The sequence below is a fragment of the Sphingomonas sp. CD22 genome, from assembly GCF_034556155.1.
GTDB lineage: Bacteria > Pseudomonadota > Alphaproteobacteria > Sphingomonadales > Sphingomonadaceae > Sphingomonas.
The window spans coordinates 228,352-285,125 of record NZ_JAYDYX010000004.1; the positions used below are offsets into that span (position 1 = coordinate 228,352).

Sequence of the window (56,774 nt, forward strand, 5' to 3'; positions counted from 1 at the left end):
TTCGAGCAGGCTGCCGATCTGCTCCATCGCCTGCGGATAGGCAGGGTCGGCAGCGACATAAGCGGCGACGTCGGCGTCGAGCCCGGTCCCCGGCCGCAGCACCGGGTCCCAATGCGGATTGCGCAGAAAGCGCATGTCGAACACCAGATCGGCGTTGCGCGGCAGCCCGCGGGCGAAGCCGAACGACTGGATCGACAGCACCGGCTCGTCGCGGCCGTGCCCGGCAAAGGTCGTACGCACCTGCTGCGCCAATGCATTGGCGGAGAGGTCGGTGGTGTCGATCAGCCGGTTCGCCCAATCGCGCAACGGCCGCAGCATCTCGCGTTCGCGGGCGATGCCGTCGCCCGCCGGCCGGTCGGGGGCGAGCGGGTGCCGCCGCCGCGTCTCCGAATAGCGGCGCTCCAGCTCGGCGCCCGAACAGTCGAGGAACAGCATGCCGATGTCGAGGCCATGGTCGTCGCGCAGCGAGCGGATGCGCTCGACGATCCGCGCCGGGTCGAAATCGCGGGTGCGCGCGCCGATGCCGATCGCCAGCGGCTGGCTGTCGTCCGCCGTCCCGGCGGCGAGCGGCGCGTCGAGCAATCGGTCGAGCAGCACCAGCGGCAGATTGTCGACCACCTCCCAGCCGAGATCCTCCAGCGTCTTGAGCACGGTCGACTTGCCCGCGCCGGACAGGCCGGTGACGAGCAATATGTCCTTGGTCATGGCACGAACCTCATTCCGGTGTCGCCTCGGGCTGGCGCAGCGCCCATTCGATCTTCAGCGGCGTCGCGGCGTGGAAGGCATCGAGCGCGATCTCACGCACCGCGATTCCCGCCAGCCGGCGCCAGTGGCGCTCTGGCATGCGGAGCGGCGTGCCGTCGAGCCGCACGATCAGCGCGACCGGCACGTCATCGACCGCGGCCATCGTCACGATCCCCACGCCGCGCAGCTCGATCCGCCCGCGGATCGTCGCCGGCGCGCGCGCCAGCACGATCGCGCCGTCCCCAACCAGCAACGTCTGGTCGTCGCTGACCAGCATCGCGCCGCGATCGATCAGCCGCAGCGCGAGGTCGGACTTGCCGGCGCCCGGCGGTCCTTCGAGCAGCACCGCGCGCCCGTCGATCGCGACGCAGGTCGCATGGCAGCGTTCGGTTTCGCTCATCGCTCGGCGAGCGGCAGGCGGACGACGAAGCGCGCACCGCCCAGCCGGTCCTCGCGCGATTCGACCGCGATGCTGCCCTGATGCGCCTCGACGATCGTCCGCGCGATGGCGAGGCCGAGGCCGGAATGCTGCCCGAACGCCTCCGCCTCGGGCCGGATCGACTGGAAGCGGCGGAAGATCGCCTCGCGCGCCTCTTCGGGCACGCCCGGCCCCTCGTCCTCGACGCGGACGACGAGATCGTCGCCCTCGCGTGCCACCGCGATCGCGATCAGCGCGCCATCGGGCGAGAAGGACAGCGCATTGTCGATGAGGTTGTCGAACACGCGTTCGAGCCGCGCGCCCTCGCCGAGCGTCACCAGCGCTGTGCCGGCATGATCGAAGCGCAGCCGCACGCCCCGCTCGACCTCGCGGGCGAGCCGCTGGTCGACGAGCGCGCGGATCATCGCCGCGATGTCGATCGCCTCGAACTTCGCGCGGCTGAGCTGCGCGTCGAGGCGCGACGCCTCGGAAATGTCGGTGATCAACCGGTCGAGCCGGTGCACGTCGTCGCGGACGATCGACAGCAGCCGCTCGCGCAACTCCGGGTCCCTGACCGCGTCGAGCCCCTCGACAGCCGAGCGCAGCGAGGCGAGCGGGTTCTTCATCTCATGGGTGACGTCCGCCGCGAACGCCTCGGTCGCATCGATCCGCGCGCGCAGCGCGAGGCTCATGTCGGACAGCGCCCGCGCGAGGCTGCCGATCTCGTCGCGGCGCGAGGGCAGGCGGGGCACCACCACTTCGCGCGCGCGCCCCAGTCGCACGCGGATAGCCGCGCGGGCCAGCCGGCGCAGCGGCCGCACGATCGTCCGCGCGAGGAACAGCGACAGTGCCACCGACACGATCGTGACCAGCAGCAGCACGAGGCTCAAGCGGAAGCGCTCGATCCGCACCGTCTGGGTGATGTCGCGCGCGTTGATCGTCGTCATCACCACGCCGCCGCTCGGCAGGGGCGCCGCGGCGGTGATCACCGGCGTCCGGTCGGGCGCACGCCAGACGCTCGCCGAACTCTCGCCCGCACGCGCTTGCCGCACGTCGGGCCATTGCCGCGCGTCGCTCCGCTCGCGATAGAGCGGCGGACGCGCCGCGCCGACGATGATGTCGATTCCCGCATCGAGCCACCGCGCCACCACCTGATCCCACGCCTGTTTGTCGGGATCGAGCAGCACCGCGTTGCGCGAGCCGAGCGCCCGGCTGTCGGCCATCGTCCGCCCCGCCGCATCGAACACGCGCAGCCGCGCACCGGTATCGCGCGCCAGCCGCCGCAGCAGGTCGTCGCGCTGGTCGGGGGCGACCATCGCCAGCGCCTCGCCGATCAGCCGCGCCTCGCGCCCCGCCTGCGCGACGCGGCTGTCGACGATCCGGCTGCGATACGAATCGAGATAGAAGAAGCCGCCGGCGAGCAGCAGCAGTGCGATGATGTTGACCGCGAGGATCCGCCGGGTGAGCGAGATCTGCCCCGACCAGCGCAGCGCGAGATCGCCGCCCTCCGGCCGCGGCTCACTCCTCGGAGAATCGGTATCCGGCGCCATACAGGGTCTCGATCGCGTCGAAGGTGGGATCGACGCCGCGGAACTTGCGGCGCAGGCGCTTGATATGGCTGTCGATGGTACGGTCGTCGACGTAGATGTCGTCCTGATAGGCGGCATCCATCAACTGGTTGCGCGTCTTGACGATCCCCGGCCGCTGCGCGAGCGTTTCGAGGATCAGGAATTCGGTGACGGTCAGCGTCACCGGCTCGCCGCCCCAGGTGGTGCGGTGCCGCGCCGGGTCCATCGACAGCCGCCCGCGCACCAGCGGCCCGGCGCCCGCCGCCTCATTGTCCTCGGTGGGCGCGGTGGCGAGGTCGGTGCGGCGCAGGATCGCGCGGATGCGCGCAATCAGCAGCCGCTGGCTGAACGGTTTGGCGATATAATCGTCCGCACCCATCGCCAGCCCGAGCGCCTCGTCGAGTTCGTCGTCCTTGCTGGTCAGGAAGATGACCGGGATCTGACTCTTCTCGCGCAATCGGCGCAGCAGTTCGAGCCCGTCCATCCGCGGCATCTTGATATCGAAGATGGCGAGATCGGGCGGATTGTCGGTCAATGCCTTGAGCGCGGTCTCGCCGTCCGAATAGACGCGGGTCAGGAACCCCTCGGTCTGCAAGGCGATCGAGACCGAGGTCAGGATGTTGCGGTCGTCGTCGACCAGCGCGATCGTCGCCGTCATGCGTGGGGAACCCTCGGCATCATCGGTATGCGGTAGGGCAAAGCGGCGCTAGGCTCAACCGGGGTGAAGCGGCAGGCCGGGCCACGTCGCGAACCGCCGCCATGCGATCGAGGGCAATGCCGAGTGAAACCAGCGTCATCCCGTCCCGTAACGACCCACCATCCGTCGCGCTGCGGTTTGACGCTACGTCCGGGTGCCCTTATGCCATCTCGATCACCGGCGTGCGTGCAGACCCTCCCCAGGATGCGCGCGCCGGGCCGAACGCATTGGGAGGATGTACGTGAACGAGCGCATTCCGCACGCAGGTCTCGCGAGCCAACATATCGAGACGAGAGCCGATCTCCACTGGAACCTCGTCACCGCACGGCTGGTCGAGGCCGCGGTCGCCCGCGGCGAGGGCAAGCTCAGCGCCGACGGGCCGCTGGTGGTCGAAACCGGCGCGCACACCGGCCGCTCCGCGCAGGACAAGTTCATCGTCCGCGACGCAGAGACCGAGGACAGCGTCTGGTGGGGCAAGTCCAACAAGGGCATGGACCCGGCGCATTTCGCCGCGCTCAAGGCCGATTTCCTCGCTGCGCTGCGCGACAAGGAGCATCTGTTCGTCCAGGATCTCTACGGCGGTTCGCAGCCCGAGAACCGGGTGCGCGTGCGCGTCGTCAACGAGCTCGCGTGGCACAATCTGTTCATTCGCACGATGCTGGTCCGCCCGCAGGAGCGTGAGCTGCAGGGCTTCGTCCCCGAATATACGATCATCGACCTGCCGAGCTTCCGCGCCGATCCCGCGCGCCACGGCACGCGCAGCGAGACCGTGATCGCGGTCAATTTCACCGAGAAGCTGATCCTGATCGGCGGCACCCGCTATGCCGGCGAGATGAAGAAGTCGGTGTTCGGCCTGCTCAACTATCTGCTGCCCAAAAGCGGCGTGATGCCGATGCATTGTTCGGCCAATATGGGCGCGGACGGCTCGACCGCGGTGTTCTTCGGCCTGTCCGGCACCGGCAAGACGACGCTCAGCGCCGATGCCAGCCGTACGCTGATCGGCGACGATGAGCATGGCTGGTCGGATACGGCGGTCTTCAATTTCGAGGGCGGCTGCTACGCCAAGATGATCCGCCTGTCGCCCGATGCCGAACCGGAGATCTTCGCGACCACCAAGCGCTTTGGCACGGTGCTCGAGAATGTCGTGATGGACCCGGTCACCCGCCAGCTCGATCTCGACGACAACAGCCTCGCCGAGAATAGCCGCGGCGCCTATCCGATCGACTTCATCCCCAATGCCTCAGCCGACAATATGGGCGGGGTGCCCAGAAACATCGTGATGCTGACCGCGGACGCTTATGGCGTGCTGCCGCCGATCGCCAAGCTGACCCCCGATCAGGCGATGTACCATTTCCTGTCCGGCTATACCGCGCGCGTCGCCGGCACCGAAATCGGCGTCACCGAACCCGACGCCACCTTCTCGACCTGTTTCGGCGCGCCGTTCATGCCGCGTCACCCCTCGGTCTACGGCAATCTGCTCAAGGAGCGGATCGCCGAGGGCGGGGTGGATTGCTGGCTGGTCAACACCGGCTGGACCGGCGGCAAATATGGCATCGGCCATCGCATGCCGATCAAGGCGACCCGCGCCTTGCTCAACGCCGCGCTCGACGGCAGCCTTAAGCACGGCGAATTCCGCACCGATCCCAATTTCGGCTTCCAGGTGCCGGTCGCGGTGCCGGGCGTCGACGGCGCGATCCTCGACCCGCGCAGCACCTGGGCGGATACCGCCGCCTATGACGCCACCGCCGCGAAACTCGTCGATCTCTTCGTCGAGAATTTCGCGCAATTCGACGATCACGTCGATGCCGGCGTCCGCCAGTCGGCACCACAGGTGACCGAAGCGGCGTGATGCTGTCACGATAGCATCGCACGAACGACCATGCGCCGTCACAATGGCGGCGCATGGGCCGCTCCCATGACCATGAGGGGCGGATGAATGACCGGTGAGACGCAAAAGGCCGTCGCGGCCGCGATGCAGCGGCACGGCCAGCTTTCCAAACAGGGCCTGCTCGAACGCGCCTTCACCTGGGCGTTCCGCGGCCTCGTCTATGCGCAGATCTGGGAAGACCCGGTGGTCGACATGGCGGCGCTGGCGATCACGCCCGACAGCCATGTCGTCACCATCGCCTCGGGCGGCTGCAACATGCTGTCCTATCTGACGGCGAACCCCAAAGCGATCGACGCGGTCGACCTCAACACCGCGCATATCGCGCTCGGCACGCTCAAGCTCGCCGCGGCGCGCCATCTGCCCGATCACGCAAGCTTCCACCGATTCTTTGGCCATGCCGCCAGCCGCGACAATCTCGCCGCCTATCAGCGTCATATCCGCCCGCATATCGACGAGCCGACCCGCCGTTACTGGGAGGGACGCGATCTCACCGGCCGCCGCCGCATCGCCGGTTTCGCCAGCGGCGTCCACAAGCGCGGGCTGCTCGGCCGCTTCATCGGTGCGGCGCATCTGCTCGCCAGGCTCAACGGCGTCGATCCGCGCCTGCTGCTCGAAGCCGAGACGATCGAGGAACAGCGCGCGATCTTCGAACGCGATTTCGCGCCGGTGTTCGATCGCGGCTTCGTCAAATGGCTGACCGACCAGCCCGCCTCGTTGTTCGGCCTCGGCATCCCGCCCGCGCAGTTCGAGGCGCTCGCCGGCGATGGCCGGATGGCGGCGGTGCTGCGCCAGCGGCTCGAAAAGCTCGCCTGCGGCTTCGACCTGCGCGACAATTATTTCGCGTGGCAGGCGTTCGGCCGCCGCTACGGCGAGGGGCCGACCGCACCGTTGCCACCCTATCTGCAGGCGGATCATTATGACGCGATCGTCGCGCGTGTCGGCCGCGTCGATCTCCGCCACGCCAATATGACCGAGCATCTCGCCGGCCTGCCTGCCGCGTCGCGCGACCGCTATATCCTGCTCGACGCGCAGGACTGGATGACCGACGAGCAGCTCGGCGATCTCTGGGCGCAGATCACCCGCACCGCGCGTCCCGGTGCGCGCATCCTGTTCCGCACCGCAGGCGAGGCCGACATCATCCCCGGCCGCGTCCCCGATCCGATCGTTGCACGCTGGCGCTATCAGGCGGAGGCGTCGCGCCATTTCACCACGCAGGACCGGTCGGCGATCTACGGCGGCGTCCACCTCTACGTGCTCGCCGATGGTTGACGGGGATCACGCCACCCGCATGGACCGCATCTACGGTGGGCAGCGGCATATCTATGATCTCACGCGCAAATATTATCTGTTCGGGCGGGATCGCCTGATCGACGGGCTCGACCTCCACGCGGGCGGCACGTTGCTGGAGATCGGGTGCGGGACGGGACGCAATCTGGTCCGCGCCGCCCGCGCCTGGCCCGGTGCCCGGCTGTACGGCATCGACATCTCCGCAGCGATGCTCACCACCGCGCGCGCCAACGTCGCCGCCGCCGGCCTGTCGGACCGGATAACGCTGGCGCAGGGGGATGCCGCCGGTTTTGACGCGCAGGCGCTGTTCGGGGTCATGCGGTTCGATCGCGTGATGTTCAGCTACACGCTGTCGATGATACCGCCATGGCGGGAGGCGCTGGAGCAGGGGCTGGCGGTGACGCGCGATACCGGGCGACTGGCGGTGGTCGACTTCGGCACGCAATCGGGCTGGCCGGCGATCTGGCGCAAGCCGTTCCTGGCGTGGCTCGCGCATTTCGACGTCACGCCGCGCGCGGATCTGGCGGCGGAGGTGTCGCGGATAGCGGCGAGCCATGACCGCAAGTCCGAGACGCAGAAGCTCTGGCGGGATTATTCGCAGATCGCGTGGGTCGCCTAGGCTTCGTGAAGAGCGGTGGAACGGCCCGGCTTTTTGGTCCGGCCTCGTTCTGAAACCACCAAGTGCAGAAGCCGCCGACCGGTTTCTATAGGTCGTACGGAAGCGCAGCGTCGCTACCTTATCGGTCGATCCGCAGACCGGGTCAGCCGCGCTCGACCAACCCCGTCGCCGGCAACGGACCATCGCCCCGCTGGAAGAACTGCTCGACGATATCGCGCGCCAGCCGTGCCGGCCGCAGCGTCTCCGCATCCAGGCAGCACCAGCTCGATTTGACCTCGGCGAGCACCTCTTCGCCGCGCCGGATCACCGTCTCGTAGAAGGCGCGCGCGCCCTGTACCTTTTCGAGCAGCACCGTCGCGATCACGTCGTCGCCGAGGAAGGTCGGCTTGCGATAGGTGATCTCATGTTTCAGAGCGACCCAGAGGTGCGCGGTGACCGCCTCGGCCGGCGCGAGCTTCTGCCAGTGGCTGACCACGGCGTCCTGCACCCACTTCAGATAGCTCGCGTTGTTGACGTGCCCCATGAAATCGATGTCGGCGGGATCGATGCCGATCGGAAAGCTGTGGGGGATGCTCTGTGTCACCCGTTCCATATAGCAGATCGTCGTGCCGCTTACACCCGGCAACCGTGGTTTCCTGCGAATTAAGCGCCGGCCGGCTCGACGATCGCGATGCCGTCGCGGATCGCGACGATCCGCACCCGCGCACCGGCCTCCGCGACCACGCCGCGCGCCGGCCACGATCCGTCGCCGACCGTCACGCGACCGCCGTCGGGACCGATCGCCACCTGCACCACCGCGGTGGTGCCGATCAGTCGCGCGACCCGATCGTTGAGCTGCGGATCGCTGCTCGGCACCGGGAAATCCACGTACCAGCGCTTGCCGATCAGGACGGTGACGATGCTCCACAAGGCGAAGGCGGCGATCTGCGCCGCCACCGGCAATCCGGGCAATACCAGCACCGCGACGCCGACCACCGCCGCGGCGATCGCGATGAACACCGCAAAGACTCCGGGGATCACCAGTTCGGCGATCCCCAGCAACAGCGCCGCGATCAGCCACGCGCCGGCCGCTCCGCCGATCGTGTCGAGCGTCACGCCGGCGGCAGTTCGAACGGCCCGCGCTTCGCCTCGGGCTTGGCCGCGCCGGGGCCGGTGGTCGGGGCAGGGGCCTTGCCCAGCGCATCCTTGGCGAGCTCGCCGATCCCGCCCAGCGTCCCGATCAACTGCGTCGCCTCGACCGGGAACAGGATCGTCTTGGCGTTGGGGCTGGTCGCGAACTTGCCGATCGCCTCGACATATTTCTGCGCGATGAAATAGTTGATCGCCTGCGTTCCGCCGCGCTCGATCGCCTCGGACACCACCAGGGTCGCCTTCGCCTCGGCCTCCGCGGCGCGTTCGCGCGCCTCCGAGTCGCGGAAAGCGGATTCCTTGCGCCCTTCCGATTCGAGGATGCGCGCCTGCTTCTGCCCTTCGGCACGCAGGATTTCCGACGCTCGCGTGCCCTCGGCTTCGAGGATGTTGGCGCGCTTTTCGCGCTCTGCCTTCATCTGCCGGCCCATCGCGGTGACGATATCGGCGGGCGGGCGGATGTCCTTGATCTCGACGCGGGTAATCTTGACGCCCCACGGCACCGTCGCATGATCGACCACCGACAGCAGCCGCGCGTTGATCTCGTCGCGCTTCGACAGCGTCTCGTCGAGGTCCATCGACCCCATCACCGTCCGCAGATTGGTGGTCGTGAGCTGGAGCAGCGCGACATACAGGTCCGACACCTCGTAGGCCGCTTTCGGCGCGTCGAGGACCTGGAAGAACACCACGCCGTCGGTCGAGACGATCGCATTGTCCTTGGTGATGATCTCCTGCCCGGGAATCTCGATCACCTGCTCCATCATGTTCACCTTGCGCCCCACCCGGTAGAAGAAGGCGGGGTAGAAGTTGAAGCCGGGGCTCGCGGTGGCGGTGTATCGGCCGAAATGCTCGATCGTATATTGATAGCCCTGGCGGACGATCTTGATGCTGGTGAACAGGTAGAACAGCACCAGGAGCAGTGCGAATGCGGCGATCGTGATACCCATGAGCCCTCCTGCCGGCGCGAGTCTCCGCGCCGGTACCTGATCCTAGCACAGCCCGACGTCCGACAAAGGTCACCATGCAGCGCATTCTTTTCGGCAACCATTCCACACAGATGCCCGCGATCGCGCGCCATATCGATCATCACCGGTACGAAGCGAGCTTCGCGCCCTTCGATGCGGTCGACCTCTCGCGCTTCGATCTCGTCGTACCGCTGCGCATCGAGCAGATCGCGCCCGCACGCGGCGGCCTCGCCGTGCTGCCGACCGACGAACTCGTCGCGCTGTGCGACGACAAGCTGGCGCTCAATCTCTGGCTGATCGATCACGGCTTCGGCGATACCGTCCCAGCGCTGCTCGGCACCCGGCCGACCGATTATCCCTATATCCGCAAGACGCGGCGCGGCGATTTCGGCCTCGGCTGCGCGATGATCCGCGGCCCCGGCGAGGACGACGGCAGCGATCATCCCGACGTCTTCCGCCAGCGCGCGGTCGCCGGTGCCGACGAATACGTCCTCCACCTGCTCCGCATTGGCGGGACGATCCGTTTCCAGGTCGCCTATCGCTACGACATGGGCCAGCCGCTCGGCGTCCGCGGCGCGGTCGATCGCCCGGCGAGCATCACGCCCGCCGACCCAGGCCCGGCGCTCGACACCTGCACCGCGATCCTCGCGGCGCTCGACTACGAGGGCACCTGCTGCTTCAACTACAAATGGGAGGGGGGCGGCTGCGCATCCTCGAACTCAATCCGCGCTTCGGCGGTTCGCTGGTGGGTGTCGTGACGGAATACGTCGCGGCACATCTCGCCGCCCTCTAGCGCAGATGCTGCGCTGCGGTTACATGGCCCGCCACTTATCCCTCCCGCGAGGAAACGGCACCTTGGACATCCGGCTCGGCCTCACCTTCGACGACGTACTGCTCGTACCCGGCGAGTCGGACATCCTGCCGAGCACCGCCGACACGCGCACGCAGCTGACGCGCGGCATCGCGCTCAACATTCCGATCCTCTCCTCGGCGATGGATACGGTGACCGAGGCGGACATGGCGATCGTCATGGCGCAATTGGGCGGCATCGGCGTGCTCCACCGCAATCTGTCGGTCGAGGAACAGGTCGCCGCGGTGCGGCAGGTCAAGCGCTTCGAATCGGGCATGGTGGTCAACCCGATCACGATCGCGCCGACCGCGACGCTCGGCGAGGCGCAGGCGCTGATGGCGCATCACAAGATCAGCGGCATTCCCGTGGTCGAGCGCGACGGCAAGCTCGTCGGCATCCTCACCAACCGCGACGTCCGCTTCGCCGGCGATCCCAAACAACCCGTTGCCGAGCTGATGACGCACGACAATCTTGCCACCGTCTCGACCGACGTCGGGCAGGAGGAGGCGCGCGTGCTGCTCCACCAGCGCCGGATCGAGAAATTGCTGGTCGTCGACGAGGCCTATCGCTGCGTCGGCCTCATCACCGTCAAGGACATCGAGAAGGCGGTGACCTATCCCACCGCGACCAAGGACGCCTCCGGCCGCCTGCGCGTCGCCTCGGCGACCACCGTCGGCGACAAGGGGTTCGAACGGACCGAGGCGCTGGTCGACGCCGAATGTGACCTGATCGTCATCGACACCGCGCACGGCCACAATCGCGACGTCGCGCGCGCCGTCGAGCGGGTGAAGAAGCTCTCCAATTCGGTACAGGTCGTCGCCGGCAACGTCGCGACCGCAGAGGCGACGCGCGCGCTGATCGACGCCGGCGCCGACGGCATCAAGGTCGGCATCGGCCCGGGCTCGATCTGCACCACGCGCGTCGTCGCCGGCGTCGGCGTGCCGCAGCTCACCGCGGTGATGGATTGCGCCGAAGCCGCCGCCAGGCACGGCGTGCCGGTGATCGCCGACGGCGGCCTGCGCACCTCCGGCGATCTCGCCAAGGCGCTCGCGGCGGGGGCATCGACCTGCATGGTCGGCTCGCTGCTCGCCGGCACGGAGGAGGCACCGGGCGAGACGTTCCTGTATCAGGGCCGCGCCTACAAGAGCTATCGCGGCATGGGCTCGGTCGGCGCGATGGGACGCGGCTCGGCCGATCGCTATTTCCAGGGCGACATCAAGGACCAGATGAAGCTGGTGCCCGAGGGGATCGAGGGGCAAGTCGCCTATAAGGGGCCGGCGCGCGACGTCATCCACCAGCTCGTCGGCGGTATCAAGGCAGCGATGGGCTATACCGGCTCGGCGACGATCCCCGACCTGCAAAAGCGGGCGCAATTCGTCCAGATCACCGGCGCGGGTCTCAAGGAAAGCCACGTCCATGACGTCACCATCACGCGGGAAGCGCCCAATTACCCGACCCGCTAAGTGACCCCCGCCGCTCGCACCCAGGCCGCGATCGAGCTGCTCGACGAGGTCATCGCCGCCGCGCGCGGCGGTGGCGCCGCCGCCGACACGCTGATCGCGCGCTATTTCGCGACGCGCCGCTACGCCGGGTCGAAGGATCGCCGCGCGGTGCGCGAGCTGGTCTATGCCGCGATCCGTCGCGCCGGCGAGGTGCCCGCCTCGGGCCGCACCGCGCTGCTCGCGATCGCCGCCGACGACGCCGCGATCGCCGCCACCTTCGACGGCTCTACACACGGCCCGGCACCGATCGGGGCAGGCGAGGACGCCGCCCCCGCCGGCGTCATGCCCGCGTGGCTTGCCGAGGCGCTCGCCGCATCCGGGGTCGCGCCGGAGCAACAGGCGGCGCTGATCGGGCGTGCGCCGCTCGACGTGCGCGTCAACCGGCTGCTCGCCGACCCCGCCGCGCTTGCCGACCAGCTCGGCGGCACGCCGATCCCCGGTCTGCCCGACGCGCTGCGGCTGCCCGCGGGCACCAATATCGACACGCTCGCCGGCCAGGCAGAGGTGCAGGACGCCGGCAGCCAGATCGTCAGCCTCGCCGCGCAGGCGCAGCCCGGCCAGCGGATCGTCGATCTCTGCGCCGGCGGCGGCGGCAAGACGCTCGCGCTCGCCGCGGCGATGCGCAACCAGGGCCAGATCCTCGCCGCCGATATCGACCGCGGCCGCCTGTCGCGCCTCATGCCACGCGCCGCCAAGGCGGCGGTGACCATCGTCGAGACCCGGCTGCTAGACCCCAGGCGCGAAGCCGAGGCGCTCGCCGACTGGCAGGACGCCGCCGATTGCGTGCTGATCGACGCGCCCTGCTCCGGCACCGGTACGTGGCGGCGCAATCCCGAGGCACGCTGGCGGCTTACCCCCGACCGGCTCGCCGGTTTCGCCGCGCAGCAGCGCCACGTCCTCGCCGTCGGCGCGCCGCTGGTCCGGCCGGGCGGTGCCCTGGTCTATATCACCTGTTCGCTGCTCGATGCGGAGGGCGCGGATCAGGTCGATGCCTTCCTCGCCGATCATCCCGGCTGGACGCCCGCGCCGCTCGATCTGCCCGCTGGCAGCGCGCGCGGGCAGGGGCGCCGGCTCGATCCGGCAAGCGACGACACCGACGGCTTTTTTGTCGCGCGGCTGATCCGCCCCTGCTAACCCATCGGCCGTGCCCCCAGTGGAGACCTTCATGCGCGTTACGTCCGTCGCTCTTGCCGCTGCGCTGACCCTCGTCTGTGTATCGACCTCGCTCAGCGGCCAGCGACCCGACGACCAGATCGACGCGCGCTCGCTGCAATTGCTCGCGCAGGGCCGCGCCGCCAAGGCGGCGGGCAACCTCGACGGCGCGACCGACCTGCTCGAAACCGCGGTGGCGGTCGATCCGCGCAACCGTCAGGCGTTCGTCACGCTCGCCGAGGTGGCCGAGACCCGCGGCCTGCCCGGCAAGGCGATCCGCCTCTACCGCGAGGCGCTGACGCTCGAACCCAATGACGTCGCCGCGTTGCGCGGGCAGGGCGAGGCGCTGGTCGCCAAGGGCGCGGTGGCGATCGCCAAGACCAACCTCGCCAAGATCCGCACGCTCTGCAAGGCGGGCTGCCCGGAGGCGAACCAGCTCGCCGCGGTGATCGCCAAGGGCCCGCCGGTGACCACCGCGCAGACCGAGACCAAGCCGACGGCACCCAAGGAATAAACTCCTCCCCGGCACGGGGAGGGGGACCGCGCCGCATAGCGGCGTGGTGGAGGGGGCTCGCAACGCCGCGCAACGTCGGGGGAAGCCCCCCTCCGTCACCGCTCTGCGGTGCCACCTCCCCGTGCCGGGGAGGAATGGAATGCCGGAAAGGCTCGGTTTTTAGACAAGGAAGCAGGCCTGTACGAGCCGCCTCGCTCGCTCAGCCCTCGCCGACCACCCGCGCCAGCGCTACGAATTCCGCGACGCTCACCGTCTCCGCTCGCCGCGTCGGATCGATCCCGATCTGCTCGAGCCCGGCCAATGCCCCCGGCACGCCCTTCAGGCTCTGCCGCAGCATCTTGCGCCGCTGGCCGAACGCCGCCGCGGTGATCCGCTCCAGCACGCGCACCGCGACGCCTTCGGGCGCCGCGCACGGCACGATATGCACCACCGCCGACATCACCTTGGGTGGCGGGGTGAAGGCGGAGCGGTGCACCGGCATCGCGATCCGGGCGGACGATCGCCATTGGCTCAGCACCGCCAGCCGCCCGTAGGCGTCGTCGTTAGCCGAGGCGACGATCCGCTCGGCGACCTCCTTCTGGAACATCAGCGTGCACGACTGCCACCACGGCTGCCAATCGGCGGTGAGCCAGCCGACCAGCAACGCGGTACCGACGTTATAGGGCAGATTGGAGACGATATGCGGCCGCCCCGCGAACAGCGACGGCGCATCCACTTCCAGCGCGTCGCCCTCGATCACGCGTAGCCTGCCGGGATAGGCCTCGCCCAGCTCCGCCAGCGCCGGGATGCACCGCCGGTCGCGCTCGATCGCGGTGACGCTCGCCCCCGCGGCGAGCAAAGCACGCGTCAGTCCGCCCGGACCCGGCCCGACCTCCAACACCTCGGCACCATGCAGATCGCCCGGCACCGCCGCGATCCGCGCCAGCAACTGGCCGTCGAACAGGAAATTCTGGCCCAGCGCCTTGCTGGCGTTGAGGCCGTAGCGTGCGATCACCTCGCGCAGGGGCGGCAGCTTGCCGCCCGCGGGTGCCTCGGTCATGCCCGCGCGCGCCGGTCCGCCGCCTGACCCGCCAGCGCGATCGCCGCGATCATCGCGCCGGGATGCGCCTCGTCGCGGCCGGCGATGCCGAAGGCGGTGCCGTGGTCGGGGGAGGTGCGCACGATCGGCAGGCCCAGCGTCATGTTGACGCCCTCGTCGAAATGCAGCGTCTTGATCGGCACCAGCGCCTGATCGTGGTAGCAGCACAGCACCGCGTCATAACCGGCGCGGGCGCGCGCGTGGAACAGCGTATCCGCCGGGAACGGCCCGGTCGCGTCGATCCCTTCCGCCCGCATCTGCGCGATCGCCGGCGCGAGGATGTCGATCTCCTCGCGGCCGATCGCACCGCCTTCGCCGGCATGCGGGTTGAGCCCCGCAAAGGCGAGCCGCGGCGCGGCGATACCGAAGTCGCGGGTCAGCCCCAGCGCCGTAGCGCGGCCCTTGGCGACGATCAATTCGACCGACAGCAGCGAGGGCACCTGCGCCAGCGGTACGTGCACCGTCATCGGCACGACGCGCAGGCTGGGCCCGGCAAGCATCATCACCGCATCCTCCGCGGCGATGCCGCAGCGCTCCGCGACGAATTCGGTCTGGCCGGGATGGTTGAAGCCGATGCCGTACAATTGCGCCTTGGATACCGGGCCGGTGACCAGCGCCCGCGCCGCACCGCTGCGTACCAGCGCGATCGACCGTTCCAGCGCCTGCAACGCCGCCCGCGCGCCGCCGACCTCTGGCGTGCCCGGCGTCACCGGTCCGGCATCGCCGATCGCCAGCACGGGCAGCGCACGGTCGAACACCGCCGCGGCCTGATCCAGATCGTTGATCGCCTCGACCGGGCCGCTCCACACCCGCCGCACCGCCGCGGGATCGCCGACGAGCGCGAAATGCGGCAGGCTGCGCAGCGCCCGCACCGCCCAACTCTTGGCGACGATCTCCGGCCCGATCCCGGCAGGATCGCCCATCGTGATCGCGAGCGGCGCCTGGCTCATGTCAACGATACTCGATGACCGCGTCGCGCCGCAGATCGCGCAGCTTGCTCTGCGCACGCAGGTTGACGCGCTGCTGTTCGAGCTGGCCCTGGATCTGCGCCGCGCCCGGCACCGCCGATTGCTGCGGATCGTCGCGGCCGCAGAGCACCAGCGCGCGCACGCCCTCGGTCGGCGAACCGAACGGCGGGGTCGCCTGACCGACCTGCAGCTTGAGCAGGATTTCCTGCAGCTGCGGCGGCAGGTCGCGGATGCGGACCGAATCGTTGTCGACCACTTCGGCACCGATCGTCGCGGCGACCTTCTCGACCGTGCCGCAGCCCTGGATCGACTGGACCGTCTTGGCGAAGGTCGCGGCGCGCACCTGCGCCTGCGCCTGCGTCGTGCCGGCGGGGAAGCCGACGGTGAGCTGCTTCAGGCTGAGCCGCGCATCGCGCGGATCGGCGGCACCGATCGTCCGCTTGTCGGTGAGATAGAGGATCGAGAAGCCGCCCGGCGTCTCGACGGGACCGGCGACCTGGCCGACCTGCATCTGCTGCGCCGCATCGGCGAGCGGCTGCGGCAGCGTCACCAGTCGAATCCAGCCGAGATCGCCACCGACGCCGCGCGTCGAGGCTTCCGAATAATTGCGCGCGAACAATTCGAACGGCTGCTGCGCCTTCTGGATTTCGCCGATGATCTGCTTGGCCTTGGCGAACACCTCGGCACGGTTGCCGTCGTTGGCGCTCAGGTAGATCTCGCGCAGATTGTATTCCTCGGTGCCGCGCGACGCCTCGATGCGCTTCTGGATCGCGCTCACCTCTTCGTCGCCGACGTTGACGAACGGCTCGATCTTGCGGCGCAGATAGCGGCTCCAGGCAAGTTCGCCCTCGATCGCCCGGCGCAGCGACCGCTCCGACGATCCCGCCTTGCGCAGCGCGACGCGCAATTGCGGCACGGTCATGTTGAACCGCTTGGCGAGGCCCGCCTCGCTCTGGTCGAGCTCCGCCGCGGTGACGGTGATCTCGGCGGTCTTCGCCTCCTGGATCTCCAGCGTCTCGTCGATCAGCTGGCGCAGGATCTGCAGCTTGAATTCGTCGATCTGCTCCGCCGCCGGTCCGCGGCCGCCGTTGTTGAAGACGGTGAGCGCCAGCCGTTGGTCGACGTCGGTGCCGGTGATGACCGTGTCGTTGACGATCGCGGTCGGCTTGCGCACGTTGGGGTCGAGCTTGCCGAAGATCTGCAAATTGGTGGGGATGTTGAGGTTGGTCTCGGGCACCTGCTGGTCGGGCACCGTCTGCGCCACCGCGCCGGTGGCGATCGCCGCCAGCGCGAGCCAGCTCATGGTGCGACCGATCCGGGCGCTGCGTCGATTGTTCTGCGTCACGTTCTTCCGTTACCCCAAAGCTCGGCGTCGCGCATCGGGCACGGCGCCTGTTCCGGTCATGCCCCGATCCATCTGAACTGCGGCTTAGCGGCCGAGGTTGGTCAAGGCCAGCGTCAACAGGAAGCTGTTACCCGAGCGCGCATCGCCGGTATCCTGATAATCGCGCCGCCAGGTCATGCCGAGCCGCAGGCAGTCGTCCTCATATTGGACACCGAGCCGGTGGCGGATCGGATCGAAGCCGTCGGACAGCGACTGCGGGTCCTCGCTGCGATCGGTGAGGTCGATGACGGTCGAGCCGAACACCGACCAGAAGCGCGCGAACTGCACCCGGCCGGCGAGCCGCACCTCCTCGCGATCCTGCAGATCCTCGATCGCCGGGAAGATGTTGCGGTTGAGCCGCAGATAACCGGCGAGGATATAGGTCGAGCGCGACCCGACCGTCGCATCCACCTCGTTGCGGCGCACCGCAAAGCCGTCCTTGTCGAGCCGGTAGCGGTGGATGATCGAGACGAAGTCGCGGATGCGCAACGTCGTGCGCCCGACGAAGTCGGAGAAACGGTCGCTGAGCCCGGTGCCGCTCGGCAGGATCGTCGGGCGTTCCGACAGGCGATAGCTCTGGCCGATCACCGTGTCGAAGGTCACGCCGGGCACCGCCACCGCCCATTCCGCGCCGTAGGTCGCGCGGCTGCTGTCCTCCCAGCGATCGTAGCCGGCGAAGCGGTTGAGCGCGAAGAGGTTCGAATCCTCGAGGTCGACCGCGCGCGCATCCTCGTTGGGAACGTCGAGATTGGCGACCTTGGGGCTGGCGACGATCTGCAACCGCGGCGTCAGCCGCTGCGTGCCGCCGAGGAATTCGCCGACGAACGGCCATTTGATGTCCGCCGCCAGCGCGCCGATCGCGCGCGCCTGAAAGCCGTCGACGCCGCGATAGCTGGCGACCGAGGTCAGCAGCGAATTGTGCGTGTTGTAGGCGTCGGCACGGGCATAAGCGGTGAACGTCACCTCCTGGCCCCAATTGGTCAGCCGCCTGAGGTCCCATTGCCCGGCGACGAAGGCGCGCTGCGTGTCCTGTCCCTCGGTGCGGGTGATCGCCAGCGTATTGGCCTGCAATTGCAATTTGCCGCCGGCGAGATCGATCCGCTTGCGGAAATCCATCTCGGGCAGCGCGATCGGCTGGTTGCCCTGCGGATCGTTGACGCGCAGCGTCTGGATGTACCAGCCGGTCAGCGCGAAATAGGTGTTGGGATCGATCCGCTCGAGCGAGGCGGTGGTGCGCAGCCGGTCGTCGCGCGAAATGTCGTAGCGGCGCAGGAAGGTGCGGTCGCTGGCGATCCGCGCCGATCCGCTGACGCTCCAATTGGGGGTCAGTTGGTAGCGCGCGATGCCGTCGATATAGCCGCGGAACGCGCGCTCGGTATCGGTCGGCGTCACCGTGTTGAGATCGTCGCTGCGCCGACTCTCGGTGACGTAGCCGGTCACCTGGAAGGCGCCGTTGGTGCCCAGCGCCTCGTAGCGCGCCTGCATCATCGGCAGCACCGCGGAGAAGACGTGCGGGGTGAGCGTCAGCCCCTTGTTGGGCGCCAGCCGGAAATAATAAGGCGTCACCAGTTCGAGCCCGTTGACCCGGTCGAGCTGAAGGTCGGGCGCGAGCAAACCGCTTTCCGAACCGCCGCCGACCGGCATCGAGAAGGCGGGCAGGGGCAGCGCCGGCAAGCCGAACAGATGGAATTGCCCGCCGCCGAAATAGACGCGCTCGCGATCGGGGCGATAGGTGATCCGCACCGCGGTGATCTGCCACGACGGCGTCTTGGGACAGCCCTCGGAGGTCTGCACCGCGCACGGCGTATAGGCCGCCTTGTCGAGCTGCATCGAGCCGTCGGTGTGGCGCGTGCCGCGCTCCGCCGCCATCCGCCCGCCCTGTTCGAGCACGACCAGCATGTTCTGGACGATTCCGTCCTTCAGCGAATCGGTCAGCTCGATCGAATCGCCGTAGGCGACGTCGCCCTGCGGGTTGGTGACGGCGATGTTGCCGGTCGCGACGACCTTGCCGGTCTTGCGGTTCCACACCACCTTGTCGGCGCGCAGCCGGTCGCCCTGGCGGAACATCCGCACCTCGTCGAGCGCGGTCACCATGTCGGCGTTGCTGTCATAGTCGAGGCTGCCGGCGCTGAATTGCACCTGATCGTCAGCCGCGGGCGTCGCCAGCGCGGGATCGCTCGCCGGCGGCGGCGCGACCGGGCGGTTCTGCAGGTCCTGCGCCGCCGCCGGTGCGACGAGCAGCGCCGCGGCGAGCGCACAGCCGGCCATAAGGTCGAAACGCAACACGATTATCCGAATACCCTTTCGGCGTGGCCGGCCCCGCCCTGAACGGCGCCGCACCCCACGCCCGCCTATCGCATCACCCGCGCGGCGCTGCAATCGTTGTGCTTGCCGCCCGGCGACCTTAGATCATGTGCCTGTTCTCGTCCCAGGAAGTCACCCTACATGCAGATCGCCTTCTCGTCCGCCGCTACCTCTGCCCCTGCGATCCTCGCGTTGCCGATCGAAAAGGATCTCGCCGGCCGCGCCAGCTGGGCGGGGCTCGGCGACGGGCATCAGGCACTCGCCACCGCCGCGGCGCGTGCCGCGCGCTTCGATGGCGAGGCCGGCGCGATCGTCGAGCTGTTCGTTGCCGAGGGCGACGCCACGCGGCAGGTGCTGCTGCTCGGCGTCGGCGCCAATGGCGAGGCGGATTGGGAGAAGGCGGGCGGCGCGCTGGTCGCCAGATTGCTCACCTCCGGCGCCACCGACGTCACCGCGGACCTGTCCGCCGCCAGCCCGACGGCGAAGGCCGCCGCGCGCTTCGCCGCCGCCGCCGCGCAGCGCGCCTGGCGCTTCGACCAGTATCGCACCAAGCTGCCCGACAAGCAGAAGCCGACGCTCGCCACGCTGACCGTCGTCGGCGCCCCCGCCGACACCGATGCCGCCTGGGCGGCGCAGCATGCGGTCACGCAGGGCCTCGAACTCACCCGCAACCTCGTCGCCGCACCGCCCAACATCCTCTATCCCGAAAGCTTCGTCGAGCAGGTCCGCGCCAGCGTCGAGGGCCTGGGGCTCGAGATCGTCACCGTTGACGAGGCGGAGATGGCCGAATTGGGCATGGGCGCGCTGCTCGGCGTCAGCCAGGGCTCGGTGCGCGAGGCGCGCATCCTCGCACTCAAGTGGAACGGCGCGGGCGAGGGCGATCCCACGCTGGCGCTGGTCGGCAAGGGCGTCACCTTCGACACCGGCGGCATCTCGCTCAAGCCCGGCGCGGGCATGGAAGACATGAAGTGGGACATGGGCGGCGCCGGCGCGGTCGCCGGCACGATGAAGGCGCTCGCCGCGCGTAAGGCCAAGCTCAACGTCGTCGGCGTGATGGGCCTCGTCGAGAACATGCCCGACGGCAACGCACAGCGTCCCGGCGACGTCGTCACCTCGATGTCCGGCCAGACGATCGAGATTCTCAACACCGACGCCGAGGGCCGGCTGGTGCTCGCCGACGCGATCACCTGGACGCAGAAGACCTTCCGCCCGAAGACGATCATCGATCTCGCCACGCTGACCGGCGCGATGATCGTCAGCCTCGGCAACGAATATGGCGGCGTCTTCGCCAACGACGACGGCCTCGCCGACACGTTGCTCGCCGCCGGCCTGGCGACGGGCGACAAATTGTGGCGCTTCCCGTTGTCGGACGCCTACAACAAGCTGATCGATTCGCCGATCGCCGACATGAAGAACGTCGGCCCGCGCGGCGCCGGCTCGATCACCGCGGCACAGTTCATCCAGCGCTTCGTCGACGAGGGCGTCGCCTGGGCGCACCTCGACATCGCCGGCATGGTGTGGAGCGACAAGGCCGGCGCGACCTACGACAAGGGCGCCACCGGCTACGGCGTCCGCCTCCTCGACCGCGCCATCGCCGACCATTTCGAGCGCTGACCGCGGGTTCCGCCCCTCCGGAAAGGGGCAGAGCTATTGCAAATCGCTGATTGGGACGTCGTGACGGTCCTTACATCCTCCGTCACGCCGGACCTGACCCGGCATCCCGCTTCTCCACACCGTCGGTAGAAGCGGGACCCCGTGGCAAGCCCGGGGTGACGAAGCGCGTTTGAAAACGCATCCAATCACCCGGATGCGCATATGCAATAGTTCTGCTGAAAGATGGGTAGGACCTTCGAGCGGCCGCCGTGGCTCCACACCCAACCAACGACCACCCCACGCACGCGTCACCGCGAGGGGTGACGCCGCCCCACCGCCACGCTACCCCGTCCCGATGCAGGTCGACTTCTACCATCTCACCGCCACCCCGCTCGACCGCGCGCTGCCGCAGATCGCCGCGAAGGTGGTCGAGACAGGCAACCGGCTGCTGATCGTCAGCGCCCGCGACGAGCAGCGCGCCGAACTCGACCGGTTGCTGTGGGTCTATCGTCCCGACAGCTTCCTGCCGCACGCCCAGCTCGGCGCGGGCGACGACGCGCGCCAGCCGATCCTCATCGCGCCCGAGGTCCGCGCCGCCAACGACGCCCGCTACGTCGCCCTGGTCGACGGCGAATGGCGCGATGCCGCGCTCGACTTCGACCGCGCCTTCCACTTCTTCGAAGACGAATTCATCCGCCCCGCCCGCGACGCGTGGCGCGCGCTCGGCGGCCGCGACGGCATCGAACGCCGCTATTGGAAGCAGAACGACGCCGGCCGCTGGGAACAGGCGGCCTGATCGGCGCACCGCCGCGAACCCGTCACGCCGCCCAGCCGAAGCGGTTGCAAACATGGCGCCCCCCGACTAGGGCGGCGCCACTTCCCGACCGCCCAAAACAGGAGCCCGTGACCATCATGGCCGCGAACCGTACCTTTTCGATCATCAAGCCCGACGCCACCCGCCGCAACCTGACCGGTGCGGTCACCAAGATGCTCGAAGAGGCCGGCCTGCGCGTCGTCGCTTCGAAGCGCATCCAGATGACCCGCGAGCAGGCAGAGGGTTTCTACGCCGTCCACCGCGAGCGGCCGTTCTTCAACGACCTCGTCAGCTTCATGATCTCCGGCCCGGTCGTCGTGCAGGTGCTCGAGGGCGAGAACGCCATGCAGCGCAACCGCGACATCATGGGCGCCACCAACCCGGCGAACGCCGAGCCCGGCACGATCCGCAAGGAACTTGCCGAATCGATCGAGGCGAACACCGTCCACGGTTCGGACTCGGACGAGAATGCCGAGATCGAGATCGCCTATTTCTTCAAGCCCGAAGAGATCGTCGGCTGATGACCTGGCGGCTGCGGTGCGCGTCCCCGGAGGATGCGCCCGCGGTCGCAATGGTGGCGGCCGCGAGCTTCCTCACCACCTTCGCCGGCATCCTCGACGGTGCCGACATCGTCGCGCATGTCGCCAAGAACAGTTCGGCCGACCGCTTCGCCGCTTGGGCCGCCGATGCCGCCAGCGTGGTGACGCTGGCCGAGCATCCCGACGGCGCCGCACCGATCGGCTATACGCTGCTCACCACCCCCGACCTGCCGCTTTCGATCGATGCGGGCGATATCGAACTTCGCCGCATCTACACGCTGCCGGTGGCGTACGGCACCGGGCTCGGGCCGGCGCTGATTGCGCGCGCGTTCGACGATGCGCGGGCGATGGGCAGGACCCGCATGCTGCTGGGCGTCTACGGCGGCAACGATCGCGCGCGGCGCTTCTACGAACGGCAGGGCTTCACCGTCGCCGGCCGTCGCCAGTACCAAGTCGGCGCGACGCTCCACGACGATTTCATCTACGCACGCCCCCTCTAAATCCTCCCCCGCCAGGGGGAGGTGTCAGCGCAAAGCGCTGACGGAGGGGGAGGAAAGGGCGGGAGCCTGATCGTGGGGCTCCGCCCCGTCCTCCCCTCCGTCACGCCTTGGGCGTCCTACCTCCCCTTTGCGGGGGAGGACGGGATCGCCCGATCACGCCGGTGCGAACACCCCGTCGTCGTCCATCACATGCAACTGCCCGTCGGCGATCGCGAAATACGCGCCGCGCAGCTTGAGCTTGCCCGCCGCCTCGCGCTCGGCGACGAACGGGAAGGTGCGCAGGTTCGCGATGCTGACCCGCACCGCCTCATGCTCCAGCTCGCGCTTGGCGTCCGCGCCATCGCCGAACTTCGCCTTCACCTTGTCGCGCGCGCCGTCGAGGAGCCCGACCCAGTCGGAGATGAAGCCGCCTTCGCCGGGCTTGCTGTCCTTGAACCCGCCCGACAGCGCCGCCGCGCAGCCGCCGCACGACGCATGGCCCATCACCACCACCTCGGGCACTTCGAGCTGCGTCACCGCAAATTCGACCGCCGCCGAGACGCCGTGATAGCCCTTGGTGGTCTCGAACGGCGGCACGAGGTTGGCGACGTTGCGCACCGTGAAGATCTCGCCCGGCGCGACGTCGAAGATCTGCATCGGATCGACGCGGCTGTCGGAACAGGCGACCACCATGACCTTGGGGTCCTGTCCCTGGCTGAGCTGGCTCCAGCGTTCGCGCTGCTCGGTCCAGCCCTTGGCGCGGAACCGGCGATAGCCTTCGACCATGTCGGCGAAATCGGTCATTGTACCTCCGTTATCTGTCCGTTTCGGCTGGTATAACGCATCTTTGCGGGCAGGGTCCCCCCTTCCGTCGCACGGCAAAGCTTCTTCACAAACGGCATGGCGGTTGTTCACAAACGACGGAGTCGCTATCTCGCGGATCATGAACGAGATGACCCCGCTCGCCCGTCCCGAACGCCTGCGCAAGCCCGACTGGATTCGCGTCAAGGCGCCGACCAGCGCCGGCTTCGCCGCGACGCGCGAACTGATGCGTTCGAAAAGCCTCACCACCGTCTGCGAAGAGGCGGCGTGCCCGAACATCGGCGAATGCTGGTCGAAGAAGCATGCGACGGTGATGATCCTCGGCGACACCTGTACGCGCGCCTGCGCCTTCTGCAACGTCAAGACCGGCATGCCCCGCGCGGTCGATCCGATGGAACCCAATAACGTCGCGGACGCCGCGGCACAGATGGGCCTCGAACATATCGTCGTCACCTCGGTCGATCGCGACGATCTGCCCGACGGCGGTGCCAAGCAGTTCGTCAAGGTGATCGAGGCGATCCGTCGCTCCAACCCGCGCACGACGATCGAGATCCTCACCCCCGATTTCCGCAACAAGCACGAGGCCGCGGTCGAGGCGATCGTCGCGGCACGGCCGGACGTCTACAACCACAATCTCGAGACGGTACCGCGGCTCTATCCGACGATCCGCCCCGGCGCGCGCTATTACGCCTCGATCCGCCTGCTGGAGAGCGTCAAGAAGCTCGACCCGTCGATCTTCACCAAGTCGGGCGTGATGCTCGGCCTCGGCGAGCAGCGGCTCGAAGTCCATCAGGTGATGGACGACATGCGCTCCGCCGACATCGATTTCCTGACGATGGGCCAGTATCTCCAGCCGACGCCGCGCCACGCCAAGGTCGCCGAATTCGTCACGCCCAAGGCGTTCGACAGCTATGCCGCGATCGCGCGTGCCAAGGGCTTCCTGCTGGTCGCCTCGTCGCCGCTGACGCGGTCGAGCTATCATGCCGGCGACGATTTCGCCAAGATGCGCGATGCCCGTGCCGCCAAGCTTGCCCAGAGCGCCGTGCCGCAAACCGCGAGCGTCCGTGCCTAAACATTCCGAAACGCGCCATCTGCCCTACACCCCCGAGCAGATGTTCGACATGGTTGCCGACGTGAAGCGCTACCCGGAGTTCCTGCCCTGGGTCAGCGCGATGCGCGTGCGCCAGGACAGCGACACCGCGACGCTCGCCGACATGATCGTCGGCTTCAAGGGCCTGCGCGAGACCTTCACCTCGAAGGTCGAGAAGACGCGCGCCGAGACGATCCACGTCGAATATGTCGACGGTCCGCTCAAATACCTCCACAACGACTGGCGGTTCCGTGCCGAAGAGGGTGGCTGCGCGGTCGATTTCGCGGTCGATTTCCAGTTCAAGAACCGGATGTTCGAGATGCTGGCTGGGCAGGTGTTCGGCGTCGCGCTGCGCCGGATGATCGGCGCGTTCGAGGATCGCGCCAAAATCCTCTACGGCAGCAGCAGTTCCAGCGCGACCAGCGCCGCCTGAAGCCGGATACCGCCGCGCCCCAGGTCGCCGAACGCCTTGCGATCGGCGTGGACGTCCGAGGGATCGCCGCCTTTTTCGGCGCGGGCGAACACGACGGTGCCGACCGGCTTCTTGATCGATCCGCCACCCGGCCCGGCGACCCCGGTGATCGCCACCGCGACATCGGCACCGCTATTGGCGAGCGCGCCCTGCGCCATGCTCCACGCCACCGCGATCGATACCGCGCCGAACGTCTCCAGCACGTCGCTGTTGACCTTGAGCAGCTTCATCTTGGCATCGTTCGAATAGGTGACGAAGCCCGCGCCGAACACGTCGGACGAGCCCGGCACCTCGGTGATCGCCGCGGCGACCAGCCCCCCGGTGCAGCTCTCCGCCACCGCGATCGTCCGGCCGGCGGCACGGTTCGCCTCGACCACCTTCGTCGCGGCCTCGATCAGCTCGCGGGGAAGCACCGTATCCATCAGCGTTGGCCCTCCGGACAGAGCGGCAGGTCGGGCACCGCGATCGCCTTGCCCTTGGCCTTCTCGCCCTTGAAATAGCGCAGGGTGGTGACGATCACCCCCGCGGTGTTCTGCGGCGGCAGCGGCGCGAGCTGCGTGACGAACCGGTCGATCGTCGCGCAATCCGCCGGGTTGATCCGCCCGACCAGCAGCGGCGCCAGCGCCGCGGTGAGCAGCGGCCGCGCGAACTCCGACTGGAGCAGCGTATCGATCATCGGATCCGACAGTTTGACGATCGCCGCCCGCGCATTCGGCCACGCCCGGTCGGCAGCGTCGCGATAGCGACCGAGGAACTCGCTGTCGGTGCGCCGGATCAGGCTGGAGGAGGGCAGGCGCGTCGTGCAGATGATCCCGGTCTGCTGGATGATGTCGGGCAGCGCCACCAGCGTCATCGCCTCCGCCTCCGGCGTGGTAATGCAGCGCGTCTGCGCCTCGGCCGACGAAGCGGCGAGCAGAGCGACGATCGCGACCAGCGCCCTCATCGCGGCAGGCTCACGGTCGCCACCGCCTGTGCGGCGATCCCCTCGCCGCGGCCGGTGAAGCCGAGCCGTTCGGTCGTCGTCGCCTTGATGCTCACCCGATCCTCGCGCAATCCGAGCAACGCGCCGATCCGCGCGCGCATCGCCTCGCGGTGCGGCCCGATCTTGGGCGCCTCGCAGATCAGCGTCAGGTCGACGAAGTCGATCCGCCCGCCCTTGTCGGCGATCAGCCGCGCCGCATGCTGGAGGAATTGCGCGGAATCGGCCCCCTTCCATTGCGGGTCGGAGGGCGGAAAGTGAGTCCCGATATCCCCCGCCGCGATCGTCCCGAGCAACGCATCGGTCAAGGCGTGCAGCCCGACGTCGGCGTCGCTATGCCCGGACAAACCCTTGTCGTGCGGGATCAGCACCCCGCCGAGCCACAATTCCTCGCCCGCCTCCAGCCGATGCACGTCGAACCCCGACGCGCTGCGCGTCTCCCAGGTCACACGGGCCTCTGCGGCGGCGAAATCCTCTGGATGCGTTACCTTATCGAGCATCGCATCGCCCTGCACCAAAGCGACGCTCCCGCCAAGCCGCCGCACCATCTGCGCATCGTCGGTCGCCTCGTCGCCCGCCGGCCAGCCGGCATGCGCCGCGCGCAGCGCCGCGACGCGGAACCCCTGCGGCGTCTGCACCCGTGCCAGCCCGTCGCGCGGCACCACCGCACCGTCGCGCACCAGCGTATCCGCCACCGCGAGCACCGGCATCGCCGCCTCCGCCCCGTCGAGCGCCGCCAGCACCCGGTCGATCACCGCCGCCGGCACGAACGGCCGCGCCGCATCATGGACCAGCACGCGCGCGCCGGTGACGGCGGCGAGCCCGCGCGCCACCGACTCGCGCCGCGTCGCGCCGCCGACCACGGTGCGCACGCCGCCCAATGCCGCCAGCGCCAGCGCTTCGGCACCGGGCGCGATCACCACCACCACCTCGTCCACCGCCGGATGCGCGGCGAAGGCGGCATAGGCATGCGCGACGAGCGGCTTGCCCGCCACCACGGCATATTGTTTGGGCAGCGCACCGCCCGCCCGCGTGCCGCTGCCCGCCGCCACGATCAGCGCCGTCGTCGAAGGTCGATCCGTCATCGCGCCGCTCTAGCCGCCCACCCGCAACCTTGCCAGCACCGCCGCAAGCCGCTAGGAGGATGCCCAATTTTCAGGCAGATCATGGCAGCTCTCACGCCCATCCAGATCGGTCCCGTGCGGATCGACCATCCCGTCGTTCTGGCGCCGATGACCGGCGTCACCGACATGCCGTTCCGCACGCTCGTGCGCCGTTACGGCTCCGGCCTCAACGTCACCGAGATGATCGCCAGCCAGGCGGCGATCCGCGAGACGCGCCAGTCGCTCCAGAAAGCGGCATGGCATCTGTCGGAGGAGCCGGTCTCGATGCAGCTCGTCGGCTGCACCCCTTATGAGATGGCCGAGGCGGCGAAGCTCGCCGAGGACCGCGGCGCCGCGATCATCGACATCAACATGGGCTGCCCGGTCCGCAAGGTTACCAACGGCGATGCCGGCTCGGCGTTGATGCGCGACCTCAAGCTCGCCGCGCAACTCGTCGATGCGGTGGTCAAGGCGGTCAGCGCGCCGGTCACGCTCAAGATGCGGATGGGCTGGGACCTCGACAGCCTCAACGCTCCCGAGCTGTCGCGCATCGCGCAGGATCTGGGCGTGCAGCTGATCACCGTCCATGGCCGCACCCGCAACCAGATGTACAAGGGCCAGGCCGACTGGCGCTTCATCCGCACCGTCAAGGATGCGGTGACGATTCCGGTGATTGCCAACGGCGACATCTGCACGATCGACGACGCCGTCGCCGCGCTCGACCAGTCCGGCGCCGACGGCATCATGATCGGCCGCGGCGCTTATGGCCGGCCGTGGCTGCTCGGCCAGGTGATGGACTATCTCGCCACGGGCAACCGCCGGCCCGATCCGTCGCTCGACGAACAATATCGCGTCATCATCGAACATTACGACGCGATGCTCGATCATTATGGCAGCATCACCGGCGTCAACATGGCGCGCAAGCACATCGGCTGGTACACCAAGGGGCTGACCGGCTCCGCCGAATTTCGCAACGCGGTCAACCAGCAGCCCGACGCCGCCGTCGTGAAGCGCATGCTCACCGATTTCTACGCACCGCATCGCGATCAGCCGATCCGGCAGGCCGCCTGACCGGCGAATGGAGCAGCGTACCGGCTACACTTCCGGCCGGCCCGGCTTCGCCGAACTGTTCGCGGCGCTGCCGGTCGCGGTGGTGGTGGTCGATCCCGACGACCGCATCGCCCATGCCAACGGTTTCGCCGAGCAATTGCTCAACCTGTCCGAACGCGTGATGCGTGGCCAGCCGCTCGCCGCGATCCTGCCGCCGCCCGCCGCCGACGCACGCCGCGATGGGCAGGGCTTCGCCTTCTACGATACCGAGATCGCGACGCCGCACGGCCCCAAGATCCGCGTCGATTTCGTCGAGGCGGCGATCCCCGATCATCCCGGCTGGCGCGCGATCACCCTCCACACCGCCGCCAGCACCCGCGGCCTGGGCCATTCCGGGCGCAGCGCCGGCGCGCGTGCCGCCAGCGGCGCCGCGGCGATGCTCGCGCACGAGATCAAGAATCCGCTGTCGGGCATCCGCGGCGCGGCGCAATTGCTCGGCACCGGCGAGCTGACCACCCTGATCGTCACCGAGGTCGACCGGATCGCCGCGCTGATCGACCGCATGCAGGATTTCAGCGACACCCGCCCGCTGCCGATCGTGCCCGAGAACATCTATCCGCTGATCGGCCACGCCCGCCGCCTCGCGCTCGCCGGCTTCGCCCGCGGTATCGCGATCGAGGAACGGTTCGATCCGTCGCTGCCCGCCGCCGCGATCAACCGCGACGCGCTGCTGCAGATCCTCATCAACCTTCTGAAGAACGCGGTCGAAGCCAATCGATCGGTGCGCAATCCGCGCATCCTCATCACCACCGCCTATCGTCACGGCATGTCCGTCGTCGCCGCGCCCGGCCGGCCGCGCACGCCGCTGCCGATCGAGATATGCGTGATCGACAACGGCCCCGGCGCCCCCGCCGATATCGCCGACCATCTGTTCGACGCCTTCGTCTCGGGCCGGCCGGAGGGGCAGGGACTCGGTCTCGCTTTGGTCGACAAACTGGTCCGCGACATGGGCGGCATCGTCCAATATGCCCGCGAAGGAACCCCGGAAATGACGACGCTCCGCCTCCTGCTGCCGCGCGGCGCCGCATGACTCGCATCCTCGTCGTCGACGACGATGCCGCGATCCGCACCGTCGTCGCGCAGGCGCTGCGCCGCGCCGGCCATGACGTGCAGACCGCCGAGACGCTGGCGCAGCTCGACCGGATGCTCGCCACCCGCGTTCCCGACGTACTGATCACCGACGTTGTCCTGCCCGACGGCGATGGCATCGCGCGGGCCAAGGAGATCGGCGAGCGGCTGCCGCAACTCCCCGTCATCATCCTCTCGGCGCAGAACACGCTGACCACCGCGGTCCGCGCCGCCGAGGTCGGGGCGTACGAATATCTCCCCAAGCCGTTCGATCTCGACGATCTCACCCGCGCGGTGACCGGCGCGCTCGCCCGCGGCGCGGTGATGCCGCAGCCCGAGGCGGGCGAGGACCCGGCGCTGCCGCTGATCGGCCGTTCGCCGGCGATGCAGGACGTCTACCGCATCATCGCGCGGGTCCTCTCCAACGACCTCACCGTGCTGATCTCGGGCGAATCGGGTACCGGCAAGGAACTCGTCGCGCGCGCGATCCACGATCTCGGCGCCCGCCGCGCCGCGCCCTTCGTCGCGATCAACATGGCGGCGATCCCGCGCGAGCTGATCGAGGCGGAATTGTTCGGCCACGAACGCGGCGCGTTCACCGGCGCGGCGATGCGCAACGCCGGCCGCTTCGAACAGGCGGCGGGCGGCACGCTGTTCCTGGACGAGATCGGCGACATGCCGATGGAGGCGCAGACGCGGCTGCTTCGCGTCCTCCAGTCGGGCGAGTTCACCACGGTGGGCGGCGCCCGCACGATGCGCGCCGACGTCCGCGTCGTCGCCGCCACCAACCGCGATCTCACCCAACAGGTCGCCTCCGGTCAGTTCCGCGAGGATCTCTTCTACCGGCTCAACGTCGTGCCGATCGCGCTCCCCGCGCTGCGCGAGCGCCGGCAGGACATCCCGCTGCTCGCCCGCCACTTCCTCGAAATGGCCGCCGCACAGGGCCTGCCGCGCCGCCAGCTCAGCGACGCCGCGCAGGCATCGCTCACCGCGCACGACTGGCCCGGCAACGTCCGCGAACTCGAGAATCTGATGCGCCGCCTAGCGGTGCTCGCCCGCGACGAACTGATCGACGCCGCGACGATCCGTGACCTGCTCGGCGCCCCCGGCACCAGCGGCGAAGCCTCCGACCCCGGCATCGCCGAAGCCGTCCGCCATCTCGTCGAGCGCATCGCCCGCGAACGTCCCGGCGCGCTCGACGACGGGACGCTCTACGACCGCGTCATCGGCGAGGTCGAACGCCCGCTGATCGAGGCGATGCTCGCCCGCCACGCCGGCAACCAGCTCCGCGCCGCAAGAGCGCTCGGCCTCAACCGCAACACCCTGCGCAAGCGACTGGACACCCTGGGAATCAGCACGCGCGCAGAGGAGTAACGGGCAGGGGGTCATAGTCCCCGCCACAAGCAACCCGGACTCGGTCCGGGGTCCACTCTGCGGCGAGGAGAGGGGCTTGAGCAAGCCTCATCCCCTCACAGCGCCCCAGTGCTCCTGCGAACGCAGGAGCCCGGAACGTCATAAGCCGTTATTCTGCCTAACCCTGGGTTCCTGCGTCCGCAGGAGCACGGCATCGCTTTGTACCCGGCTGACCCTCGCAGAGGTTCGAACATTTCCACGGTGACGAGGCTGCTTGCGCGATCGACTGCTTCCCCCATTGCCGTGTTTTCGCGAAGTCGGCAGCCACATCGCGGTTCTAGAGGAAGGCAGATACGTTCACGCGGAGGCGCGGAGATGAACCGCTCGGGGCAGCGTGGCCTGTCGTGGCAGACGGCGCGATGGCAAGCTGCCGCTGCACCGAATGCGACACCTCCGCGCCTCCGCGTGGACCGATTCACGGCACACCCAACCAGCGACCCGCCCCGCTCACCCTACTGTCACCACAAACCACCGTTCCCGATAAATTATGTGGTTTCCGTGCAACAATCCACGTTGTACGAAGGGTCGAATGAACGCGGCCCCCATGCCCGATCTGATCGCACCCGCCCCGGACCGCCGGCTGCGCATCACGCCCGCCGTCGAGGCGCTGGTGCTCGTGCTGGCTATCGCTATCGCGACCGCGACCTATTTCGTCATCACCGGCAGCAGCAAGCCCGCGCAGCCGCTGTCGCCGCCCGCGATCGCGTCGCTGCTCGTCGCCAATCTCGTTCCCGGTATCGCGCTCCTCATGCTGCTCGGCCGCCGCATCGCCCGCAAGCGTGCCGCGGCCTCGCTGGTCGGCGGGGAGGGGGTCCTCCACGTCAGGCTGGTGGCGATCTTCTCGATCATCGCCGCCGTCCCGGCGTTGCTCGTCACCATCTTCGCCTCTTTGCTGTTCCAGATCGGCGTCGAATTCTGGTCGTCGGATCGCGCGAGCGGCATGATCGAGAATGCCCGCACGTTGGTCGGCGAAAACTATCAGCGCGAGGCGAACCGCGTCATTGCGCAGGTGCAGGCCATGAGCGGCGATCTGGCCAGGGATTTGCAGGGCCACGACATCGACAGCCCGTATTTCCAGAATGCGCTTCTGCTACAGACCTATCGTCGCGAACAATCGGAGGCGATGATCATCCGTCGCGGCGAAGCCGATCCGCTCATCGTCCTCAACCCCTATGACAAACCCCTGCAGAACCTGGTGAACCCGTCCGTCGAACGCGCGCTGGATCGGGGGGCGGGCTTCGTCGTCATCCGCAGCGACGACCGCATCGGCGTCGTCGTTCCGCTCACCTACGGCAAGGGCGCCTACCTCTATTCCGCCCGCATCTTCGACCCGCAGCTCGCCAGCCAGATCCGCCGCGGCGACGCGATCATCCGCGACTATCAGGCGCTGCAAAGTCGCTCGCGCGCGTTGCAGCTCAAGTTCAACGCCGCGCTGCTGATCGTCTCGCTGCTCATCGTCGGCATCGCCGTCTGGGCGGCACTGGCGGTCGCCGACCGCCTCGTGCGCCCGGTCGCCGAGCTGGTCGGCGCGGCGCGCAAGGTCGCCACCGGCGATCTCACCGCGCGCGTTCCTGACCCCCGCCGCAAGGACGAAGTCGGCACGCTCGCCAATGCCTTCAACCAGATGACCGGCCGCCTGCAGGAGCAGAACAGCGCCCTGGTCACCGCCAACGACCAGCTCGAGAACCGCCGCGCGCTGATCGAGGCGGTGATGGCCGGGGTGTCGGCCGGCGTCGTCGCCACGGCCGAGGACGGCACGATCCGCATCGCCAACCGCTCCGCCACCGAGCTGATCGGGGCGGGGGCGGACGGCCTGATCGGTCGCCCGCTCACCACCATCGCCCCCGAACTCGCCGATCTCGTCCACGGGCACGAGCGCGAGGCGATCGTCCAGGTGATTCGCAATGGCGAAACCCGCACGCTCGCGGTGCGCATCGCGCGCACCGACGCCGGCCCGATCCTCACCTTCGACGACATCACCCAGCAGTTGCTCGACCAGCGTCGCGCTGCCTGGTCCGACGTCGCACGGCGGATCGCGCACGAGATCAAGAACCCGCTCACCCCGATCCAGCTCGCCGCCGAACGGCTCCAGCGCCGCTACGGCAGCAAGATCGATCCCGCCGACACCACCTTCGCGCGGCTCACCGACACGATCGTCCGCCAGGTCGGCGACCTGCGCCGGATGGTCGACGAATTCTCCTCCTTCGCGCGCATGCCCAAGCCCGTGTTCCGCGAGGAATCCCTGGTCGACATCGCCCGCCAGGCGCTGTTCCTGCACGAGGTCGCGCATCCCAATATCCGTTTCGAACTCGACCACAGCATCCCCGCACCCACGCTCGTCTGCGACCGCCGCCAGCTCGGCCAGGCGTTCACGAATATTGTCAAGAACGCCGTCGAAGCCATTGAAAGTAAGGGCGAAAGTGGCGGCTCCGTGATTATGCACGTGCGTGAGGATAGTGATGTTACGACCGTCGAGCTCGCCGACACCGGGGTCGGCCTGCCACCCGATCGCGATCGTATCGTCGAACCCTATATGACGACGCGCGCCCGCGGCACCGGCCTCGGCCTCGCCATCGTCAAGAAGATCGTCGAGGAGCATCACGGCACCATGACCTTCGCCGACCGCGACGGCGGGGGGACCGTCGTCCGCATGACCTTCGACGCCGCGGCGCTCGCCGCCCTCGACCAGGGGGCCGCCGCGCCCGAGCCGGCTGGCGAAGGCCAGCTCGCCGCCCTCACACGCAATCGGAATTAGACATGCCGCTCGACATCCTCGTCGTCGACGACGAACACGACATCCGCGAACTGGTCGCCGGGGTCCTCGAAGACGAGGGCTATGAGACCCGTTCCGCCGCCAACAGCGATGCGACGCTGGAGGCGATCGCCACCCGCCGCCCGTCGCTGGTGCTGCTCGACGTCTGGCTACAGGGCTCGCGGCTCGACGGGCTGGAGCTGCTCGACGAGATCAAGCGCCGCGATCCGTCGATCCCGGTGCTGGTCATCTCGGGCCACGGCAATCTCGACACCGCCGTCGCCGCGATCCGCCGCGGCGCCAGCGACTTCATCGAAAAGCCGTTCGAGGCGGAGCGGCTGCTCCTCCTCGTCGCCCGCGCCACCGAGACCGAACGCCTCCGCCGCGAGGTCGCCAGCCTGCGCGTCTCGGCGGGGCGCGAGAGCGACCTCACCGGCAGCTCGGGCGCGATCAACGGCGTCCGCGCCACCCTGAAGCGCGTCGCCGCCACCGGCAGCCGCGTGCTGATCATGGGGCCGGCGGGCGTCGGCAAGGAGGTCGCCGCCCGCCTGCTGCACGGCTGGAGCAACCGCGCGCAGGCACCCTTCGTCATCGTCAGCGCCGCCCGCATGACCCCCGAACGCGTCGAGGAGGAGCTGTTCGGCGTCGAGGAGAGCGGCGACCTCGTCCGCCCCGGCCTGCTCGAACAGGCGCACGGCGGCACGCTCTTCCTCGACGAGATCGCCGACATGCCCGTCGCGACGCAGGCCCGCATCCTGCGCGTCCTCACCGACCAGAGCTTCAGCCGCATCGGCGGCACCCGCATCGTCAAGGTCGACGTCCGCGTCGTCTCCGCCACCTCGCGCGACCTGACGCACGAGATCGCCGAAGGCCGCTTCCGCGAGGACCTCTATTACCGGCTCAACGTCGTCCCCGTCGTGCTGCCCGCGCTCTCCGAACGGCGTGAGGACATTCCGGCGCTGGTCGAGCATTTCATGGCGCATTATGCCGCCGACCGCCGCGTCCCGACGCCGGAGATCGCCCCCGACGCGATGGTCGCGCTGCAATCCTACGACTGGCCCGGCAACGTCCGCCAGCTCCGCAACGTCGTCGAGCGGACGATCATCCTCGCCCCCGGCGACCGGATCGGCCGCATCGATCTCGACCTGCTCCCCGCCGAAGTGCTCGGCGATCAGGGCGATCTCGGCAGCGGGGGCGGGGGGGCGATCATGGGCGCACCGCTGCGCGAGGCGCGCGAGACGTTCGAACGCGAATATCTCCGCGTCCAGATCCGCCGCTTCTCGGGCAACATCAGCCGTACGGCGAGCTTCATCGGCATGGAACGCTCGGCGCTGCATCGGAAGCTCAAGCTGCTCGGCATCACCGACATGCGCGAGGATTGAGCGCTGGACGTAGGGCCGCATCGTTCATAGATGCAGCGTGTCGCCCGATCCGGGCGACGATCCGACGCCGGGAAACGGCGCGATAGCGGGCAAACGGCTCGCCAAGAACCGAAAGGCTCATCATGGCCGAAAAACAAGGGTCTCTGCAGGACCTCTTCCTCAATGCGCTGCGCCGTTCCAAGACGCCGGTGACCATGTTCCTGGTCAAGGGCGTCAAATTGCAGGGCATCGTCACCTGGTTCGACAATTTCTCGGTGCTGCTGCGCCGCGATGGCCAGTCCCAGCTCATCTACAAACATGCCATTTCCACCATCATGCCGTCGGGTCCGATGGATATCGCCGCGCTCATCGAGTCGGTCGGCGAGGCGCAGCGCAAGCAGCCGCTGTTGCAGGAGATCTTCCTCAACGCCGTGCGCAAGTCGGAAGACTCGGTCACGATGTTCCTGATCAACGGCGTCATGCTGCAGGGCCAGATCGCCGGTTTCGACCTGTTCTGCATGCTGCTCCAGCGCGAAGGCATGGCGCAGCTCGTCTACAAGCATGCGGTTTCCACCATCCAGCCGGCTCGCGCGTTGAACCTTGCCGATGAGGGCGAGACGGAAGAATAATAGTGAGCAATGGTTTCAACCGCGACCGCGACGAATTTGCCCGTGGCGGTCGCACGCTGATCGTCCTGCCGGATCAGGGCGACGCGCATCGCGATGCCGATGCCCGGCTCGATGAGACGGCGGGCCTCGCCGCGGCGATCGGGTTGGTCGTGACGGAGAAGGTCGCGGTGCGGGTGCGCTCGCCCAAGGCGGCGACGCTGATCGGCAGCGGCCAGGTCGAGCAACTCGCGGTGCAGGTGCGCCAGAACGAGGCCGACCTCGTCGTGTTCGACGCGAGCCTGACCCCGGTGCAGCAACGCAATCTCGAAACCGCGCTCGAAGCCAAGGTCATCGATCGCACCGGCCTGATCCTCGAAATCTTCGGCGAACGCGCCGCCACCGCCGAAGGGCGGTTGCAGGTCGAACTCGCCCACCTCGATTATCAGGCCGGCCGGCTGGTGCGCAGCTGGACCCACCTCGAACGGCAGCGCGGCGGCTTCGGCTTCCTCGGCGGTCCCGGCGAAACGCAGATCGAGGCCGACCGGCGCCTGATCCGCGACCGTATGGCGCGCCTGCGCCGCGAACTGGAGCAGGTCAGCCGGACCCGCGGCCTCCATCGCGACCGGCGGCAGCGTGCGCCGTGGCCGATCATCGCGCTGGTCGGCTATACCAATGCCGGCAAGTCGACGCTGTTCAACCGGCTCACCGGTGCGCACGTCATGGCCGAGGATCTGCTGTTCGCGACGCTCGACCCGACGTTGCGGCAGATTTCGTTGCCCGGCATCGACAAGGCGATCCTCTCGGACACGGTGGGCTTCGTCTCCGATCTGCCGACGCAGCTCGTCGCCGCTTTTCAGGCAACGCTGGAGGAAGTGGTGTCGGCCGACCTGCTGATCCACGTCCGCGACATCGCGCATCCGGAAACCGAAGCGCAGCGCAGCGACGTCGAGGCGGTGCTGGCGGAGATCGGCGTGTCCGAACTGACCCCGCGCTTCGAGGCGTGGAACAAGCTCGACCTGCTCGAAGGCGAACGACACGAGGACGTTTTGGTCGAAGCGAGCCATCGCGACGATGTCGTCGCGATCTCGGCGCTCAGCGGGGAGGGGATCGACGATCTGATCGAACAGGTCGCCGCCAAACTCACCGCAGGCCATCGTCGTTATTGGATCACGCTGGATGCCGGCGACGGGGCGGGGGCTGCCTGGCTGCACGCGCATGGCGAGGTGCTCGGCCAGATCAGCGAGGATCTTCAGACGCAATATGAGGTTCGCCTCGCAGAGCGCGATTACGAACGCTTTTTGCAGCGATGAGACCGGTGCCTATCCGCGCTTGACCTGTTGCCAGAGCGCTTCCTTGTCGGCGAGGCTCAGGGAGGCGAACCGATCGCCGGCGAGCGTTTCCATGTTACGGAAGCGCCGTTCGAACTTTGCGTTGCCGCGGCGCAGCGCGGCTTCCGGATCGACGCCGAGATGCCGCGCCCAATTGACCGCGGAGAAGAGCAGATCGCCGATCTCGTCCTCGATCTCATCACCGGTAGCAGCCGCAACCTCTTCGATTTCCTCGTGAAGCTTAGCGCGTGGTCCCGCGTCGTCGGGCCAGTCGAAACCGACCCGTGCGGCGCGCTTCTGAAGCTTCACCGCCCGCATCAACGCGGGCAGCCCGACGGCGACGCCGGCCAGCGCGCTGGCATCCGCCTTGCCGCTTCGCTCCGCCGCCTTGAGGTCCTCCCAACCGGGGCTCTGCGTCGCATCGCCGAAGATATGCGGATGGCGGCGCTCCATCTTGTCGCTGATCGACGCAACGACATCGGCGAGCGTGAAGGCGCCGGCTTCCTCCGCGATCTGGCTGTGGAAGACGACCTGAAGCAGCAGATCGCCGAGTTCGTCCTTGAGATCGGCTGCGTCATTGCGCGCGATCGCATCGGCGACCTCATAGGCTTCCTCGATCGTGTACGGCGCGATCGTCGCCCAGGTCTGCGCGACATCCCAGTCGCAGCCGCGGTCGGGATCACGCAGCCGTGCCATGATCGCCACCAGTCGCTCGATCATTCCACGCCCCCTCTCACCGACCACAATCAAGACTGATAATAGACATTATGTAAAATCCTGATGGTGATGTGGTTCGAGGATCAGTGTCTGCCCCTCCACCCGCCATGATTTGAGCTTGGACAGGAAGTTCATGCCGAGCACGTCGGTGTCCCCGAACGCCGGCGACACGACAACCCCGAGGTCACGCGCGGCGATGTCGCCCAGCCGCAATTCCCGCACCGAAGCGGTTTGCGCGCTGATCTGGCCGTTGGCGGTGTTGAGGATCATCGGAAACGCGCTGTTGCGGACGTCCAGCGCCGCCGCCTGCGCGGTGCGGGTCGACAAGGCGGTCACGGTCGCGCCGCTGTCGACGAGCATGCGGCGCGGTACGCCGTCGAGCGTCACGCGCGCCCAGAAATGCCCGTCCGCCGCCATCCGGATGCGCGTCTCGCGGCCGACGACACTCTGGTCATCGATCTTCAACAGGCTGGCGACGCGCTGCAGATAGGGATCGAACCGCTCGCGCTGGCCGACGACGACGACGAGCACGCCGATGATCACCAGCCAGCTCACCAGAGACATGACGATCCGCAGGACGGGCACGCGGCGGGCGATCAGCGCCGAAATCGGAAAGATGAGCAGCACCAGGTAAAAGAGCGCCGAGCCGCCCACATCCGTGTTCATGGCGTGAATTCTAGTCCGTCATAGCCGGGTTCGACGCCCGGCGGCAAACTCGCCACCAGCGTCGCATAATCCATACTATGGTCCATATGTATGAAGGCTGACCGGCCGGGCCGCAGCTCTTCGATCCAGTCGAGCACCGTCGGCACGTCGGGATGTGTCGGATGCGGTGCGTAGCGCAGTGCATCGACGATCCAGACGTCGAGCCCGGTATAGAGCGCGCGCATCGCCGGCGTGAGTTCGTGGAAATCCGTCGCATAGCCGACCACCGCATCGCCGGCGCGGAAACGCAGCCCGGCCGAGGTGATATGGCCGTGCGGCTGATCGACCACGTCCACGGTGATGCCGCCGATCGTCAGCCGGTCCGGCAATTCGGCGGCTTCGACCGTCGGCGGATAGCCTTGTCGGCCCGCGAAGACATAAGTGAAGCGCTCGCGCAGCGCGGTCAGCGTCCGCGGCCGGGCAAAGCCCTGCACCGGCTTGCCGAGTGCGTGGAAGATCTGGCGGACGTCGTCGATGCCGTGACAATGGTCGGCATGGTCGTGCGTCCAGATGATCGCGTCGACCGCCGCGACATCCGCGGCAAGCAATTGCTCGCGCATGTCCGGGCCGGTGTCGACGAGGATGCGCGTGCCCTCATGTTCCACCAGCAGCGATGCACGGGTACGACGGTTGCGTGGCTCGCCGGGATCGCAGGCGCCCCAGTCGTTGCCGATCCGCGGCACGCCCGACGACGTGCCGGAGCCGAGGATACGGACCTTCACCGTTGCGCTTTGTTGAACAGGGAGAAGAAGTTATCGGCCGTTCTTGCCGCCAGGTCTTCGATCGGCTCACCGCGCAGCTTGGCAAGGAATGCCGCCGTATCCGCAACGAAGGCGGGCTCTCCCTGCTTTCCCCGGTTGGGCACCGGCGCGAGGAACGGCGCATCGGTCTCGATCAGCAGCCGCTCGGCCGGCAGGCGCGCGGCGGTCTCCTGCAGATCGCGCGCATTCTTGAACGTCACGATCCCCGAGATCGAAATGTAGAAACCGAGGTCGAGCGCCGCGTCGGCGAACGCGCCGCTCGCGGTGAAGCAATGGATGACGCCAGTATAGGCCCCCTGCTCCATCTCCTCGCGCAGGATCGCCAGCGTGTCCTCCTCCGCATCGCGGGTGTGGACGATCAGCGGCAGGCCGGTATCGCGACAGGCAGCGATATGCGTCCGGAAGCTCGCCTGCTGCCGCACCCGATCGGAATGCTCGTAATGATAATCGAGCCCTGATTCGCCGATCGCGGCGACGCGCGGATGCGCGGCGCGGTCGATCAATGTCGCGCGACCGACGTCGGGATAGGCGTCGGCCTCGTTGGGGTGGATGCCGATCGCCGCCCAGACATCGGGCTCGCGCTCGGCGGTGGCGACCACCGCATCCCATTCGGTCTCGCGCGTCGAGATGTTGAGCATCGCGCCGACGCCCCGCGCCCGCGCCCGGGCCAGCACCTCACCCTGCTGCTCGAACACCCCCTTGTAGTTGAGGTGGCAATGGCTGTCGGCGAACATCATTCGGCCACCGGCAGTTCGAGCCGCGGGAACACCGGCGACGGTGGCGCGATCGCGAAGCCCGACGCCGCCTGACGCGCATACCAGCCGTCATCGTCGATCGCGGCATGATCGCGTTCGGTCGCACCGATCTGATCGAGCACCTTGGCCGCCGCGCCCGGTACCACCGGCAGGATGGCGATCGCCAGCATGCGGATCGCGCGGACCAGCGTATTAAGCACCGCGTGCATCCGCTCGGGATCGGTCTTGCGCAACGCCCAGGGCGCCTGCGCGTCGATATATTGGTTGCAGGCGAAGACGCCGCGCATCCACGCCTCGATCCCCTGGCTGAGCATCAGATCGCCGAACGCCGCCTTGAGCCCCGCACAGGCGACGACGATCTCCTCGATCAGCATCGCATCGGCGGGATCGCTGCGCCCGGCATCCGGGAAAGCCCCGCCCAGATTCTTGGCGATGAACGACAACGTGCGCTGCGCGAGATTGCCGAAGCTGTTGGCGAGTTCCGCATTGACCCGCGTCACGATCGCCTCGGCGGAGTAGCTGCCGTCCTGTCCGAAGCTCACTTCGCGCAGCAGGAAATAGCGGACCGCATCGACGCCGAACGCCCCGGTCAACTCGTCGGGGCTGACGACATTGCCGACCGACTTGGACATCTTCTCGCCGCGATGGAGCACGAAGCCGTGCGCGAACACCTGCTTGGGGATCGGCAGATTCGCCGACATCAGGAACGCCGGCCAATAGACGGTGTGGAAGCGCGTGATATCCTTGCCGATCAGATGCAGATCCGCCGGCCAGAAGCGCGCCAGCGCTTCGCTATCGTCGGGATATCCCGCGCCGGTCAGGTAATTGGTCAGCGCATCGACCCAGACGTACATGACGTGGCCGGGGCTGTCCGGCACCGGCACGCCCCAGTCGAAGCTCGTCCGCGACACCGACAGATCGGACAGGCCGCCCTCGACGAACCGCAGCACTTCGTTGCGCCGGCTCTCCGGGCGGATGAAGTCGGGATTGGCGGCGTAGAAGTCGAGCAGCGGCTGCTGATAGTCGGACAGGCGGAAGAACCACGTCTCCTCCGCGGTCCATTCGACCGGCGTACCCTGCGGCGAGAGGCGTTGCCCCCCTTCCCCGTCGATCAGCTCCTTCTCGTCGTAGAAGGCTTCGTCGCGGACCGAATACCAGCCTTCGTAGCGGTCGAGGTACAGGTCGCCCTTGTCGCGCATCGCGCGCCAGATCGCCTGGCTGGCGGCGTAATGCGCCGGCTCGACGGTGCGGATGAAGCGATCGTAGGAGATGTTAAGAGTGTCGGCCATCTCGCTGAAATGCGACGACATCTCATCGGCGAACGCACGCACTTCGACGCCACGCGCGCGCGCCGTCTGCGCCATTTTGAGGCCATGTTCGTCGGTGCCGGTCTGGAACCGCACGTCGCGCCCCGCCTGTCGCTGGAACCGCGCGATCGCATCGGCGGCGATCATCTCATAGGCATGGCCGATGTGCGGACGCCCGTTGGGATAGTGGATCGCGGTCGTGATATAATAAGGATCGGCCATGCCGGCCTCCTAGTCGATCCGCCCGGCGAGGTGAAGCGGGGTCAGCGCAGCGTCGCGACGATCGCCGCCATCTCGAACACCGTCGCCTGCGCATCGAGCGACAGGCCGAGCGCCGCCCCGGCGAGATCGCGCGCCGCCGCCTGCGCATCGAGCGCGGTCTTGAGCCGCGTGCCGGAACGCGTCCGCGCCTCGCGCGCGATCATCGCCGGAACGCGATCGAGGAACGCCTCGTAGCGCGCGGCATTGCCCTTCCCCGCCAGCGCGCGGGCGAGCGCGGCCCGGCGCGCGTTCATCGGATCGCCATCCTCGGCGATGCCGGCGATCGCGCGGTCGAGCCCGTCGATGTCGAGACCCGCATAACGGATCGCCCGGCCGGGCGCCCCCTCCCCCGTCCGCACCAGCGCGGCGATCTCGTCCTCGCCCGCCTCGGGCAGCGCCTGCCGCAGCGCCTTGGCCATATCGCCATCGTCGAGCGCGCCGAAGCGCAGCACGCGGCACCGCGAACGGATCGTCGGCAGCAATCGCCCCGGCGCATGGCTGACCAGCAGGAAGATCGTCCCGGCCGGCGGCTCCTCCAGATTCTTGAGCAACGCATTGGCGCCGTTGCGCTCGAGATCGTCGACGGCATCGATGATGACGACGCGGCGCGCCCCCATCGACGGCGTCGTCGCGAACAGCGGCTGGAGGCTGCGGACCTGCGCGATCGTGATGCTGCGGGCGAGATCCTGATCGGGCTTTTCGGCGTCCTTGGGCAGCCGCCGCATCACGCGCAGATCGGGGTGCGAACCGGCATCGACCAGCGCACGGGTCGGATGCCCCTCGGGCACGACGAGCCCCGGCGCCGAGACGCCGGTCGCGCTCGCCTCGGCGAGCATCCGCAGCGCGGCAGCCTGCGCGAAGCTGGCCTTGCCGACGCCCTCCGGCCCGACCAGCAGCCAGGCATGATGCAACGCGCCGCCACGCAGCGCCGCGACGAAGGCGGCGTGCGCGTCGGCGTTGCCGAACGTCCCGGTCACGCGCGCGGCATCAGCCGAAGAGCGAGGTCAGCCCCGCCCAGGCGCGGCCGAAGAAACCCGCCTCGCCGATGTCCTTGTCGGCGACCAGCGGCAGCCGCTGCTCGGGCAGATCGGGCGATTTGACGATGAGATCGGCGATATGCTGGCCGGCCTTGATCGGCGCGCGGATCGGGCCGTCGTAGACGACCTTGGCGCTCATCTGCGGCACCGCGCCGGCGGGCACGGTGACGGTCAATTGCTTCGGCGCGACGAGGCCGACGCTGCTCGAACTGCCCATCTGCACCTCGGCGGTCGAGACCTGCTTGCCGGCCGCGACGACCGGCTTGGCCTGCCACGCGCGAAAGCCCCATTCCATGAAGCGCACCGATTCCTCGGCGCGGCCGTTCGACGAGGTCAGGCCGGCGACGACCATCACCAGCCGCCGCCCATTCTGCTCCGCCGAGCCGGTGAAGCCATAGCCCGCCTCCTCGGTGTGACCGGTCTTGAGCCCGTCGGCACCGGCGACGCGGCCCAGCAACGGATCGCGATTGGCCTGGGTGATGTCGGCGCCGGCGCCGAGCGTCTTGCCCCAGGTAAAGCTGCGCAGCGAATAGAAGCGCTTGTAGAGGTCCGGGAAATGCTGGATCGTCGCGCTGGCGAGATGCGCGAGGTCCTTGGCGGTGACATAGGTCACGCCATTGTCGGGCCAGCCGTTCGACGTGCCGAAATGGCTGTTGGTCAGGCCCAGCTTCTTCGCCTGATCGTTCATCCGGTCGGTGAAGGTCTGCTCGGTCCCCGAAATCCCCTCGGCAAGCACCACGCAGGCGTCGTTGCCCGACAGCGTCACGATGCCCTTGAGCAGATTCTCGACGCTGACCGTCTCGCCGGTCGACAGGAACATCGTCGATCCCGCCTGCGGCCCATGCCAGCGCTGCCACGTCTCGGGCCGCACCTGGAAGGTCTGGTTGAGCTTCAATTCGCCCTTTTTGATCATGTCGAAGGCGACATAGACCGTCATCATCTTCGCCATCGACGCCGGCGGCATGCGGCGATCCGCGTCGCGCTGATACAGCACCGCGCCCGACGACAGGTCTTCCATATAGGCGATCGGCGCGGTCCCCTGGAACTGGGGGGCGGCGGCGACCGACGGGACGGCGGCGGCGACGATCGCGAGGGGGGCGGCAATCAGCTTGTTCATGACGTCGATGGGGCTTTCCGGAAGATAAGCGAGAATGGCAGTGGCATAGCGACGCTGGCGCGCGCCGTCAGCCCTCAACCGCATCGGCGAGCAAGCCGACCGACAGAGCGTAGAAGTTCGAGCAATTGTAATCGAGGATCACCCGATAGTTGCCGGTGAGGAGATAGGCGGTCGCGCCGGGCCCGTCGGGTTCGATCAGCGTCGCCTGCACCCCGTCGCCCGGCCACCGCCCGCCCTGCGGCACCACGCCCAGCGCGCGCCATTCCGCCATCGTCCGCCAGCGGCTGTGCCGCTCGAACACGCGCGGGCAGCGCGGCGACATCATCCGGCTGGTGAGGCCGGCCCGGTCGAGGCTCGGCGGAACGCTGACCGCGACGCCCCAGGGCTGGCCCGGACGCCAGCCGGCATTGGCGAAATAATTGCCGATCGAGGCGAGCGTATCGGCCGGACTCGTCCAGATATCGGCGCGCCCGTCGCCATCGCCGTCGCGCGCCAGCCGCAGATAGACCGAGGGCAGGAACTGCGGATTGCCGGTCGCGCCGGCCCAGCTCCCCTTCAATTGCTCGCGCGGGATGCCGCGATCGAGGATCTTGAGCCCGGCGATGAACTCGCCCGCGAACAGGCTGCGGCGGCGCCCCTCGTAGGCGAGGCTGGCGAGGCTGCGCAGCAGATCGAAATTGCCGGTATAGGCACCATAATTGGTCTCGTGCCCCCAGATCGCGACCATGATCGATTCGGGCACACCGGTCTCGCGCTCGACACGCGCCAGCCGCGCGCGCTGCGCCTGATAGGTGGTGCGCCCGCGACCGATCCGCGCGGCATCGACATGGCTCGCCTTATAGGGCGCGAACGGCGGCGTCGCGGTGCTGCCGGGATTGCCCGGCTGCGCGCGATCGAGCTGGATCGTCCGGTCGCTGAGCGTCAGCGTCGGGAAGACGGCATCGACCGTGCGCCGCGTCACGCCCTCGGCGAGCGCCTGCTGGCGCAGCGTCTGCAGATAGGTCTGGAACCCCGCCTCGTCCTGCGCCGCCGCCGGCACGGCGGCGCTCAGCGCCAAGGTCGTTGCCATTACGCCGGTCGTCAGCGCGCGTCGCAGTCGTTGCCCCCACATGCCGGTGGTGGTGCCACAGCGAGCCGGTGACGTGAACCTCTTATCGTCGCAGGGGTTGCACGGGCAGCCGCGGTGCGACTATCCGGGGCCGGCACGGAGGGATGGCCGAGTGGTTTAAGGCAGCGGTCTTGAAAACCGCCGTAGGTGGAAGCCTACCGTGGGTTCGAATCCCACTCCCTCCGCCACTGCTGCTGCTGCTGCTGGCGCAAATCGCCACCCTCGCCATTAGATCAATGCCTCTACTGGCAGCGCATCCCGCAACGCCTCCTTGATGATGAGCGCGAGATGATCCGTCACCGGGTCCGCCTCCTTGGCAGCGCGAAGCAGGACGAGGTTCAGCGACGGCAGATCCGGCAAGCGGTGCGCGGCGGGATCGAGTACGCGAACCGAGGCGGGGCGGCCGATCGACGTGCGCAGCGCGATGCCCAATCCTGCCGCGGTCGCCGCCCACATGCCGGCGAGGCTGGGGCTGACGAAGGCGATCCGCCACGCAATGCCGTGTCGGTCCAGTTGCTCGCACGCGAGGGTGCGGAGCAGGCACGGCGCGTCTAACGTAATCAACGGAAGCGGATGATCGCGATCCGTCGGCCAGCACGCATCTTGGTGGGTGCTACCCAGCCAACACAGGGGCAAAGCTGCGATCCGCTCGCCGGATGCCGCCTGCCCGCCATCCCAGGCCAGCGCGAGATCGAGCTGGTTCGACGCGATCTTGGCGATCAATTCGCCGTTGCGTGCGATCCGGCCCTCGATCCTGACTTTCGGATGCGCACGGGCGAAGCGGCCCAAGACCTGCGGAAGCACTGCCTCGCCGAAATCCTCTTGAAGGCCGAGACGAACCCAGCCTTCCAGTTCCACGCCGCGCACCGCCCCGAGCGCCTCGTCATTGAGGTGGAGCAGTCGCCGCGCATAAGCGAGCAGGGTCTCGCCCTCGTCAGTCAGCGCGAGACCGCGCCCGACACGGCGGAGCAAGGGCACCCCCGTCTGCGCTTCCAGTTTCTTGAGATGCGCGCTCACCGCCGAGGTCGAGCGTCCGAGCCGCTCCGCCGCGCGGACGAACGATCCGGCATCCGTACCGAAGACGAACGTGCGGAGGGCGTCCATATCCAGATTGGTCAGGCGCATAGAACGATCCCGAATATCGGGAATACCGATCCCGAATTATCCGATTTTCAGGATGACGCTGACGCCGCATTCTTCATGTGTCAATCGGCTCAACGGAGCGCGTTTATGCTTCCCACTTGTTACGTCCTGCGTCCGCACGACGATGCTTTTGCTGCCACTACCGCAAGGCACGCGGCAAGATGAGCGATCCTTTTGAAATGGACGCCGCTTGTCCTTCGAACATGACCGTCCGGCGGGCCGGAAGCGGCATCGTCGCCGCGCCGACTGGCGTTTCGAGCGACACCTTCCTCGTTCAGATGATCCTGTCGAGCCGCGCCGAGGGAGAGATGACCGCGATGCGCGCGTTCCTCGGTCCAGGCGTGATCACGCATTGGCACAGTCATCCGCGAGGGCAGCTTCTATTCGTGCTAGACGGCGTCGGTATGGTTCAGCGCGCGGGCGGCGAGGTTATCGAGGTTCGCGCCGGGGACAGCATCTGGTTCGCGCCGGATGAACCGCACTGGCACGGCGCGTCTCCCGCGAGCCCGTTCGGCTATCTCAGCGTGCAGCCCGTTAAGGATGGCACCGCGGTCCGTTGGTACGGCAAAGTCGAGCAGGAGAAACGGTCGTGATCGCGATGCAATACGGTTTCGTCCTGCCTGCCGATTACGACATGGCGATCATAGACGAGAGGATTCGAACGAAAGGACCGCTGCTCGACGGCTTTCCGCACTTGCGCTTCAAGGCCTATCTCTCGGCGCGCGAACACGATGCCGGCTTCACCAGCACCGAAAATCTCTACGCGCCCTTCTATCTTTGGGATGCTCCGGAAGGCATCGACGGTTTTCTGTCCGGACCGGGCTTCGCGACGCTAACCCGAGACTTCGGTTGGCCGATGGTGCGGACGTGGATGGTCTGGCACGTGGAGATAGGCCCGGATCTCGCAAACGCGCGATACGCCAGCCGACGCATCACGCCGATCACCGCTTATTCCGATCTGGCAGCTCAACGCGACATCGCGTGTGCCGACGCTCGATCGACCGTCCAGCACGGCGCGCTCGCCACCGTCGTTGGTTTCGATCCGACTGGTTGGACGCAAGTCCGATTCTGCCTTTGGACCGCTCCTCCAGCGTCACCACGGGCGGACACGCAGGTCTATGCCGTCGGACACGTGTCGCTTCCCGCGGCGGGATGACGGCTGCGACACTTCCCCAGCCGAATGCCGGGGAAGCGTGCACCAACTAGTTCGCCGGCCCGATCAGCTTCTGCGCGAAATAGGTCATCTGTAGCGCCTGTAACCGCGCGCCCTGTTCGATGTCGGCATCGCCCGAGTGGCCGCCGGCGGTATCCTCGTAGAACAGATACGGCAGGCCATATTCCTTCAGGCGGGCGGCGAACTTGCGCGCGTGCTGCGGGCCGACGCGGTCGTCCTTGGTCGTCGTCCAGATATAGGGTTCGGGATAGGCCACGCCCTTCCGGATGTTCTGGTACGGCGAGATCGTCGCGAGGAACGCCTTCTCCTCCGGCACCGACACCGAGCCATATTCATCGACCCATGACGCACCCGCGGCGATCTGCTCGTAGCGCAGCATGTCGAGCAGCGGCACCTGGATCGTCACCGCCCTCCACAGATCGGGATGCTGGTTGAACTCGACGCCCATCAGCAGGCCGCCGTTCGATCCGCCATAGATGCCGAGCTTTTGCGGGTTGGTCAGCTTGCGCGCGAACAGGTCCTTCGCGACGCTGGCGAAATCGTCGTAGATCACCTGCCGCTTGGTCTTGCGGCCGGCGTCGTGCCATTTGGGGCCGAACTCGCCGCCGCCGCGGATGTTGGCGAGCACATAGCTGCCACCGCGTTCGAGCCACAATTTGCCGGTGATCGCCGAATAGGCCGGCAGCATCGGCAGCTCGAACCCGCCATAAGCGGTCATGATCGTCGGCGTCATGCCGTCGAGCGCGATGCCCTTCTTGTGGACGATGAAATACGGCACCTTGGTGCCGTCGGTCGAGGTCGCCTCATGCTGTTCGACGACGAGGTTGCTCGCGTCGAACTTGGCGGGCAGCGTCTTGACCGGCTTTGCCGCACTCGCCGTCGCCGCGTCGAGCGGCAGCAGCGTCGTCGGCGTCAGGAAGCCGGTGACGGTGAGATAGCCGTGATTGCTCTTGTCGTCGGCGCTGGCGACCCCGAGCGAGACATTGTCGGGCAGCGCGATCGGTTTCGCCGTCCAGCCGGCCTTGCCCGGCGTGTAAACCGACGCGCGGCCGCGGACATTGTCGTTGTAGATCAGGACGACGTGATCCCTGGTCGTCACCACCTCGTCGACCGATTGGCGCGGCGTCGGCGCGAACAGCACGACGGGACGGATCGCATTGGCCTGCACCTCGGCGAGCGGTGCAGAGGCGATCGAGCCGGCGGTCACCGCACCCCAGGGATCGCTGGTCTGGAACAGCACCTGCCCCGCGACCATGCCGACCGGGCTGGTGCGTGCGGGGATGTCGAGCTTCTTCGTGCCCGTCGGCGTCCAGACGTGCGTCTCGCCGCCGAAGAAGGTGATGCGGCGTTCGATCGCGACGAGCCGGTTGCCCTGCCCGTCGGTGATGACGCCGGCATAGGTGCCGAGCTGGTCGGTCGGCTGGCCGCGGAAGATCTCCTGCGCCGCGTCGAGCGGCTGGCCGCGCTTCACCAGCTTGACGACGAAGGGATAGCTCGACGCGGTCAGCGTCCCCTGCCCCCAGTCGCGGCTCACCAGCAACGTGTCCTTGTCGAGCCAGCTCGCGCCCTGCTTCGACTTGGGCAGCACGAAGCCGCCGGCGACGAACTGGCCGGCGGCGAGATCGAATTCGCGATAGCTGACCGCGTCCTCGCCGCCCTCGGACAGCGCGACGAGGCACAGCCGCTCCTCGGGATGCAGGCACGAGGCGCCCTTCCATACCCATTTCTTGCCCTCGGCTTTTGACAGCGCATCGAGGTCGAGGACGGTCGTCCATTGCGGCTGCGGCCGGGCATAATCCGCCTCGCTCGTCCAGCGCCAGATGCCCTGCGGATGATCGGCGTCGCGCCAGAAATTGTAGATGCGGCCATAGAGCTGGCTCGGCATCGGGATACGATCCTTGGCGGATGCGATCGCCAGCGCCTCGGCATAGAAGGTCCGGTAGCGTGGATCGTTCTGCAGGCGCGGCAGCGTCCTGGCGTTCTCCGCCTCGACCCAGGCGAGCGGCTTGGCGCCGTCCTTGTCCTCGAGCCAGATATAGGGGTCGGTTTCGGTGGTCGGCGTGCTCGTCATCGGCTTGCTTTGCGCGAGCGCGGGCGCGGCGGCAAGGATCGTGGAGGCGATCAGCAGCGTGCGAAGGATCATCGGGGCGGTTTCTCCTTGGGGTGGACCGGTCTAGCCGGGCGAAGCGTTGGCGCGCAATCCGCCGGTGATCCTGGGGCGGAGCGCTTGGGATTTCCGTGATGACCGATGGCCTGCCCCTGCCCCGCCGCTATGTCGCGATCGGCGCGATCTCCGCGGGGACCGCGCTGGTCATCATCGACGGCGGCATCGCGACGGTGGCGCTGCCGACGATCGCGCGCGACCTGCACGTCGGCAACAGCGCGGTGGTGGCGGTGGTCACCGTCTATCAGCTCATCCTCGCGATGATGATCCTGCCATTTGCCGGGCTCGGCGACAAATTCGGGCTCAAGCGCACCTATCAGTTCGGCCAGCTCGTCTTCACCGTCGCGACGCTGCTCTGCTTCTTCGCCAAGAGCCTGCCGTTCCTGCTCGTCGTCCGCGCCGCGCAGGCGCTCGGCGCGGCGGCGGCGCTCAGCGTGTCGTCGGCGCTGATCCGCTCGATCTATCCCGCCAAGCAATTGGGCCGCGGGCTCGGGATCAACTCGGTGGTGGTGTCGAGCTCGGCCGCGCTCGCGCCGACGATCGGCGGGCTGGTGCTCGGTATCGCACCATGGCCGTGGGTGTTCGCCAGCGCGGTGCCGTTCGCGCTGCTCAGCCTCGCGCTCGGCCGCGCGCTGCCCGCGCCCGAGCCGCGCGACGAAAAATTCGACGTGCTCGGCGCGGTGATGTGCGCGAGCATGATCGGCCTCGTCATCTCGGGCGCGGAGAGCGCGGTGCATGGCGACAGTCCGGTGGTATCGGCGGCGATCGTCGCGGTGGGCGCGGGCATCGGCTGGATCTTCGTGCGGCGCGAGCGCGGCGAGGCCAAGCCGATCCTGCCGATCGACCTGCTCGCGCGGCCGGTGATCGCGCTGTCGGCGATCGGCGCCTATACCGCCTTTACCGCGTCGATGACGCTGCTGCTGTCGACGCCCTTCCGGCTCCAGCACGGCTATGGCTTCAGCGCGGCGGAGGTCGGCGCGGCGATCGCGCCGTGGCCGCTGACCAACATGATCGTCGCGCCGCTCGCCGGCTGGCTGTCCGATCGGGTGCCGGCGGGAATCCTCGGCGGCATCGGCATGGCGGTGTCGATCGTGGCGCTGCTGCTGATCGCGACGCTACCGGCGGACGCCGCCTATTTCGACATCGCGTGGCGGATGGCGCTGTGCGGCTCGGGGTTCGGGCTGTTCCTGCCGCCCAATGCGCGGCTGATCATCGGCTCCGCCCCGCGCGAGCGCGCCGCCGCGGCGGGCGGCCTCGTCGGCACGGTGCGGCTGGTCGGGCAGACGACCGGCGCGACATTGGTCGCCGCCTTGCTCGCGATGAACGTCGGTGCCGGGATGGCGCCGCCGCTGGTCGCTGCGGGACTGGCGCTGGTCGCGGGGCTATGCAGCCTCGCCCGACTACGCCCGTCAATCCGCAATCCGTCGAGCGACGAGGCGGAGGACGAGCAGCCGGGAACGCAGGTGTCGCGCTAGAGATCATTCCTCCCCCGCCAGCGAGTGTCGGGTCAGAACACCGCCCGCGCGGTTTCCTCGCCCATCATCCGCTGCCGCACCAGCGGGATCGCCGGGCCGCCATAGCTCAGGAACTGGTCGTGGAACGCCTTCCACGCCTTGCGGCCGCCGCGGGTGGCGGTCCAGTCGTCACGCAGCTTGCGGATCATCAACTTGCCGAGCGTGTAGTTGAGATAGGCCGGGTCGTACGTGCCGCGCGCCGCCTGCTGGCGCGAATTGCCCTCGTCCTGATAGCATTGCTCGCGGAACATCGTGAGGCTCTGCGCCTGCGTCATCCCGCGCGCATGCATGCCGATCGCCGACAGGAAGCGGCAGTCGCGCAGCAATGCGTTGCTGATCTGGCCGATATGCGTCTCGGGATCGCCGTTATCGAGGCCCGCTTCCCACATCATCTCCTCGGCATAATGCGCCCAGCCCTCCGCGAAGGCATAGCCGACGAACACGCGGCCGAACATCGACTTGGAGCGGTTGGCGTGGAGGAACTGGAGGAAATGGCCCGGCATCACCTCGTGCACCGAGGTGAACAGCAAATCCTTCCTGCCCGGTACGAAGGCGTCGCGCGTCGTCTTGTCCCACGCCGGATCGGGCGGCGAGATATAATAGACCGACGGCACGTTCTTCTCATACGGGCCGGCGGGGTCGATATAGGCCGAGTTCTGGCGATTGTACGGCGGGCTCTCCTCCACCTTGGCTTCCTCCGTGCCGGGGATGGTGACGAGGTCCTTGGCGATGACGAAGGCGCGCAGCGTCGGGATCTGGCGGCGTGCCTCAGCAACCGGGCCATCCGCCGATTTGTTGGCGTTCATCTTGTCGATACAGGCGGGGATCGTCTGGCCCGGCGCGAATTGCTTGCACGCCGCGGTTAGCGCATCCTGGTTGCGCTTGAGATCGGCGCGGCCCGCCGCCTCCAATGTCGCGAGCGAGGTATCGACGCCCTCGGTGGCGCGCACCATCCGCTGGAAGCGATCGGCGCCGAGCGCGAAATCGCCCGTCGCGGTGCCGCGCTGCGCCGCGAGCCAGCTGCCGAGTGCGCGTACCGCCTTGCTCGCCGCCTCGGACGACGTCTTGAGTTGCGCCTGCAAATCGGGATCGCGGACGTCGGCGAACGCCTTGCGCGCGTCGCCGACGTAATAATCGGCGAAGCCGTTGAAGCCGGCGACACCGTAGTCGATGAACGAGCGCGGCATCGGTGTCTTGAGATTGGCGCGGATCGCCTGCGTCGCCGCCGGCACGCGACCGAAGAAGGCGATCAGCGCCTTGAGCCGCGTCGGCGCGTCCGCATAGGGCCGCGCGATATAGACATTGGGATCGAGCCCGCCGCCGACATAATAAGCCGGGTTGCTATGCGGCTGATCGGCGTCGTCGAGCCAGAACAGCTTACCCTCCGCCACGCGGATCAGATAGTCGCGCTCGAACCGTTCGTCGGGGCTGAGGTCGGCATTGCCGAACGCGCGCGCCCGGTCGATCGCCTGGTGGAGGAAGGCGGATTGGCGTTGCAGGCCGGCGGTGCTCCAGTCGGGCAGTCGGCCGTCGAAATCGTGACGCCCCTGATACACCGCATTGGCGGGATCGAGCTTGAACCAGCCCTCGACGAAGCCGTCGCGGAACTGGGCGAAGCCGTTGCTCTGCGCCGGACGGGCGGGCGCCCCCGCATTGTCCGCCGTGGGCGCACCGCCCGAACAGCCCGCCACGGCGAGCGCGAGCAGCGAGGCCGCCACGAAGTTACGCATAACCTGATCCCCTGATTCGTGTGTCGCCGGCGATGCTGGCACCCGGTCGGGGCAAATGCCAGTCCGGGCGCCAATCCGGGCGCCAATCCGAGCGCCAGCCGGGGCGGGACTCCGGGCGGGCGAGGAACGCGCTGTGGCGCGCCACGTTGAACGCGCTGACATCACGAGAGGACGTTTTCATGCCCTACGTCAAAACGCGCGACGGCACCGACATCTACGTCAAGGATTGGGGATCGGGCCGCCCGGTCATCCTGCTGCACGGCTGGCCGCTGTCGTCCGACAGCTGGGACCCGCAGATGATGGCACTCGCCGATGCCGGCTTCCGCGCCATCGCCTACGATCGTCGCGGCTTCGGCCGTTCGGGCCAGCCATGGAACGGCTACGATTATGACACGCTCGCCGACGATCTCGCCGACGTGATGGCCGCGACCGGCGCCGACAGCGAGGCGACGCTGGTCGGCTTCTCGATGGGCGGCGGCGAAGTCGCGCGCTACATGAGCCGCCACGGCGGCAAAGGCGTGATCGCCGCGGCGCTCGTCGCCTCGGTCGTGCCGTACATGCTGAAGACCGAGGACAATCCGCACGGTACGCCCGAGGAAAAACTCGCCGAGATCGGGGAGAACATCCAGAAGGATCGCGCCCATTTCTTCCGCGACACCTTCTTCAAGCAATTCTTCGGCGTCGGCGTGATCAACCATCCGGTCAGCGACGACGTGCTCGACTGGGCGACGACGAGCGCGATGCAGGCGGGTCTCAAGCCGACGCTCGCCTGCGCCGAGGCGTTCGGCCATACCGACTTCCGGCCCGACCTCGCGTCGTTCAACGTCCCGACGCTGATCATCCACGGTACGTCGGACCAGACGGTGCCGATCGACGCCGCCGGTCGTCCCGCCTCGCTCGGCATCGCGAACAGCCAGCTCGTCGAATATGACGGCGCGCCGCACGGACTGTTCGCCACGCACGGCGATCGCCTGACCAACGATCTGCTGACCTTTCTGGGGCGGTAACGGGCCTGTGCGGTAACGGGCTTATGCGGTAACGGCTGGCATCCCGCCGGCCGCTCTATTATCCACCCTCGCGGGCGCCGTTCGGCGCCCGCGTTATCATCATGGCGGGGATGCGTTGCGTGACCGATCCTGAAATCTACCCGATCACCGGCGACTGGACCAACGCCAGCCTCGACCCCAGAAAATACGAAGACCTCTACGAGGCCGCGACAAGCAGCCCGGGCAGCTTCTGGCTCGATCAGGCGACCAAGCGGCTCGACTGGATCACCACACCGACGATCGCCGGCGACTGGTCGTTCGCAAAGGCAGACTTCCACATCAAATGGTTTGCCGATGGCGAACTCAACGTCGCCGCGAATTGCATCGACCGCCATCTCGCCAAACATGGCGATACCGTCGCGATCATCTGGGAACCCGACGAGCCCGGCGAAGAACCACGCCGCATCACCTATCGCCAGCTTCACGACGAGGTCGGCCGCTTCGCCAACGTGCTGAAGGCGCATGGCGTCGCCAAGGGCGACCGCGTCACGCTCTACATGCCGATGATCCCCGAGGCGGCCTATGCCGCACTCGCCTGCGCGCGGATCGGCGCGATCCATTCGGTGGTGTTCGGCGGCTTCTCCGCCGACGCGCTCGCCGGCCGGATCGAGGATTGCGGCTCGAAGATCGTCATCACCGCCGACGAGGGCCGTCGCGGCGGCAAGAGGATCAAGCTCAAGGCCTGCGTCGACGAGGCCGCCGCCCGCGCGCCGACGCTCGAGACGGTCATCGTCGTTAAGGCGACCGGCGCCGACGTGGCGATGGGGCCGCGCGACGTCTGGTATCACGACGCCGCCGCCACGGTCGGCACCCACTGCCCGGCGGAGACGATGGCGGCGGAGGACCCGTTGTTCATCCTGTACACCAGCGGCTCGACCGGCAAGCCGAAGGGCGTGATGCACACCTCGGCCGGCTATCTGCTTTGGGCGGATTTCACCTTCAAGATCGCCTTCGACTACAGGCACGGGCAGGTCTTCTGGTGCGCCGCCGATATCGGCTGGGTTACCGGCCATACCTATCTGCTCTACGGCCCGCTTTCCAACGGCGGTACGACGCTGATGTACGAGGGGCTGCCGACCTGGCCCGACGCCAGCCGCATCTGGCAGGTGGTCGACCGGCACAAGGTTCACACGCTTTTCACCGCACCGACTGCGCTGCGCGCGCTGATGAAGGAGGGCGACGACTTCGTCCGCAAGACCGATAGGTCGTCGCTCAAGCTGCTCGGCTCGGTCGGCGAGCCGATCAATCCGGAGGCGTGGCGCTGGTATCACGACGTCGTCGGCGAGGGTCGCGCACCGATCGTCGACGCCTGGTGGCAGACCGAGACCGGCGGCATCATGATCGCGCCCCTGCCGGGCGCCATACCGATGAAGCCCGGGTCGGCGTCGAAGCCGCTGCCCGGCGTCGTGCCGCAGCTCGTCGACGACAAGGGCGTTGTGCTGACCGGCCCGGCGCAGGGCAACCTCTGCATCACGCAGAGCTGGCCCGGCCAGATGCGCGGCGTCTGGGGCGATGACGAGCGCTTCTTCCAGACCTATTTCACCACCTACGAGGGCAAATATTTCACCGGCGACGGCTGCCGCCGCGATGCGGATGGCTATTATTGGATCACCGGCCGGGTCGACGACGTCATCAACGTGTCGGGCCACCGCATGGGCACCGCCGAGGTCGAAAGCGCGTTGGTGCTGCACGAGGCGGTCGCCGAGGCGGCGGTGGTCGGCATGCCGCACGAGGTGAAGGGCCAGGGCATCTATGCCTATGTCACGCTCAATGCGGGGCGCGACGGCGACGAGGGGCTGCGCAGCGCGCTGGTCGCTTGGGTGCGGCAGGAGATCGGGCCGATCGCCAGCCCCGACAAGCTCCAGTTCGCGCCCGCCCTGCCGAAGACCCGCTCGGGCAAGATCATGCGCCGCATCCTGCGCAAGATCGCCGAGGGCGACGTGACCGCGCTGGGCGACACCTCGACGCTGGCCGACCCTGCGGTGGTCGACGACCTGGTCGCGAACCGCATAGCCTGAAGCCTCCCTGCAAGCGCAGAGCCGTCGCATATGACCATTTGGGGCGGTGCGACGGCATTCATATTCCGTCATGCCGGACTTGATCCGGCATCCCGCTTCTTCGCACCGTCCGAAGAAGCGGGACCCCGGCGCAAGGCCGGGGTGACGGCGTGGGTTTGGAACACGAGGGGATCACACTCACGTCCATATGCAATAGCCCTGCCCGCAAGGGAAAGGCGGCAGCGCACGCAACGGCGGCCGCCGCTGCTGACGCGCAGCCCGGCCGCCGGGCGGCTCAGCCCAGCAGGGCGAACGTCACCGCGCAGATCGACAGCGCCGCACCGCTCGCGCAGCACAGGATGCCGAAACCGCATTGGCACAAGGTCGGCTGATACCGGTCCATAGCACCTCTCCTCATCATCGCTCTTCCGGCGATAGGGAGAGGCTAACACAGGCCGATCCGGATGCAATAGGCGTCAGCGGCGCGAGCGGGCCTCTTCCGCGTCGAGTGCCGTGGACATCTTGCCGAACATCCCCGCAAGCACCTCGCGCTCCGCCGCGTCGAGCGCGCCGAAGACGCCGCGGATCAGCTCCTGACGCAGCGGCTCCGTCTCGCCGATCACCCGCCGCCCCTCGTCGGTGATCGACACCTGCTTGACGCGCCGGTCGCGCTCGTCGGGGGTACGCAGCACCAGTCCGTCGCGCTCGAGCCCGTCGATCGCCTCGGTCACCGTCCGCGGTGCGTAATCGAAGAAGTCGGCGATATCAGCCGCCCGCGCCGGCCCGCGCTTGTTGAGGAACAGCAGCAGCTTGGTCCGCGCCAGCGACGCGCCCTGCTCCGCCATCCGCTGGTTCATCAACCGCTGCATACGCAGGAAGAGCCGGAACAGATCGGCGGCAAGGGGTTCGCAATCGGACATATGTGAGGACCCTCATTAAATGGTCTTGCACAATGCTGCAAGTGCGAGCATCACCGCGTCAAATCGAAGCAAGAAGATGAAGCTGATGGCTGAAAACGAGCAAAATCGGGATGATAGCGCCGAATCGCAGGGTGATTCGGATCGGGCGCCGGCCAAGCCGTCGCCGCTGAAGAACCCGCGGGTGCGCATCATCCTGCTGATCGTCATCGCCGCTGCGGTGATCGGCGGCGTGTTGTGGTACGTGCGCTACCAGAGCGTCGGCAAGTTCATGCAAGGGACCGACGATGCCTATATCCAGGCGGATGCGGTGACGATCTCGCCCAAGGTATCGGGTTATGTCGACAAGGTCTTCGTCGCCGACAACCAGCAGGTGAAGGCCGGCACCCCGCTCGTCCAGATCGACGCGCGCGATTACAACGCGCAGGCGGCGCAGGTGGAGGCGCAGATCGACGTCGCCCGCGCCAATGCCGACGGCGTGCGCGCGCAGATCCGCGAACAGCAGGCCGCTATCGACAAGGCGCGCTCGGATCTCGCCGCGGCGCGCAGCGATGCCGCCTTCGCGCATGCCGAGGTCGTCCGCTACCAGCCGCTCGCCGCCTCGGGTGCCGAGACGCGCGAGAAACTGTCGCAGCTCCAGAACCAGGCGCGTCAGGCCGATGCGCAGGTCGCCTCGGCACAGGCAACGCTGACCAGCGCGACCCGCCGCGTCGGCACATTGCAT

53 protein-coding genes and 1 tRNA gene (2 of these 54 only partly in view) are annotated in these 56,774 nt (G+C 68.1%); 27 read left to right on the top strand and 27 right to left on the bottom strand.

The window, feature by feature from the left end:
* The 4 genes in view from rapZ to SFC76_RS09760 are tightly spaced (at most 10 nt apart) and all read right to left on the bottom strand, a layout consistent with a single transcriptional unit that may run on beyond the window.
* Positions 1-705: the 5' portion of an RNase adapter RapZ gene (gene rapZ, locus SFC76_RS09745; protein WP_322849281.1), read on the bottom strand. Its footprint begins 204 nt before the window's first position; the window shows 705 of its 909 coding nt (coding positions 1-705); the start codon lies at positions 703-705; its stop codon lies beyond the left edge, outside the window.
* Between the two features lie 10 nt (positions 706-715).
* Complete coding sequence (locus tag SFC76_RS09750) at positions 716-1,144, bottom strand: aldolase (RefSeq protein WP_322849282.1); 429 nt, start codon at positions 1,142-1,144, stop codon at positions 716-718.
* Complete coding sequence (locus tag SFC76_RS09755; protein ID WP_322849283.1) at positions 1,141-2,712, bottom strand: sensor histidine kinase; 1,572 nt, start codon at positions 2,710-2,712, stop codon at positions 1,141-1,143. The genes SFC76_RS09750 and SFC76_RS09755 overlap by 4 nt, the downstream gene beginning before the upstream one ends.
* On the bottom strand, positions 2,681-3,388 hold the full coding sequence (locus SFC76_RS09760; protein ID WP_322849284.1) for a response regulator transcription factor: 708 nt from the start codon (positions 3,386-3,388) through the stop codon (positions 2,681-2,683). Before SFC76_RS09760 ends, SFC76_RS09755 begins: the two co-directional genes overlap by 32 nt.
* Positions 3,389-3,662: 274 nt before the next feature.
* Between SFC76_RS09760 and SFC76_RS09765 the strand changes: the two genes are divergently transcribed.
* The 3 genes from SFC76_RS09765 to SFC76_RS09775 all read left to right on the top strand — a co-directional run bounded on the left by SFC76_RS09765 (position 3,663) and on the right by SFC76_RS09775 (position 7,221).
* Positions 3,663-5,276, top strand: coding sequence for a phosphoenolpyruvate carboxykinase (locus SFC76_RS09765; protein ID WP_322849285.1), 1,614 nt, complete (start codon positions 3,663-3,665; stop codon positions 5,274-5,276).
* Positions 5,277-5,363: 87 nt separating this feature from the next.
* On the top strand, positions 5,364-6,584 hold the full coding sequence (locus tag SFC76_RS09770) for a DUF3419 family protein (protein WP_322849286.1): 1,221 nt from the start codon (positions 5,364-5,366) through the stop codon (positions 6,582-6,584).
* A complete protein-coding gene (locus tag SFC76_RS09775; protein ID WP_322849287.1) occupies positions 6,577-7,221 on the top strand; it encodes a class I SAM-dependent methyltransferase in 645 nt (214 codons plus the stop codon). The genes SFC76_RS09770 and SFC76_RS09775 overlap by 8 nt, the downstream gene beginning before the upstream one ends.
* Positions 7,222-7,363: 142 nt before the next feature.
* Here SFC76_RS09775 and SFC76_RS09780 read toward each other — a convergent pair whose 3' ends face one another.
* Genes SFC76_RS09780 through SFC76_RS09790 form a run of 3 tightly spaced genes read right to left on the bottom strand, consistent with a single transcriptional unit; the run spans position 7,364 to position 9,296 of the window.
* On the bottom strand, positions 7,364-7,804 hold the full coding sequence (locus SFC76_RS09780) for a thioesterase family protein (RefSeq protein ID WP_322849288.1): 441 nt from the start codon (positions 7,802-7,804) through the stop codon (positions 7,364-7,366).
* A 59-nt stretch (positions 7,805-7,863) separates the two neighbouring features.
* Complete coding sequence (locus SFC76_RS09785) at positions 7,864-8,316, bottom strand: NfeD family protein (protein ID WP_322849289.1); 453 nt, start codon at positions 8,314-8,316, stop codon at positions 7,864-7,866.
* Positions 8,313-9,296, bottom strand: coding sequence for an SPFH domain-containing protein (locus SFC76_RS09790; protein WP_322849290.1), 984 nt, complete (start codon positions 9,294-9,296; stop codon positions 8,313-8,315). Before SFC76_RS09790 ends, SFC76_RS09785 begins: the two co-directional genes overlap by 4 nt.
* Positions 9,297-9,370: 74 nt before the next feature.
* On the opposite strand from SFC76_RS09790, the gene SFC76_RS09795 reads away from it, so the two are divergent.
* From SFC76_RS09795 to SFC76_RS09810, 4 genes are all read left to right on the top strand, one after another.
* Positions 9,371-10,072 (top strand): hypothetical protein, encoded by a 702-nt coding sequence (locus SFC76_RS09795; protein WP_322849291.1) that lies wholly within the window; start codon positions 9,371-9,373, stop codon positions 10,070-10,072.
* 97 nt (positions 10,073-10,169) lie between these two features.
* Positions 10,170-11,627, top strand: a complete 1,458-nt coding sequence (gene guaB / locus SFC76_RS09800) for an IMP dehydrogenase (RefSeq protein WP_322849292.1) — start codon at positions 10,170-10,172, stop codon at positions 11,625-11,627.
* A complete protein-coding gene (locus tag SFC76_RS09805; protein WP_322849293.1) occupies positions 11,628-12,800 on the top strand; it encodes an RsmB/NOP family class I SAM-dependent RNA methyltransferase in 1,173 nt (390 codons plus the stop codon).
* A 31-nt stretch (positions 12,801-12,831) separates the two neighbouring features.
* The gene (locus SFC76_RS09810) at positions 12,832-13,332 is read left to right on the top strand and encodes a tetratricopeptide repeat protein (protein WP_322849294.1); all 501 of its coding nucleotides are present in this window, start codon (positions 12,832-12,834) and stop codon (positions 13,330-13,332) included.
* Between the two features lie 199 nt (positions 13,333-13,531).
* Here the strand turns inward: SFC76_RS09810 and rsmA are convergent, their stop codons facing one another.
* The 4 genes from rsmA to SFC76_RS09830 all read right to left on the bottom strand — a co-directional run bounded on the left by rsmA (position 13,532) and on the right by SFC76_RS09830 (position 19,030).
* Positions 13,532-14,371: a 16S rRNA (adenine(1518)-N(6)/adenine(1519)-N(6))-dimethyltransferase RsmA gene (gene rsmA / locus SFC76_RS09815; RefSeq protein WP_322849295.1), complete on the bottom strand. Its 840-nt coding sequence runs from the start codon at positions 14,369-14,371 to the stop codon at positions 13,532-13,534.
* A complete protein-coding gene (gene pdxA, locus SFC76_RS09820; protein ID WP_322849296.1) occupies positions 14,368-15,360 on the bottom strand; it encodes a 4-hydroxythreonine-4-phosphate dehydrogenase PdxA in 993 nt (330 codons plus the stop codon). Before pdxA ends, rsmA begins: the two co-directional genes overlap by 4 nt.
* A 1-nt stretch (position 15,361) precedes the next feature.
* On the bottom strand, positions 15,362-16,681 hold the full coding sequence (locus tag SFC76_RS09825; protein WP_322849297.1) for a peptidylprolyl isomerase: 1,320 nt from the start codon (positions 16,679-16,681) through the stop codon (positions 15,362-15,364).
* A gap of 126 nt (positions 16,682-16,807) precedes the next feature.
* The gene (locus SFC76_RS09830) at positions 16,808-19,030 is read right to left on the bottom strand and encodes an LPS-assembly protein LptD (protein ID WP_322849463.1); all 2,223 of its coding nucleotides are present in this window, start codon (positions 19,028-19,030) and stop codon (positions 16,808-16,810) included.
* A gap of 177 nt (positions 19,031-19,207) precedes the next feature.
* Between SFC76_RS09830 and SFC76_RS09835 the strand changes: the two genes are divergently transcribed.
* The 4 genes from SFC76_RS09835 to SFC76_RS09850 all read left to right on the top strand — a co-directional run bounded on the left by SFC76_RS09835 (position 19,208) and on the right by SFC76_RS09850 (position 22,512).
* A complete protein-coding gene (locus SFC76_RS09835; protein ID WP_322849298.1) occupies positions 19,208-20,680 on the top strand; it encodes a leucyl aminopeptidase in 1,473 nt (490 codons plus the stop codon).
* A gap of 334 nt (positions 20,681-21,014) precedes the next feature.
* Complete coding sequence (locus SFC76_RS09840; protein ID WP_322849299.1) at positions 21,015-21,455, top strand: DNA polymerase III subunit chi; 441 nt, start codon at positions 21,015-21,017, stop codon at positions 21,453-21,455.
* Positions 21,456-21,571: 116 nt separating this feature from the next.
* Positions 21,572-21,994 carry a nucleoside-diphosphate kinase gene (ndk, locus tag SFC76_RS09845; RefSeq protein WP_037536422.1) on the top strand — a complete coding sequence of 141 codons (423 nt, stop codon included), beginning with the start codon at positions 21,572-21,574 and terminating at the stop codon, positions 21,992-21,994.
* Positions 21,994-22,512 (top strand): GNAT family N-acetyltransferase, encoded by a 519-nt coding sequence (locus SFC76_RS09850; protein ID WP_322849300.1) that lies wholly within the window; start codon positions 21,994-21,996, stop codon positions 22,510-22,512. Before ndk ends, SFC76_RS09850 begins: the two co-directional genes overlap by 1 nt.
* A gap of 153 nt (positions 22,513-22,665) precedes the next feature.
* On the opposite strand, the gene SFC76_RS09855 is transcribed toward SFC76_RS09850, so the two are convergent.
* Positions 22,666-23,295 carry a carbonic anhydrase gene (locus tag SFC76_RS09855; RefSeq protein WP_322849301.1) on the bottom strand — a complete coding sequence of 210 codons (630 nt, stop codon included), beginning with the start codon at positions 23,293-23,295 and terminating at the stop codon, positions 22,666-22,668.
* A 139-nt stretch (positions 23,296-23,434) separates the two neighbouring features.
* Here SFC76_RS09855 and lipA point away from each other — a divergent pair, with 139 nt between their 5' ends.
* Positions 23,435-24,385: a lipoyl synthase gene (lipA, locus tag SFC76_RS09860; protein ID WP_322849302.1), complete on the top strand. Its 951-nt coding sequence runs from the start codon at positions 23,435-23,437 to the stop codon at positions 24,383-24,385.
* Complete coding sequence (locus tag SFC76_RS09865) at positions 24,378-24,836, top strand: type II toxin-antitoxin system RatA family toxin (RefSeq protein ID WP_322849303.1); 459 nt, start codon at positions 24,378-24,380, stop codon at positions 24,834-24,836. The genes lipA and SFC76_RS09865 overlap by 8 nt, the downstream gene beginning before the upstream one ends.
* Here the strand turns inward: SFC76_RS09865 and SFC76_RS09870 are convergent.
* From SFC76_RS09870 to SFC76_RS09880, 3 genes are read right to left on the bottom strand one after another with little or no spacing between them, the layout of a single operon-like run.
* Positions 24,797-25,297 carry a CinA family protein gene (locus tag SFC76_RS09870; RefSeq protein WP_322849304.1) on the bottom strand — a complete coding sequence of 167 codons (501 nt, stop codon included), beginning with the start codon at positions 25,295-25,297 and terminating at the stop codon, positions 24,797-24,799. The genes SFC76_RS09865 and SFC76_RS09870 overlap by 40 nt on opposite strands.
* Positions 25,297-25,818 (bottom strand): hypothetical protein, encoded by a 522-nt coding sequence (locus SFC76_RS09875; protein ID WP_322849305.1) that lies wholly within the window; start codon positions 25,816-25,818, stop codon positions 25,297-25,299. The genes SFC76_RS09870 and SFC76_RS09875 overlap by 1 nt, the downstream gene beginning before the upstream one ends.
* Entirely contained in the window at positions 25,815-26,939 is a 1,125-nt protein-coding gene (locus SFC76_RS09880; RefSeq protein WP_322849306.1) for a bifunctional 2-C-methyl-D-erythritol 4-phosphate cytidylyltransferase/2-C-methyl-D-erythritol 2,4-cyclodiphosphate synthase, read from the bottom strand. Before SFC76_RS09880 ends, SFC76_RS09875 begins: the two co-directional genes overlap by 4 nt.
* Positions 26,940-27,020: 81 nt before the next feature.
* Here SFC76_RS09880 and dusB point away from each other — a divergent pair, with 81 nt between their 5' ends.
* The 7 genes from dusB (at position 27,021) to hflX (ending at position 36,579) form a co-directional block, all read left to right on the top strand.
* Positions 27,021-28,028 carry a tRNA dihydrouridine synthase DusB gene (dusB, locus tag SFC76_RS09885; protein WP_322849307.1) on the top strand — a complete coding sequence of 336 codons (1,008 nt, stop codon included), beginning with the start codon at positions 27,021-27,023 and terminating at the stop codon, positions 28,026-28,028.
* Between the two features lie 7 nt (positions 28,029-28,035).
* The gene (locus SFC76_RS09890; RefSeq protein ID WP_322849308.1) at positions 28,036-29,097 is read left to right on the top strand and encodes a two-component system sensor histidine kinase NtrB; all 1,062 of its coding nucleotides are present in this window, start codon (positions 28,036-28,038) and stop codon (positions 29,095-29,097) included.
* On the top strand, positions 29,094-30,509 hold the full coding sequence (gene ntrC, locus SFC76_RS09895) for a nitrogen regulation protein NR(I) (protein ID WP_322849309.1): 1,416 nt from the start codon (positions 29,094-29,096) through the stop codon (positions 30,507-30,509). The genes SFC76_RS09890 and ntrC overlap by 4 nt, the downstream gene beginning before the upstream one ends.
* 583 nt (positions 30,510-31,092) lie before the next feature.
* A complete protein-coding gene (locus tag SFC76_RS09900; protein ID WP_322849310.1) occupies positions 31,093-33,303 on the top strand; it encodes an ATP-binding protein in 2,211 nt (736 codons plus the stop codon).
* A gap of 2 nt (positions 33,304-33,305) precedes the next feature.
* Complete coding sequence (locus SFC76_RS09905) at positions 33,306-34,682, top strand: sigma-54-dependent transcriptional regulator (protein WP_322849311.1); 1,377 nt, start codon at positions 33,306-33,308, stop codon at positions 34,680-34,682.
* A 122-nt stretch (positions 34,683-34,804) separates the two neighbouring features.
* On the top strand, positions 34,805-35,290 hold the full coding sequence (gene hfq / locus SFC76_RS09910; RefSeq protein ID WP_322849312.1) for an RNA chaperone Hfq: 486 nt from the start codon (positions 34,805-34,807) through the stop codon (positions 35,288-35,290).
* A gap of 2 nt (positions 35,291-35,292) precedes the next feature.
* Entirely contained in the window at positions 35,293-36,579 is a 1,287-nt protein-coding gene (gene hflX / locus SFC76_RS09915; RefSeq protein ID WP_322849313.1) for a GTPase HflX, read from the top strand.
* A 9-nt stretch (positions 36,580-36,588) separates the two neighbouring features.
* Here the strand turns inward: hflX and mazG are convergent, their stop codons facing one another.
* The 8 genes from mazG to SFC76_RS09955 all read right to left on the bottom strand — a co-directional run bounded on the left by mazG (position 36,589) and on the right by SFC76_RS09955 (position 44,326).
* Positions 36,589-37,317 (bottom strand): nucleoside triphosphate pyrophosphohydrolase, encoded by a 729-nt coding sequence (gene mazG, locus SFC76_RS09920; RefSeq protein ID WP_322849314.1) that lies wholly within the window; start codon positions 37,315-37,317, stop codon positions 36,589-36,591.
* A gap of 45 nt (positions 37,318-37,362) precedes the next feature.
* Positions 37,363-37,980 carry a retropepsin-like aspartic protease family protein gene (locus SFC76_RS09925; RefSeq protein ID WP_322849315.1) on the bottom strand — a complete coding sequence of 206 codons (618 nt, stop codon included), beginning with the start codon at positions 37,978-37,980 and terminating at the stop codon, positions 37,363-37,365.
* The gene (locus tag SFC76_RS09930) at positions 37,977-38,741 is read right to left on the bottom strand and encodes an MBL fold metallo-hydrolase (RefSeq protein WP_322849316.1); all 765 of its coding nucleotides are present in this window, start codon (positions 38,739-38,741) and stop codon (positions 37,977-37,979) included. Before SFC76_RS09930 ends, SFC76_RS09925 begins: the two co-directional genes overlap by 4 nt.
* On the bottom strand, positions 38,738-39,514 hold the full coding sequence (locus tag SFC76_RS09935) for a TatD family hydrolase (protein ID WP_322849464.1): 777 nt from the start codon (positions 39,512-39,514) through the stop codon (positions 38,738-38,740). The genes SFC76_RS09930 and SFC76_RS09935 overlap by 4 nt, the downstream gene beginning before the upstream one ends.
* The gene (gene metG / locus SFC76_RS09940) at positions 39,514-41,064 is read right to left on the bottom strand and encodes a methionine--tRNA ligase (protein ID WP_322849317.1); all 1,551 of its coding nucleotides are present in this window, start codon (positions 41,062-41,064) and stop codon (positions 39,514-39,516) included. Before metG ends, SFC76_RS09935 begins: the two co-directional genes overlap by 1 nt.
* A gap of 41 nt (positions 41,065-41,105) precedes the next feature.
* The gene (locus tag SFC76_RS09945; protein ID WP_322849318.1) at positions 41,106-42,080 is read right to left on the bottom strand and encodes an AAA family ATPase; all 975 of its coding nucleotides are present in this window, start codon (positions 42,078-42,080) and stop codon (positions 41,106-41,108) included.
* Positions 42,081-42,090: 10 nt separating this feature from the next.
* Positions 42,091-43,257, bottom strand: a complete 1,167-nt coding sequence (locus SFC76_RS09950; protein WP_322849319.1) for a D-alanyl-D-alanine carboxypeptidase family protein — start codon at positions 43,255-43,257, stop codon at positions 42,091-42,093.
* Positions 43,258-43,324: 67 nt separating this feature from the next.
* Positions 43,325-44,326, bottom strand: coding sequence for a lytic murein transglycosylase (locus SFC76_RS09955; RefSeq protein ID WP_322849320.1), 1,002 nt, complete (start codon positions 44,324-44,326; stop codon positions 43,325-43,327).
* Positions 44,327-44,463: 137 nt separating this feature from the next.
* Between SFC76_RS09955 and SFC76_RS09960 the strand changes: the two genes are divergently transcribed.
* Positions 44,464-44,553 (top strand) — tRNA-Ser (locus SFC76_RS09960).
* Between the two features lie 40 nt (positions 44,554-44,593).
* Here the strand turns inward: SFC76_RS09960 and SFC76_RS09965 are convergent.
* Positions 44,594-45,490, bottom strand: a complete 897-nt coding sequence (locus tag SFC76_RS09965) for a LysR family transcriptional regulator (RefSeq protein WP_322849321.1) — start codon at positions 45,488-45,490, stop codon at positions 44,594-44,596.
* 179 nt (positions 45,491-45,669) lie between these two features.
* Between SFC76_RS09965 and SFC76_RS09970 the strand changes: the two genes are divergently transcribed.
* Both SFC76_RS09970 and SFC76_RS09975 read left to right on the top strand, forming a co-directional pair.
* Positions 45,670-46,101 carry a cupin domain-containing protein gene (locus SFC76_RS09970; RefSeq protein WP_322849322.1) on the top strand — a complete coding sequence of 144 codons (432 nt, stop codon included), beginning with the start codon at positions 45,670-45,672 and terminating at the stop codon, positions 46,099-46,101.
* Between the two features lie 5 nt (positions 46,102-46,106).
* The gene (locus tag SFC76_RS09975; RefSeq protein ID WP_322849465.1) at positions 46,107-46,664 is read left to right on the top strand and encodes a DUF4865 family protein; all 558 of its coding nucleotides are present in this window, start codon (positions 46,107-46,109) and stop codon (positions 46,662-46,664) included.
* A 46-nt stretch (positions 46,665-46,710) separates the two neighbouring features.
* On the opposite strand, the gene SFC76_RS09980 is transcribed toward SFC76_RS09975, so the two are convergent.
* Positions 46,711-48,825, bottom strand: coding sequence for a prolyl oligopeptidase family serine peptidase (locus tag SFC76_RS09980; protein ID WP_322849323.1), 2,115 nt, complete (start codon positions 48,823-48,825; stop codon positions 46,711-46,713).
* 98 nt (positions 48,826-48,923) lie between these two features.
* Between SFC76_RS09980 and SFC76_RS09985 the strand changes: the two genes are divergently transcribed.
* The gene (locus SFC76_RS09985) at positions 48,924-50,321 is read left to right on the top strand and encodes an MFS transporter (RefSeq protein ID WP_322849324.1); all 1,398 of its coding nucleotides are present in this window, start codon (positions 48,924-48,926) and stop codon (positions 50,319-50,321) included.
* A gap of 32 nt (positions 50,322-50,353) precedes the next feature.
* Here the strand turns inward: SFC76_RS09985 and SFC76_RS09990 are convergent, their stop codons facing one another.
* Positions 50,354-52,090, bottom strand: coding sequence for a DUF885 domain-containing protein (locus tag SFC76_RS09990; RefSeq protein WP_322849325.1), 1,737 nt, complete (start codon positions 52,088-52,090; stop codon positions 50,354-50,356).
* A 179-nt stretch (positions 52,091-52,269) separates the two neighbouring features.
* Between SFC76_RS09990 and SFC76_RS09995 the strand changes: the two genes are divergently transcribed.
* Together SFC76_RS09995 and acs are read left to right on the top strand one after the other, a co-directional pair.
* Positions 52,270-53,097, top strand: coding sequence for an alpha/beta hydrolase (locus SFC76_RS09995; protein WP_322849326.1), 828 nt, complete (start codon positions 52,270-52,272; stop codon positions 53,095-53,097).
* Positions 53,098-53,216: 119 nt separating this feature from the next.
* A complete protein-coding gene (gene acs / locus SFC76_RS10000) occupies positions 53,217-55,154 on the top strand; it encodes an acetate--CoA ligase (RefSeq protein WP_322849327.1) in 1,938 nt (645 codons plus the stop codon).
* Positions 55,155-55,609: 455 nt separating this feature from the next.
* On the opposite strand, the gene SFC76_RS10005 is transcribed toward acs, so the two are convergent.
* Positions 55,610-56,053 (bottom strand): MarR family winged helix-turn-helix transcriptional regulator, encoded by a 444-nt coding sequence (locus SFC76_RS10005; protein WP_322849328.1) that lies wholly within the window; start codon positions 56,051-56,053, stop codon positions 55,610-55,612.
* A gap of 85 nt (positions 56,054-56,138) precedes the next feature.
* Between SFC76_RS10005 and SFC76_RS10010 the strand changes: the two genes are divergently transcribed.
* Positions 56,139-56,774, top strand: the 5' portion of a protein-coding gene (locus SFC76_RS10010; protein ID WP_322849329.1) for an HlyD family secretion protein. Its footprint extends 543 nt past the window's final position; 636 of the gene's 1,179 nt are visible here — the first part of the coding sequence; its start codon is at positions 56,139-56,141; its stop codon lies off the right edge, out of view.

Coding starts and splice junctions, on each gene's coding strand:
- SFC76_RS09810 (WP_322849294.1), top strand. CDS start 12,832: ATGCGCGTTACGTCCGTCGCTCTTGCCGCTGCGCTGACCCTCGTCTGT.
- SFC76_RS09935 (WP_322849464.1), bottom strand. CDS start 39,514: ATGTTCGCCGACAGCCATTGCCACCTCAACTACAAGGGGGTGTTCGAG.
- SFC76_RS09955 (WP_322849320.1), bottom strand. CDS start 44,326: ATGGCAACGACCTTGGCGCTGAGCGCCGCCGTGCCGGCGGCGGCGCAG.
- SFC76_RS09880 (WP_322849306.1), bottom strand. CDS start 26,939: ATGACGGATCGACCTTCGACGACGGCGCTGATCGTGGCGGCGGGCAGC.
- SFC76_RS09870 (WP_322849304.1), bottom strand. CDS start 25,297: ATGGATACGGTGCTTCCCCGCGAGCTGATCGAGGCCGCGACGAAGGTG.
- mazG (WP_322849314.1), bottom strand. CDS start 37,317: ATGATCGAGCGACTGGTGGCGATCATGGCACGGCTGCGTGATCCCGAC.
- lipA (WP_322849302.1), top strand. CDS start 23,435: ATGAACGAGATGACCCCGCTCGCCCGTCCCGAACGCCTGCGCAAGCCC.
- SFC76_RS09840 (WP_322849299.1), top strand. CDS start 21,015: ATGCAGGTCGACTTCTACCATCTCACCGCCACCCCGCTCGACCGCGCG.
- SFC76_RS09990 (WP_322849325.1), bottom strand. CDS start 52,090: ATGCGTAACTTCGTGGCGGCCTCGCTGCTCGCGCTCGCCGTGGCGGGC.
- pdxA (WP_322849296.1), bottom strand. CDS start 15,360: ATGAGCCAGGCGCCGCTCGCGATCACGATGGGCGATCCTGCCGGGATC.
- SFC76_RS09750 (WP_322849282.1), bottom strand. CDS start 1,144: ATGAGCGAAACCGAACGCTGCCATGCGACCTGCGTCGCGATCGACGGG.
- dusB (WP_322849307.1), top strand. CDS start 27,021: ATGGCAGCTCTCACGCCCATCCAGATCGGTCCCGTGCGGATCGACCAT.
- SFC76_RS09995 (WP_322849326.1), top strand. CDS start 52,270: ATGCCCTACGTCAAAACGCGCGACGGCACCGACATCTACGTCAAGGAT.
- SFC76_RS09755 (WP_322849283.1), bottom strand. CDS start 2,712: ATGGCGCCGGATACCGATTCTCCGAGGAGTGAGCCGCGGCCGGAGGGC.
- metG (WP_322849317.1), bottom strand. CDS start 41,064: ATGGCCGATCCTTATTATATCACGACCGCGATCCACTATCCCAACGGG.
- SFC76_RS09855 (WP_322849301.1), bottom strand. CDS start 23,295: ATGACCGATTTCGCCGACATGGTCGAAGGCTATCGCCGGTTCCGCGCC.
- SFC76_RS09830 (WP_322849463.1), bottom strand. CDS start 19,030: ATGGCCGGCTGTGCGCTCGCCGCGGCGCTGCTCGTCGCACCGGCGGCG.
- SFC76_RS09875 (WP_322849305.1), bottom strand. CDS start 25,818: ATGAGGGCGCTGGTCGCGATCGTCGCTCTGCTCGCCGCTTCGTCGGCC.
- SFC76_RS09950 (WP_322849319.1), bottom strand. CDS start 43,257: ATGAACAAGCTGATTGCCGCCCCCCTCGCGATCGTCGCCGCCGCCGTC.
- SFC76_RS09825 (WP_322849297.1), bottom strand. CDS start 16,681: ATGAGCTGGCTCGCGCTGGCGGCGATCGCCACCGGCGCGGTGGCGCAG.
- SFC76_RS09775 (WP_322849287.1), top strand. CDS start 6,577: ATGGTTGACGGGGATCACGCCACCCGCATGGACCGCATCTACGGTGGG.
- SFC76_RS09890 (WP_322849308.1), top strand. CDS start 28,036: ATGGAGCAGCGTACCGGCTACACTTCCGGCCGGCCCGGCTTCGCCGAA.
- hfq (WP_322849312.1), top strand. CDS start 34,805: ATGGCCGAAAAACAAGGGTCTCTGCAGGACCTCTTCCTCAATGCGCTG.
- SFC76_RS10005 (WP_322849328.1), bottom strand. CDS start 56,053: ATGTCCGATTGCGAACCCCTTGCCGCCGATCTGTTCCGGCTCTTCCTG.
- ndk (WP_037536422.1), top strand. CDS start 21,572: ATGGCCGCGAACCGTACCTTTTCGATCATCAAGCCCGACGCCACCCGC.
- SFC76_RS09905 (WP_322849311.1), top strand. CDS start 33,306: ATGCCGCTCGACATCCTCGTCGTCGACGACGAACACGACATCCGCGAA.
- SFC76_RS09770 (WP_322849286.1), top strand. CDS start 5,364: ATGACCGGTGAGACGCAAAAGGCCGTCGCGGCCGCGATGCAGCGGCAC.
- SFC76_RS09975 (WP_322849465.1), top strand. CDS start 46,107: ATGCAATACGGTTTCGTCCTGCCTGCCGATTACGACATGGCGATCATA.
- SFC76_RS09980 (WP_322849323.1), bottom strand. CDS start 48,825: ATGATCCTTCGCACGCTGCTGATCGCCTCCACGATCCTTGCCGCCGCG.
- SFC76_RS09795 (WP_322849291.1), top strand. CDS start 9,371: ATGCAGCGCATTCTTTTCGGCAACCATTCCACACAGATGCCCGCGATC.
- SFC76_RS09985 (WP_322849324.1), top strand. CDS start 48,924: ATGACCGATGGCCTGCCCCTGCCCCGCCGCTATGTCGCGATCGGCGCG.
- SFC76_RS09900 (WP_322849310.1), top strand. CDS start 31,093: ATGCCCGATCTGATCGCACCCGCCCCGGACCGCCGGCTGCGCATCACG.
- SFC76_RS09765 (WP_322849285.1), top strand. CDS start 3,663: ATGTACGTGAACGAGCGCATTCCGCACGCAGGTCTCGCGAGCCAACAT.
- SFC76_RS09925 (WP_322849315.1), bottom strand. CDS start 37,980: ATGAACACGGATGTGGGCGGCTCGGCGCTCTTTTACCTGGTGCTGCTC.
- SFC76_RS09790 (WP_322849290.1), bottom strand. CDS start 9,296: ATGGGTATCACGATCGCCGCATTCGCACTGCTCCTGGTGCTGTTCTAC.
- rsmA (WP_322849295.1), bottom strand. CDS start 14,371: ATGACCGAGGCACCCGCGGGCGGCAAGCTGCCGCCCCTGCGCGAGGTG.
- SFC76_RS09970 (WP_322849322.1), top strand. CDS start 45,670: ATGAGCGATCCTTTTGAAATGGACGCCGCTTGTCCTTCGAACATGACC.
- SFC76_RS09850 (WP_322849300.1), top strand. CDS start 21,994: ATGACCTGGCGGCTGCGGTGCGCGTCCCCGGAGGATGCGCCCGCGGTC.
- SFC76_RS09760 (WP_322849284.1), bottom strand. CDS start 3,388: ATGACGGCGACGATCGCGCTGGTCGACGACGACCGCAACATCCTGACC.
- ntrC (WP_322849309.1), top strand. CDS start 29,094: ATGACTCGCATCCTCGTCGTCGACGACGATGCCGCGATCCGCACCGTC.
- SFC76_RS09835 (WP_322849298.1), top strand. CDS start 19,208: ATGCAGATCGCCTTCTCGTCCGCCGCTACCTCTGCCCCTGCGATCCTC.
- SFC76_RS09965 (WP_322849321.1), bottom strand. CDS start 45,490: ATGCGCCTGACCAATCTGGATATGGACGCCCTCCGCACGTTCGTCTTC.